This window comes from uncultured Photobacterium sp. (genome assembly GCF_947039875.1).
Lineage (GTDB): Bacteria > Pseudomonadota > Gammaproteobacteria > Enterobacterales > Vibrionaceae > Photobacterium.
This window is the reverse complement of record NZ_CAMRAN010000016.1, coordinates 1-57,671: the sequence shown is the minus strand read 5'-3', so window position 1 is coordinate 57,671 and position 57,671 is coordinate 1. Positions and strand designations below refer to the sequence as shown.

Sequence of the window (57,671 nt, the reverse complement as noted above, 5' to 3'; positions counted from 1 at the left end):
TTGAACCACGGAAATCTTTTAGGAAACCTTCAAGCCATTCAATCGTTGTTACGTCAAGGTGGTTGGTTGGCTCATCCAATAAAAGGATATCAGGATCACATACAAGCGCACGAGCAAGTGCCGCTTTACGTTGCCAACCACCAGACAGGTCAGTTAACAATGTATGTGGTTCTAATTTTAAACTTTCTAGCACAGCGGCAATGCGTGTATCAAGCTGCCAACCATTATGGTGATCAACTTGTTCTTGAATGCGTGCTAGCTTATTAATATTCGCTTCACTAGGATCTTCTGTCACTAAATCTAACTGGTGATGATATTCACGTAATACACGACCTGCGTCAGCAAGACCTTCAGCAACATAATCAAATACTGAACCTTCAGCATTACGTGGTGGATCTTGCTCTAAGCGTGAAACCACCAGCTCGTTTTGACGTTGAATACTACCGTCATCAAGTAATACCTCACCAGCAATCACTTTCATTAGTGTTGATTTGCCTGCGCCATTACGACCAACAAGACAAACACGCTCATGAGAATGAAGAAGAAATTCAGCTTTATCGAGTAAAGCATGATCGCCATAGGCTAGTTGGGCGTTACTGATTTTAATTAGTGCCATCTTTTTTAACCAAGCTCATTAATAGTTAACCATGCTGCTAACCTATTTCTGTCAAACGGCCAATGAAGTTCTGGCTTCGAAATAGTGAGATCATCATGATTTGAAATTGCGAGTACGGGTATAGTTACACCGTAACGAGAGAATAAAGCATCATCAAAGACAATATCAACGATGCTTACTTGATGCTGCACACCCATCTCTACCAGCAAACCATAAGCTTGCTCGCAGAGATGACATCCTTGTGTGCCATAAAGTGTTAGTAACACTTAGTCTTCCTTGTGAGTGATAATCCAACAGTTATGGATTTGCTTATTCTTAGCGAAATCAAGTGGTAAAGTCTTATCTGAAATGTTCTTAGCCTGTAGGCCAAGTTCAGTCAGTTTTTCAAGATCCATCTTGAAGTGACGCTTGTTATTAGAGAATACAATCTGTCCTTCTGGACGCAGCATACGCTTTAAGTTTTCCATTAACATGATGTGATCACGTTCAATGTCAAACGTCTGCTTCATACGCTTAGAGTTTGAGAACGTTGGTGGATCGATAAAGATCAGATCAAACGTATCATCAACTTCTTGTAGCCACTGTAGACAATCAGCTTGAACAAATTCATGTTGATCACCCACTTGGTTATTAAGCTCCATGTTCTCTTGAGCCCAACGCAAGTAAGTATTCGACATATCAACCGTTGTGGTTGACTTAGCACCACCGACTGCTGCATGAACCGTTGCAGAACCAGTGTAAGCAAATAAGTTAAGGAAATCTTTACCTGCTGCCATTTGACCAAGCATACGACGCGTAATGCGGTGATCTAAGAATAAACCTGTATCAAGGTAATCATAAAGATTCACTTTAAACTTAATACCATATTCATCCACTGTCATGTGACGTTCTGCACTTGATAGCTTTTGATATTGATTACGGCCTTTTTGGCGCTCACGTATTTTTAAAATAACTTTATTTGGCTCAACGCCAGTTACTTCAATCGTAGCACGCAATACATCCATAATACGACGACGCGCTGTTTCTTCAGAAACCGTCTTTGGTGCTGCATATTCTTGAATGATCAGATAATCATTATATTTATCAATAGCTGCATTGTAGTTAGGCAGATCCGCATCATAAATACGGTAACAATCAACGCCTTCACGCTTAGCCCACTTGCCTAACTTAGCAATATTTTTCTTTAAACGGTTAGCAAAATCAGGAGCTACGTCTTCTTGAACGATAACGCCTTCTTCCTCACCTTCCTCTTTCTTAACACTACCCGCTGTAATTAAGTATGTTTTAAGTACACAATCTAATGCACCGTTACTTAATTTAAATTGTTTGTCAGCACGCATACGCATGCAGCTTAACAATTCATTAGAACCAGAGTAGATAGCCGCAACTGAACCTTCAAAAGCCAGCTTTAAACGGTTACCAAACTCTTTGTACAATGAGATAAGTTCAGATGTTGTACCTAAACGCTCACCGTAAGGAGGGTTACAAAGAATGATGCCAGTATCAAAGCCTTCTGGGCGAATCAGTTGTGTTGCATCACCGTAGGCAAAATCAATCAAACTCTTCACACCAGCACGACCCGCATTATCACGAGCAATCGCTAAGACACGTTGATCCATTTCACGACCAAAGAACTTTGTGGTTACTTTTGCAGGACCACGACGCGCTTTCACTGTCGCTTCTGCATGAATCTCTAACCATGCTTCTTTGTCAAAGTCTTTAATTGACTCAAAGCCCCAACGCTTACGTTTAAGGCCAGGGGCAATGTCGGCAGCCATCATAGCGGCTTCAATCACTAACGTACCAGAACCACACATTGGATCTAACAATGCGGTTTCGGGTGTCCAGCCACTTTTCATCACTAATGCCGCAGCATGCGTTTCACGTAAAGGGGCACGACCAGCTTCACTACGGTAACCACGTTGGTGTAAACCGCTACCCGCCATATCTAGGCCAAGAATACCTTTCTCACCAGAAAGACGCATATGAATTCGTAAATCTGGATTTTCACGATCGATATTAGGGCGACGAAGATCCGCTTTAGTAAAACGGTCCACAATCGCATCTTTGATTTTCATCGCACCGTATTGGCTATTACGTATTTCACGGTTAGTACCATTGAAATCAACCACAATACGGGTATTGCTATCAAAGTGGCTCATCCAATTAATCGCCGTTGCACCTAAGTATAAGTCCATATCATCACGGACATTAAACTCACTCAACACTTGGATGATTCGAGATGAAATACGAGTCCATAGGCAGCAACGATAAGCCATTGCTTGATCTGCTTTAAAACGGACACCGGCATGCACAACTTGAATGTTTTGTGCACCTAATTGTTCTAGTTCATCCGCAAGCAAGTTTTCTAGGCCGCGGGAAGTAATCGCTAAATATTGATTCATGGCGTTCTTTTCACACTAATATTGCGTCGAATTATAACTGAAATCACATTAAATACCTCGCTTTTACCACAATCAATTTCCTAATTAGCTGAAAAAAACAGCCTTTGCTAACGGATAGGCATTTTAACCTCGTTTTTTGAACATAAATTCAGCGCATATTTTTACTAGTAAATCCTTCATCATTCATAATGAGCACCATTGAGCACGGGTGGAAACAATGTGACTTAATTTTGCTGATGACTACCAATAAAAACAAGGTAGAACATATTGTTTACATACAAAGATAATACTCAAGCCATTAATTAGTAATGATATAACATGAAAAAATATTGGTTTCATAGTGAACATGGCGCCAAGTAAAAACGAATCGCTGACCTTTCAGTTACAATCTGGAATAATTGGAATAATCAGGCACGCTATTTTACAGCTAAAGGGCTGACGTCTTCAAAATAAGGAAATTAACAGATAATAAATGCGGTTATTCATCGCAATATAAGAAGATTATTAGTATTTAACTGTGCTTATATTGCTTATTATTTAGACTAGAATGTTCAATTTTTTGAGATAGATCACACAGCTATTGATATTCATATCACTCCTTTGGCACAATTTAATCAAAACCACCAGCGAACTAATAGCTCATAGATGAAATAAGAACACGGCTATACAACGAAGTATACAAGCCAATATAGTGATATTAAGAAATGATGGATTAAATATAGAACGATATAGCAAACGCCGACGAAAGATAACCAAGCAGATAACAGTGATGAAGGTATGAACACAAAGCGGGAAATAGTAGGTAGTAGAAAGAAGTGGAATCAAGTTTTATCGTATTAATGAAGAATCATACCATTACGTGAAGGTAACGTTTTTGAAATGAATAATGCAGCATTTTAAAAATAATTCACTAAAGCAGGTAAAGAATAACGAAAATACTATTCCCTACCCTACTAAAGCAAAGTTCATTGGCTTAGAGCCTAAATAAGATGTTATTCGATTATTCATTACACGGATCGTATCAGAAAAGTTCATTACCTTATTATTATCTAATGCCATAGGTGTCACATCAGCTAACATACAAAGGCTTGAATTACCGTCATTTTCGATAATAATAAACCGAGCACAGCTGTGTTCCGTTTGTAACATAACCACTTCTCCCCAATAAGGATCTGCCCCGACTTGTGGCGTAAAGAACCAGCTTTTAGCCATTATCGGTTTTTGAAAACGATACGTTGCCACAGCATTTAATGCTAATTCAGACTTACGCGCTTCAGATAATGCTAACTCATCCATCCCTTCTTTAAACGCTTGGTAAGCAGCGACATCCGTTACCGTAAAAACTTGCTTTGATGTTGATCTAGCTTCTTCAACTAATTTTTTGATTGGTATGGAAACACAAAATAATAATTCATTGCCAAGATCGAGCATCAGCGTATTACGTTTTATATCAAACCGCCAGTGCCAAGAATTGTTTGGAGTTAGCATGGATCCCTCGCTCTCTTACTCTGTATCAACGATTATAGATAAAATTTTACGTCACAGATGACAAATTAAAAGGGGAAAAATGATGACAATAATCTCTAAGTAATTATGTAGTTTTATTAATTTTTTAATTTGTAGATATGAAAAAGCCAAATTGAATGCATGATCCAATTTGGCTTATTAATAATTATCGTATGATGGATGAACGATGGGCTTAGCTGTTTATATTAAAGACCGTTAACAATGTCTTTTACTAAACGTGGGCCGTGATAAATAAAACCAGTATAAACTTGAACCAATTGCGCACCAGCTTGGATTTTTTCACGGGCTGACATTGCCGAATCAATCCCCCCCACACCAATAATAGGTAATACGCCATTCAACGCAATTGCCATTTTACGAATAACATCAGTACTCTTATTTTGTAATGGGCGACCACTTAAGCCTCCCATTTCATCACAATGATCCATACCTTCAACCAAGGTGCGATCTAATGTAGTGTTCGTACCGATAACGCCATCGATATTATTACGAATGAGTGACTCACAAACTTGAACAATTTCTTGATCATCAAGATCAGGGGCGATCTTAAGTGCTAGCGGTACATACTTGCCATGTAATTCAGCTAGCTCAGTTTGTTTTTGTTTTAGTTGTGATAATAGATCATCTAATGCTGCGCCATATTGTAGCGAACGTAATCCAGGCGTGTTTGGTGATGAAATGTTAACAGCAATATAGCCTGCGTACTGATAGACCTTTTCCATACAGATTAGATAGTCTTCAGCACCCTTTTCAATCGGTGTGTCTTTATTCTTACCGATATTAATACCAATCACACCGTCATAAGTCGACTTCTTAACATTCTCAACTAAATTATCGACACCGAGGTTATTAAAACCAAAACGGTTAATAATACCTTCAGCAGGAATCAAACGGAATAAACGCGGCTTATCATTACCCGACTGAGGGCGAGGTGTTACAGTACCAACTTCAACAAAACCAAATCCCATTGCGCCAAATGCATCAATACATTCGCCATTCTTATCTAGGCCAGCCGCTAGACCGACAGGATTTTTAAACGTAATACCCATAACTTCAACAGGACGCTCAGGAACATGTTGACGATAAAAGAGATCAAGTGGAGTACCAGTAAAGCGAGAAAAATTCTGAATAGCGAGGTCGTGTGCTTTTTCTGCATCCAACTGGAAAATAGCGGATCGTGCGATGCGATATAACATTATAACTCCATTAAAAATCCCGTATAAACGGGGTGGTATTATTCACAGTTATAAGGCTAAATACAATCCCTATTCATTTGATTATTATCAATAAAATATGGACTTATATTTTATGTCAATATTTACAATGGCTTATAAGCGGCATTAGTTTCAAATAATTGCCACAAAAAGCAAACGTTTTCGTACGTTCACGTTAAACGCACCATTTATCACACATAATGACTGTTAATTGATACATTCCATTTACGTTAAAAATAAACAAACATGCTTTTTATTTTAAAAGATGTGGACGAAAGATTGAGTAAACGGTTAACCACGAACGTGTATTTCCTTACTTCTCGTTTTTGCTGTTATTTATTTGTTTTAATTTAAATAAAGAAGGTTAATGATGGCATTTAATGCCGTGAGAACAATAACCACTTTGTAAAATAGCATGCAATAAGATTATTTCCATTCGTTATTTGTCGCTATTAAAAATAGGTAAAACCACAGTTAAAGGCGTTCGATTGCCTCAAGTTTATTATCACTGTTAACGATGACGCGGAATTTTCCTGTAATACCGGCATGGGTTAGAAAACCTCGTAGTCTTATTGCAGGAAGTTGAAGCTTTAAGCCTGTATCCGTTACAACCACCACACTACTGGCGGCACCTGAATAGTGTTGCAGAAAAAGGTTGTAACTAATATTAATAGTAAACGTAAAACTGCGCATCGCTAATTCCCTATTCGTTGTAATATCAAATCGGTTAAAACAATAAGATAAAATAAAAGCCAGTGACTTATTATCAATTAGTCACTGACTTGCATTTACAATCGCGTTAGATCATTAATTATTTATTTTTGATCAAGCGCTTTTTGGATTTTTTCAAATAAGTCTTTAGCCAAGTTATCCATCGCCGCTAATTTTTCAAGCTGCTCACGCATCAATTGCTGACGGTTAGCATCGTATTGGCGAAGTTTAAGTAAAGGCTCAATCAAACGAGCTGCTACTTGTGGGTTACTGGTATTTAAAATCTCTAAAATCTCAGTTAAAAACGCATAACCTGAACCATCTTTAGCATGGAAATGTACCGGGTTATTAGCACTAAAACCCGCCACTAAGCTACGAGTACGGTTAGGATTTTTCAAGCTAAATGTAGGATGATTCATTGTCTGACGCACATTTTCTAATGCATCTGCCGCAGGATTGGTACCTTGCAACATAAACCATTTATCCATCACTAAGCCATCATGGCTCCACTTATCACTGAAATCAGCCATTTGCTCTGTACGACAATCAAGTTGCGCATTATTGGCTGCCGACATTGCGGCCATCGTATCTGTCATGTTGTCAGCTGCTTTATATTGCGCTGCAACTAAAACATTACCTTGTGCAGTATATGCGAGGTATGACAAACATTTATTACGCAGTGCGCGTTGTGCCATTGCCGTATGATCTAAGCTATAGCTGCCTTGCGTTAAGCTGTGATAAATCGCACTAAACTCATCTTCCATTTCAGAAGCAAGTAACTGGGTAAATGCACCCACAACCTGATTGATCGCATCAACGTCAACAGTTGTATACCAACCTGCAATTTCATTTTCACTTGGTAGTGTTAGCATTTCAGCAATAAAAGCAGGATCAAGATTTTCATCCAGTAATGCACCACGGAACGCATCAATAACAGCGTCAGGTAACGTTACACTGTGACCTTGTTGTACTTGGGTTACATTCTGACGAATATATTTCGCTAATAGCATTTGTCCCGCATCCCAACGAGCAAATTCATTCGATGCATTAACCATTAAGAAAATCAACTCATCATCAGTGTAATCATATTCTAAAATCACTGGTGCTGAGAATTCACGTAACATCGAAATGACAGGCTGCTCTGCGACATTCTCAAATACAAATGTTTGCTCTGCTTCTTTTACATCAAGTACATTATGTACTGTTTCACCATTGATTTGTAAGGCAATCACTTCACCTTTGCTATTGTACAGTTCAATATCAAACGGAATATGCAGTGGTTGCTTTTCAACTTGCTCGGCTGTTGGTAGCGTTTGCTGCTTAATAGTGACAGCGTAACTCTTCGCTGGTGCATCATAAGTGGTTGATACACTAACAACCGGTGTACCTGCTTGACTGTACCAACGACGGAAACGACTTAAATCAATCCCAGAAGCATCTTCCATTGCTTGTGCGAAATCATCACAGGTTGCTGCTGTACCATCATGTCGCTCAAAGTATAGCTTCATGCCCGCTTGGAAATTTGCTTCACCCAATAAGGTATGCAGCATACGGATCACTTCACTGCCCTTTTCATACACGGTTAATGTATAGAAGTTATTCATTTGAATAACTTTTTCAGGACGAATTGGATGAGACATTGGGCCACGATCTTCAGCAAATTGTGGACCACGAACAATACGCACATTAGCAATACGGTTAACAGGTCGAGAGCCTAAATCTGAAGAAAACTCTTGATCACGGAAAACCGTTAAGCCTTCTTTTAAGCTTAATTGAAACCAATCACGACAAGTAACACGGTTACCAGTCCAATTGTGAAAATACTCATGACCAATCACTGCTTCAATACCTTGATAGTCAGTATCTGTTGCGGTATTTGGATTTGCTAATACAAACTTAGAGTTAAAGACATTGAGACCTTTATTCTCCATTGCACCCATATTAAAGAAATCAACCGCCACAATCATGTAAATATCTAGATCGTATTCAAGACCGAAACGTTCTTCATCCCACTTCATGGAATTCTTCAATGATGTCATTGCATAATCAGCACGATCAAGATTACCTTTATCGACAAAAATTTCTAGTGCAACATCACGTCCACTCATGGTGGTGAATGTGTCGCGCAATACATCAAAATCACCAGCAACGAGTGCAAATAAGTAAGATGGTTTAGGGAATGGGTCTTGCCACTGTACCCAATGGCGACCATTATCAAGCTCGCCTTCCGCTATTCGATTACCATTACTTAGCATGTAAGGAAAATCGGCTTTGTCTGCAATAATTTTAGTAGTGAAACGTGCTAAAACATCAGGGCGATCTAAATAGAACGTAATGCGGCGGAAACCTTCTGCTTCACACTGAGTACAAAAACCACCACCAGATTTATATAGACCTTCAAGTAGCGTATTAGCTTCAGGATTAATTTCAGTCGTAATTGCTAATTCAAAATCAGCAGGAAGATGAGTTAACGTCAAATGGCCTGACTGCTGGTGGTAATCTGACCACGCTTGGCCATTCACCGTCACACTGATCAATGTTAAATCATCACCATCTAACACTAACTCAGCATTTACTTGATCACTAAGTCGTACTACATGACTAACGGCAACAACAGTTGTTTTGGTATCATGAAGGTCAAATGTCAGATCGATATCTGTAATGGTGTAATCAGGCGAGCGATAGTCTGAACGATATTTTGCCGCAGGTTGAGTCACAGTAGAATGTTCTGTCATTATTTTTATATCCTTTATGATTGATCAAATGCTAGGCGCACGAGCGACCGATTAATGTTGACTGTTATGTATTAATATTGTGTCACCAATAACACTTTTCAAGCATGACTTCGTCGACAATATATATTAATACAAACATAATCGTTTCCGTGGTTTACTCGTGATACACGTTGAGATGATTAATGCAACAGTCACAATGCGTAAACTTGATATTCCTTGACGTAGTTCACCTCTTAGGTCACAATCTCACACCAGTTAAATAGTTTAGTTATTTATTTACTAAGCCTTATAAATCATGTCCAAGACATTGAATTTAAAGACCCTATAATTATAAAAATAAATTCTTTAAGTTTATTAATTTGAGTATCTACTACCAGGTATGAATAATAACAGACACAATAATGGGGTTATCGACTCCCTGCTTGATACTGATGCTTATAAACTGCATATGCAACAAGCAGTTTTCCATCAATACCCAGGCGTTGAAGCTGTAGCCGAATTTCATTGCCGTAGCGAAGAAGATTTACGTCCTTATGCTGCTGAAATTCAAGCACAAATTGATCACATTGCGACCTTATCTTTCACCCAAGGTGAACTCGATTTTTTATCGACTCTGACTTTTTTCCATGCTGATTACCTTGCATTTTTAAAAAATTTCAAACTTAATGCTAATAATGTTGAAATTGATGCTTCAGGTGATCAACTCGCGATTACGATTCGTGGCACTTGGCTTGATATCATTTTATGGGAAGTACCACTACTTGCCATTATCTGTGAAACGCGCTGTAAGCATCTTTACCCACAAGCAACTGCTGCCATTGCAATTAAACAATTAAAAACTAAAATTGACCGTTTTTATCATGATGCGAAAAACTGTGATTTAAGCCAATTTGCATTAGTTGATTTTGGAACGCGGCGCCGTTTTTCTAAAGATGTTCATCACCATGTTGTTGATTACCTAAAAGATAACATGCCTGAATTTAAAGGCACATCGAATTACTATTTAGCTTACACTCGCGGATTGACCCCTGTTGGTACTCAAGCACATGAGTGGTTCCAAGCACATCAACAACTTTCTGGGGAATTGGCTGACTCTCAACAACTTGCTCTAAACCGCTGGTTACAAGAATATCCTCATGATTTAGGTATAGCACTAACAGACTGTATCAATATGGATGCTTTTTTACGTGACTTCGATCAGCGTCTTTCAGAGCGTTTTATTGGTTTACGCCATGACAGTGGTGATCCTATTTCTTGGGGTGAAAAAGCCATTGCACACTACCAAAACTTAGGTATTGATCCTAAGATAAAATCTTTAGTATTTTCTGATAGCCTAACTCTTGATAAAGCATTAGTAATTTACAAACATTTTAATGATCGTATTAATGTGAGCTTTGGTATTGGTACACAACTTACTTGTGACCTACCCGATGTGAAAACACTGAATGTTGTTTTAAAACTAACAGAATGTGAAGGTCGTCCTGTCGCGAAGATATCGGACGAACCGGGTAAAAGTATTTGTCGTGATGAAAACTATCTTGATCAATTACGCACAGCATTTCAATTAGTTAACGAATAAATACTTACCTAAATTCCTTAAATAAAAAAGCGAACAGCTCTTGTTCGCTTTTTTACTTTTCTACGTCATCATCAATACAACTCATCGTAGTGATTACTCTCTATTTAATATTGCTTCCATACCAAAATATTTATTCGTCAGCGTTAGCGTATTCTGCCCATTCAATACAAAGCGGCTATCATGTTGTCCTTCTTCATATAACAGCACAATTTGATCATCTTCTAAATAATACACACCACGATGTTCTTTTGTTTTGCCTGCTTGATTAGATATTTCTGCAGAAAATAAAAAGTCTGGTCGTAATGACAATACAAACTCTGAAATATTATCAGCAACGTCTTGACCTGAAATATCTTTTGTTCGCCAGTTTCCCGCCAAATGCTCTGGCGCCAATTTAGTAAACTGAGCACCATCAAGTACAAATCGATTATAGTTTAGTAAGTAAGTATGAATTTGATCATCTTCACCTGCTGAAATAAAAGTAATATTGGTATCATCAATATCATAACCACCCGTCCACTGCTCAACTTGACCATCTATTCGTAATAAGCGCATCGCAAATTGATAATCTGATTTGAACATGACATGCATTGCACGATACCGTTCGCCATCACTTTCAATACCTTCTTGTTGTTCACTAAACCAATACCAATTACCCAATAAAAATGGATAATCAAATTCAGTAATATCATCAGCAACAGAGTGAAAACTAAATAAACTTAAAATAAATAACCAGAAAAAATAAAACGCCTTCATCATACGCATTTCCCCTTGATGGATATTTTAGCTTTTGAGTTGCCTCTTTTAAATTTCAGAGGTCATATACTTAAAGCTAGTTGGGAAACCTAATTCTCGATGAAAAATATGCGTAATATCACACTTTGTGATTTAATCTATCTCAAAAATAAGACATAAAAAGGTACGATCAAAAAAAGCGCTCCTAAGAGCGCTTTAATAATAGTGACATCAACACACTAATGTCATTCCGTTACCCATTATTACGATTGTTTCTGATCACTAAAATCAGCTGTTGTCGCGACAGCTTCATCAAGATAAACATCTGGTGCTTCATAATCTTTTGGCACCGCATCCAAATTAACAAAAGGTTTTTTACCTAATGCTTTTTGACGTTTATTTAAGCGGGCTAAATGATCTGAATCTTCTTTATCTTGTTCGGCTACACGTCTCTTTTCATTCAATGAAATCGTATTGATATCTTTTTCCTTCTTATAGGTCAAAATATCTTCATTGATAAAACCAAACTCCATATTATTTTTAATACGGGCTTGGTGTTCAGCTCTTAGTTTCGGTACAAGCGTAGTGTAATTATGTAACTTCTTATAACCTGCAGGTTTTATACTATCCCAAGGTAATGCATTATCTTCAACACTCTCTCCTGTTTCAGCAGGATCAATCGCTGAAGGAAAAGAAATATCAGGCACAACACCTAGGTTCTGAGTACTTCCACCATTAATACGGTAGAATTTTTGAATAGTATATTGAACATGGCCTAATGGTTTATCGAATAAATCATAAAGATGATTTAATGACCGGTGTTGTTGCACCGTACCTTTACCAAAAGATTGTTCACCTAAAACAATAGCGCGTCCGTAATCTTGCATAGCGGCAGCAAAAATTTCTGACGCTGATGCACTATAACGGTTAATTAATACGGTTAATGGTCCACCAAAAGAAATTTGACCATCTGAATCACCATTAACTTTAATTCGACCATAACTGTCTCGAACTTGCACTACAGGTCCACTAGCAATAAAGAGTCCTGTTAATGCAGTTGCTTCAGTTAGTGCACCACCGCCATTATTACGTAAGTCGATCACAACACCATCAACCTTCTGATTATTTAATTTAATCAGTTCTTTTTTGGTGTCTTCTGATAACCCCATGTAAAAGCTTGGAATCTCGATTACACCAATTTTTTTACCATCGACAGTTTTCACTTCCGATTTCGCTGCACGATCTTCAAGACGAATCTTGTCGCGTACAATAGTTACGGTGTAACTCTTTGCATTATTGCCTTCAGGTAGTATATCCAGGATAACCTTACTGCCTTTCGGCCCTTTGATTAACTGTACAACATCGTCAAGACGCCAACCAATGACATCAACAATTTTCTTGCCTTCTTGGCCTACGCCAATAATGCGATCACCTGTTGTGATTTTTTTCGAGTTCGATGCTGGTCCACCAGCAACTAAAGAACGAATTTTGGTATAGTCATCTTCAACCTGTAAAACTGCACCAATTCCTTCTAATGACAGATTCATCTCTGCCTGAAATTGTTCAGCATTACGTGGCGATAAATAGCTTGTATGTGGATCAACCTCACGTGAGAAGGCATTCATATAGAGCTGAAATACATCTTCACTGTGTGTTTGCGTTAGACGTTTAATTGCATTGTTATAGCGTTTAGTTAACGTCTTTTGAATTTCAGGCCACTTCTTTCCAGCAAGTTTAAGATTTAGCGCATCATATTTAACGCGTTGCTTCCAAATCTCATTGAGTTCAGTATTGTTTTTTGGCCATCCAAGCTCTGAACGATCAATAACAAAATTATCTTGACCATCGAATTTGATTTCAGTATCTAATTGCGTAAGTGCAAATTGATACCGTTCAAAACGACGTTGAAGGACTTTGTTAAAGATATCAAACGCAGCAGATGTATTTCCTGATTTCAGTTGATCATCTAACTGGTTTTTCCATTTACCAAACTGCTCGACATCTGTAACGTTGAGAAAGCTTTTATTATAATCAAGCATTTCAATATAACGATTGAATACTTGTCCAGAAAACTGATCATCAAGTGTAAAATGCTTATAGTGAGAACGCGTATAACGCGAAGCCACCCTAGTGCTTGCCGTTTCATGCTGCTTTTCAGAAGCAAGATGCGGCACATCACTTAATGAATACTTAGCCTCAGAGGCTTGAACCGAACCTGCTAACATCATGCCAGCAGCTATCAGTGAGAAACGGAATCGACAATTCATGTGTCGCGCACTCTCCTTTATGAACGCAAGTGCTCCGCTTTAACAGCCATTACTAGGCCATTATTTAAACGAACTCGCACATCGTCTTTATTGATTTCAACAATAGTCGCAGGCATATTACCTGAACCCATGTTCACCTGAACATTTTTGCCTACAATTACTTCATCAGCATTAAGCGCACGTGTCGTTTCTACAGGCTTCTTCTTAATACTAGCTGTTTTTGGCTTAGTATTGCTAGATTTAGCTGTTTTTGCTCGTACTTTTTTAACTTCGCCTTCTTTAGCCGCTTTTGCAATCGCTTGCTCTTTACGACGAGTACGTACTTTAGCTTTGCTTTCTTCTAAAGCTTTAAGCGCATGCTCAACGTGCTCTTGCTCTAGAATATCACAATCGTTACCATCTAGATCAACACGGTTTACACCCGCTTTAACACCGTGAAGGTAACGCCAAGAAGATGTGTATTGACGTAACGCTGTACGTAACTGAGTCTTGCTTACTTTTGGATCTTCATTCAGACGCTCTGCAAGGTCTTGGAAGATACCAATTTTAAGTGGCTTAGCTTCACCTTCAACAGTGAAACATTTAGGGAAACGCTCAGCGATGTATGCAATAACTTCTTTACTGTTCGTTAACTTTTCAGAGTTTTCCATGGAGTTTCCTGACATAAACGAGGATTGCTCGTTGTTTGTGCTTTGTTCAAAAAGAAATAGTGCTGCTATTATAATTACCTAACGAGGAAAAACCACCGAAAGCATGAAATTAGAGTACTTTTTGTAGTGCTTCTACAAAAGAAACTAGACCTTGTTCATCATTTTGGTCAAATCTTGACAAATTTGGGCTATCAATATCCAGCACGCCGATTAATTTTCCCTTTACTGTAAGCGGAATAACGATTTCTGAATTACTGGTAGCATCACAAGCAATGTGTCCAGGGAAAGTATGTACATCCGCAATACGTTGCACCTTATTTTCAGAAATAGCGGTGCCACACACACCTCGCCCAACAGGAATACGAACACAAGCTGGATTTCCTTGGAATGGACCCAAGACTAATTGCTCTTGTTTAAGCAAATAAAATCCAACCCAATTAATTTGTTCTAACTCCATATTTAATAGCGCACTAATATTAGATAGATTAGCAATAAGATCTGTTTCACCTTCAATTAGTGCCAATGCTTGTTGGGTGAGCCGATAATAAAAAGCCGTTGTGTTTCTCATAGCTTACTCCGTATATAGCCGTTAGAATAGCAAGAATAACATTAATAATAGGAATTATTCTCATAGTGAAAGATAAGAACCATCTTATGATTAATTGGTCTTGGTTACTACGACAAGCTAAGTTACATAAACCAAGATTACTTGTTGCAAACATTATTGCAGTTATTGCAACTTTAATCAGTGTACCTATCCCACTTTTAATGCCGTTAATGGTAGATGAAGTTTTATTGCATAAACCCGGTGAAGGCATCACTTATCTCAACGCCCTTCTACCTTCAGCTTGGCACAATGCAACGGGATATATTTTACTCGTACTGGTCTTAGTCGTATTAATGCGCACAGTTAGTCAGGCGTTGAATATACTGCAAAGTAGACAATTCACATTAGTATCAAAAGATATAACCTATAACTTACGCCAATATTTATTGGATAAATTAGGCCGCATAAGCATGCGTCAGTATGAAGAGCGTGGCAGCGGTGGTATTAGCTCCCACCTTATAACTGATGTTGAAACGATTGATAAATTTGTTGGTGATACATTAAGCCGCTTTATTATTGGGCTCTTTACCGTCGTCGGTACTGCTGGGGTTCTATTGTGGTTAGATTGGAAGCTTGGACTTTTCATTTTGATCATCAACCCTATTGTTGTTTATGCCTCTAAACTAATGGGCAGTCGCGTTAAAAATTTAAAAAGTAAAGAAAACAAATCTTATGAAGTCTTTCAACATCGTCTAATTGAGGTATTAGATGGCCTATATCAATTACGTGCCTCTAACCGTGAACATGATTTTTTAGAACAATTAAAAGGCAATGCCAATGATATTCGCCACAGTGCTGATAAATATGCGTGGCAATCAGAAGCTGCTGGTCGTGTTTCCTTTCTCTTATTCTTAATCGGATTTGAGATATTTCGCGCTGTCGCCATGTTGATGGTGTTATTTAGTAATTTAACCATTGGTGAAATGTTAGCTGTCTTTAGTTATCTATGGTTTATGTTAGGGCCAATTCAAGAATTATTAGGTATTCAATTCGCTTGGTATAGCGCATCTGCGGCAATGCAACGTCTTAATAGTTTATTATCATTGGAAGAAGAAACCCGTCTACCAGCAACGGTTTACCCTTTTAATGATAATCAAACCATTGCTATTAAAATTCGCAACTTACATTTTTCTTATGATAACGACAAAGAAGTGCTCTGCGGCTTAAACCTTGATATTCCAGCTGGTAAGCGTGTGGCTTTGGTGGGAGCCTCTGGCGGCGGTAAATCGACATTAATTCAATTACTATTAGGTATTTATCAAAAAAATAGTGGTGACATTTTAATAAACAGCCATCCTATTGAAGCCGTTAGCTATGAAGCCTTACGTGAAAAAATGGCGGTGGTATTACAACAACCCGTGTTATTTAATGAAACGTTACGTCATAACTTAACCCTTGGCGCATCATTTAGTGATGAACAATTATGGCAAGCATTAGATATCGCTCAACTTGCTGATGTAACAGAACGCTTGACCCATGGCTTAGATACTGAAATTGGCCGTCAAGGTATTCGCTTATCTGGCGGGCAGCGTCAACGATTAGCCATTGCGCGTATGGTACTAACCAATCCTGAGTTTGTTATTCTTGATGAAGCGACATCAGCATTAGACACCTCAACAGAAGCAGCACTACATTCCGCACTTAATGGCTTTTTGAAAAATAAAACCACGCTTATTGTTGCTCATCGTTTATCTGCCGTAAAACAAGCTGACATTATTTATGTACTTGAAGATGGTTTAGTTAGCCAGTCAGGTACACACTTAGAGTTAGTCAATACACAAGGGCTATATCAAACACTTTATGGGCCAATTCAGTCAGTTGACGTCCCTTCTCATCATATCGATTCTCACGAAGCAGTAGCCAGCGTCAACGCAAAATAATATAGTGTCATCGATCGGCGCTCATTGAGAGTATTCATCGTTTGTATTAACAATGGATAACTCGACACTCAATGAGCGCTTTTGTGCACCTCATTACAAAAGGAAGAAACGCACCATGTCGAAGGCTCGACGCTGCCCAGGCTGCGATTTACTTGTGCAGCCTGAAACGGCAACACAAGGACACAGTGCCTATTGCCCACGTTGTCATACTCGACTCTATCGCGGTGGTATTGCACACTTTAATGCAGAATTAGCGCTTGCGGTTGCTTGTCTTATTATTTATATCCCCACTATTAGTTTACCGCTAATTACTATTCGTCTAGTGGGTCAAATGATCCCCGCCACACTGGCATCTGGCACCATAGCACTCGCACCGACTTTCCCCGCTGTCGCCATATTAATTCTTTTTTGTAGTGCCATTGCCCCCTTATTACTGATCAGTGCAGTTTTGAGCGCGCAGTTCTCATTACGTCTTCGATACTTCCGTATTTTTAAAATGTCGTTATGGATCTTGTCCCATTTAAAACAATGGACAATGTTAGAGGTCTTCTTAGTTAGCTTGGCTATTTCATGTTTTAAAGTACAAGAGGTAGCGGAAATTTATGTTGGCGTAGGATTATATTGTTTAATCAGTATGCAAATATTATTGTCAGTATTACTAACGAAAATCAGTGTTCGTCGTTACTGGGATGCATGGCAACCAGAAGATGAACATATCAGTGATAAGCTCGATACTGTTTGCCATTGCTGTCAATTAACCCAAGAAGCATTACCCAATTGCCGCCGTTGTGATAGCCACTTGCATCATCGAATTCCTAAGTCGCTACAAAAAACATGGGCTTACCTTATTACCGCCAGTATTTTCATTTTACCCGCAAACCTTTATCCTATTTCTATCTTTATGAATAACGGCAAGCGTATTGAAGATACTATCTTTTCAGGAGTGGCTGGATTGGTTAAAACAGGAATGACGAGTATTGCCATCATTATATTTGTTGCTAGTATTGTTGTTCCCGTCGCTAAAATCATTGGGTTAGCATATATATTGTTATGCATTCAATTTAAACAACATCGCCACCGCCTACAACGTATGCGTATTTTTCGAATGGTGCATTGGATTGGAAAATGGTCAGTCATGGATCTTTTTGTTATCGCGATTATGGTCGCGTTAATCGATCGTGGACAAATTCTTGATTTCACGCCTGGACCTGGAGCAATCGCTTTTGCCATGGTCGTTATCTTAACAATGTTAGCAGCAGAGAGCTTAGATTCTCGTCTAATCTGGGACAAATATGAACAACGAACCAAATAACACACAACCACAACAGGTTAATATCCGTCGTGATCGCGGCTTATCTCCCCTATGGTTATTACCCCTTCTCGCCATTATTGTCGCAGGCTGGTTATTATATAAAGCGGTTAATGAAGGTGGCGAGCGTATCCAAATTCACTTTAATGATGCTGTCGGTTTAGTTGCTGGCCGTACAACAATTCGTTATCAAGGCTTAGAAGTCGGTATCGTTCGAGATGTGACATTATCTAAAGATCTTAAAAGTATTTATGTGTCTGCTGATATTTATCCTGAAGCGGTCAAAACGTTACACACACATACTCAATTTTGGCTAGTAAAACCAAAAGCATCCATTACTGGTATTTCAGGATTAGATGCGCTTGTATCTGGTAACTACATTGCCCTTCAACCTGGCTCTGGTGAGTTTGCGACTAAGTTTACTGCACTTGAAAATCAACCCGCCAACTTACCAGCACATAATGGTTTAACCCTGCAATTAAAAGCCCCTAATTTGGGCTCCTTAAGTATTGGCTCCCAAATTTTTTATAAAAAGATCCCTGTCGGTGAGATTTATAACTACACACTTAGTGCTAATAAAAAAGAAGTCTTAATAGATGCACTTATCAAGCCACGTTATGCTAATTTAGTCACCAATAAAAGTCGTTTTTGGAATGTTAGCGGTGTAAATGCCAATATTGGTTTTAATGGTGTTGATGTTCAATTTGAAAGTCTATCGGCACTCATTGCCGGAGCCATTGCCTTTGATTCGCCTGATGCTGGCAAACCGATTGATGAAGGGCACTTATTTAATCTCTATCCAGATATTAATACTGCTGGGCGTGGTATTGCGATCACTATTACATTGCCTGATAACAATGACGTCAGCAATGCAGGCGCGCCCATTATGTATCGAGGCTTACAGATTGGTAAAATTTCCGATCTAAAGTTGGATAATAAAACCAATAAAATTATTGCTCATGCTGCAATTGAGCCAAGCATGAGTGATTTGCTCAACAGCGGTTCTCGATTATTACTTGAAGAAGCACAAGTCTCACTTTCTGGTGTTAAAAATATTGGCAACCTTGTACGCGGTAACTACTTACGCTTAATTCCAGGCGAAGGTAAAAAAGCCCGTCACTTTACCGCTATTACCAAAAATACACTTGAAGAACAACAACCCGGCGTTGCTGTATTCTCTCTTTTTGCAGACAAGAGCTATGGCTTAAAATCAGGTACAGCACTGCGCTACCGTGGCATTGATGTTGGCCATATTACCGTAGTAAAACTCGATGGTGATCAGGTTCGATTTGATGCATTAATTCAACCACAATATACCCATTTAGTTCGCTCTCACAGTCGTTTCTTTATTGATGGCGGCATTGAAGCCAATATCAGTAATAACGGTGTCGACGTTTCGATTCCCGCAGCAGATCAACTAATAAGCAGTGCAATAAGCTTTACTGCAAGTGGCAAACCAGGCATAAAAAAGCAATATTCACTATTTAAAAATAGACACTTAGCTAAACTTGCTGATGAGAAATTAAAAGGATTTACAACACTAACACTTGTAACGAAAAACTTGCCACCTATCTCTGAAGGTAGCCCCGTGCTTTATCGTAATTTACAAGTAGGTGAAATCACCAGTTTTTCACTTACAACCTCAGGGGTTGAAATTAAACTCAACATCCAAAAGCAATACCGCCATCTAATCGACAGTAATACCGTCTTTTGGAACCGTTCAGGTGTAGAAGTTGAAGCTGGGCTTAACGGCGTTAAAATCAAAGCAGATCCCTTATCAACATTATTAAAAGGTGGCATTGCGTTTGATTCAATCAAAGGTGTGGTTAATCGTTCTGGTAATAGTTATAAACTTTACTCAAGTTTAAGTGATGCGCAAGATTTTGGTGTCATGATCACATTAACTGCTAATGATGCCCGTTCGATATCAAAATCAACCGCGATTAAATATCAAGGTGTCATCATTGGTAAAGTGGATAATATCAAACCAAACTTTGACCATAATAATGTCACTGTAGAAGCGCGCTTATTCCCTCAGTATGCCAATATCGTTGCGCGTAAAGATAGTTACTTCTGGGTTGTAAAACCAAAAATCAGTTTAAGTGGTAGTGAAAATTTAGACTCACTATTAAGCTCATATATTGCCGTACAACCAGGAAAAGGAGTCAGCGCTAATCGTTTTAAATTAGGCTCTGCTGAATTATTTGATGCAGGAAAAACCTTTATTCTTGAAAGTGAACAACGTGGATCTATCAGTGAAGGTACACCACTACTTTACCGTGATATTCAAGTCGGACAAGTCATCAAAGTTACTTTAGGTGCATTAGCGGATCGGGTATTAATTACCGTTCAAATCGAACAAAAATACCGTCATCTTGTTCGTGCAAATAGCGTATTCTGGAATACTTCTGGCCTAAATGTCGATGTAGGCATTACAGGTGCAAAAGTAAAAGCAGGTACGTTTGATAGCTTACTGCGCGGTGGGATCTCATTTGCAACGCCTGCGACACAGCCATTGGCACCACAGGCAAAACAAGGTAAACACTTTTTACTTAATAAAGAAGTTAATCCACAATGGGTAAATTGGCGCACCGCTATTCCTATCAAATAATCACATAAACACCCTATATAAAAGGAGCATCTGATGCTCCTTTTTTGATCGCTTAACGCAAATAAATACGGTTTTTGTACACAATATAAAACGGATAATCCGCCCTCATCTATAACAAACTTAGAAGCATTGATAGCTGATATATATTTGTTCCTATTTAGTATAGAATCCCGACATTGCTAGTTTGACAGAGAGTGCTACCTTGCATCCTAATATCTATATTCCTGACGCTTTTATTGATCTCATCAAGCATACAATGCCAGAAAACCTGAGTATTGATGAGTTTATTAGCTGTTGTAAAACGCCGCTACGTCGCAGCATTCGCGTTAATACACTTAAAATAAGTGTGGCTGACTTTCTTACTCGCGTTGCTGATAAAGATTGGACCTTAACCCCAGTTCCTTGGTGTGATACAGGTTTTTGGATCAAACGTGAGGATGAAGAAAGCGTTTCATTAGGTAACACTGCCGAACATATGGCTGGATTGTTTTACATTCAAGAAGCCAGTTCAATGATGCCGGTTACCGCTTTACTTGATAACAACCACGCCCTTGATTGCGTGCTTGATATGGCATCAGCACCAGGTTCTAAAACAACTCAAATTGCTTGTACGATGCAAAACCAAGGCGCATTAGTAGCAAATGAACTTGCTGCAAGCCGTATTAAAGTATTACACGCCAACCTACAGCGTTGCGGCGTCCATAACGCGGCCTTAACACACTTTGATGGTTGTGTCTTTGGTACATGGGCACCTGAAGCGTTTGACTCAATCTTGCTCGATGCCCCCTGTTCTGGTGAAGGCGCGATTCGTAAAGATGATGACGCAATGGCAAACTGGAGCCTTGAATCTATCGATGAAATTGCCGCAGTACAACGCAGGTTAATTGTTAGTGCATTCCAAGCACTAAAACCAGACGGTGTTATGGTGTATTCAACCTGTACCCTTAACCAGCGTGAAAACCAAGAAGTCTGTCATTACCTAAAAGAAACCTTTGGTGATGCGGTTGAATTTGAATCTTTAGGGGATTTATTCGAAGGCGCAGCCAAGGCATTAACGACTGAAGGCTTCTTACACGTTTATCCTCAGGTTTTTGATAGTGAAGGCTTCTTTGTTGCACGGATTCGTAAGCATGCTTCCGTTGACACCGATCCAGTTAAAAAACGCATGGGCAAATTTCCTTTTAGCCAAGTTAAAACCGACGAACAACAACTAATTGCTGAACAACTCAATACCGATCTTAATATTAGTTTATCGGCTAACAGTGATATTTGGTTACGAGATAAAGAAGTTTGGTTATTTCCAACGCAAATAAAACATTTAATTGGTGAGATTCGTTTCCAACGTATCGGTATTAAATTAGCAGAGCAACATAAGAAAGGTTATCGCTGGCAACATGAGGCGATAATGACACTAGCGACAGGTCAAGAATCTGTTGCTATTGCATTAACAGCTGCCCAAGCTAAAGAGTGGTTTATGGGGCGTGATATCCGCCCAGAAAACTTAACAGGTAAAGGCGAAGTTATTGTGACTTACCGTGACTACCCTATTGGTATCGGTAAATGGGTTGGGAATCGAATTAAAAATGGTTTACCTCGTGAATTAGTACGTGATACTAACTTGTTTGATATTTAATTCTATTCAACGCACTAGGGTTAACTACAACTTTATTGATAAAATAGTCATAAAAACTGGAAAATCATCAAAGCTGAGCTAATATTGATAGTGTAATCACATTCCAGATATAACCAGTTAGCGCAAGGCTCATCACTGAGCCTATTCCCCTAAGCCCGATACAGGAATAGTTTCGGGCTCTTTTTATGCTTTGTCATTCTTTTTTACTCTAGCCTCAAACATACCGAATAAAAAACAAGCAAAAAAAACCTGAGCAATTATAGCCCAGGCCTTCATTAACCAACAAACATAAGATTAATTATGTTTGTGTGCTGTAATTTCTGCTTTTTTAAGATCTTTAACGTTCTTGCTAACGTCACGGCGCTCTTTAGATAGCTCCGCACTAATGATGATATGATCATCAACACGATCTTCGTAATCAGCTTTCATATTTTCGATGATTTCTAACATTTGATCGTGACTCATATCTGGTTTGATATAATCCAGCATGTTTTCTAATAATTCTACACGCTTACGGTTATCACGAATTTTACGATCGTTATCTAGGATCTCGCGTTTAAGTTTATTTTTACGGCGAGTCTGACGAACAAGTTCAAGGATGTTGTTCATGTTTTGTCCTTAGTCTGAAAATAAAGCCTTGTGAAACTGATTTAATGCTAATAATTAGGAAAAATGCACTTCCTAGTACATAACCGTCGAGTCTCAGTTTTTTTCTAAAATCGTTATAACAGAAAATCTGCTGTAAACTCAAGTAATAACCGCAGATTATCATCTAGGTGATGCGTTAACATACGCTCAAAGATCTTTCATTAGCTAAATTATGCCCTTTCTTATTTAAATTTGCTTTGATTTCGTTCAAGAAACATTTGAGATAATAACTAATAAAAAAGACATTTAGATGAAAGACCAAAGAAATAATGATGACACGACAATAATGATGTTTTCTTCATAAAAATAATCAATTTGATTTGCAAATCACCGATCACCGCCTAATCTTCATAATAGACCAGTACTTATTTACAATGAAAGCAATCTGAACAAGGATATCTTCGCTGTCATCTTCATGATCAGCAACAGAGTTCAACACTCAAATCGCTCCGTAATCAAATATTGGCCATACCGTGTGAAAATAGATTGATCAGGAGACAACATGTCAAAAGCAACAGGTACCGTTAAGTGGTTTAACGAAGAAAAAGGGTTTGGTTTTATCACTCAAGATGACGGCGGTGCTGATGTATTTGTACACTTCCGTGCGATTAGTGGCGATGGCTTTAAAACCTTAGCTGAAGGCCAAAAAGTATCTTACGAAACAGAGCAAGGTCCTAAAGGTCTTCAAGCTGCAAACGTTGAAAGAGTCTAATAATCTTGAACAGTAGCAATACTAAAGGGCTCATTGGGCCCTTTTCTATCTTTGCTCACAACAGACATACAAGCTTAATAAACACAATATCATTCGATACATAATAAAAACCCAATTCTAGCCGCTCGCCCCCTCACAATGAGCACTCAGTAGCATAATTTAGTGACATGTTATTTTGTTAAAGTGGTCACATTATTAGCTTGTTCTTACAAGAGAAACTTGCCCTTTTAAAGTGAAAATGGCCTAATACTCGTGGTTTTATTAAAGACCTATTTATGCAACAAATTGAAAGAGAAAACTTCGATATACTGTTCAAATGTTCACAGTTGTCCTGAAGCGCTTCATTATTCTTTTGTACATAAGTAAAACAGCGTAATGTGCGCTATTAATTTATTATTTCAGGAGACATAACATGTCTAAAGCAACTGGTATCGTTAAGTGGTTCAACGATGAGAAAGGTTTCGGTTTTATCACTCAAGACAATGGCGGTGCTGACGTATTCGTTCACTTCCGTGCTATCACTGGTGAAGGCTTCAAATCTCTAGCTGAAGGTCAAAAAGTTTCTTTTGACGTTGAGCAAGGCCAAAAAGGCCCTCAAGCTGCTAACGTTGAGCGCGTTTAATTTTTCAACGGACAGTTGAAAGAAGTAAAGGGTATTCTAAATACCCTTTTTTTGTATCTATTCTTTATGTAACCGCAGATCACACCGCCTCGTACACCATTTTTACGCGTGGTTGAGCAAGACCAAAATAATCACTTTCTTGTTCTACATCTGTAAAACCGAGCTGTTGATACAAATTTTTAGCATGATTGTCTGGATGTACTGTTAACCACAGTTTTTCACACCCAGTAAGTGCCGCCATAGCTTCTTGCATTAGTTTTTTCCCTACCCCACGTCCCTGTACACTACTATCGACAGCTAATGCCAATATCCAGCCATCGATTGCCTTTAAGGATATACCATTAAATTGAGGTGCACACAGCACATAGCCAATAACATTATTCTGTTCACGAGCGACTAATAAGCCAGCAGGCCAACAATCATAAGCCTGACGAATAAAAAAATCAGGATAGCCATGATCACCAAACAAATGCTGTTCTAACTGATAGACCGCGTATAAATCTTCTTTTTTAGCTACGCCAATCGTTATTGTCTGAACCACATTATTCCCTATGCATTATGTTTATGACGATTATAAAAAAACCAGCATCGCATAACGACACTGGCTTTATAAGACAATAATAACTAATTATTATTTATCAGCACGGCTCATGAACTTGTGTTCAGCTGTGTTGATTTTAATTTTTTCACCGTTTGCAATGTACTCAGGAACTTGAACAACAAGACCTGTAGATAATGTTGCAGGCTTAGTACGAGCACTTGCAGATGCGCCTTTAATTGACGGATCTGTCTCAACAATTGTTAGCTCTACTGTTGCTGGTAGTTCTAGTGCAACAGGTGCACCGTCTACAGTCAATACTTCAATACCTTTAGTATCTTCAGTGATGAACAGTAATTCTTCTGCAATTGATTCTTTAGTGAAAGTGTATGGAGTGTAATCTTCATCATCCATAAACACATATTCTTCACCATCAATGTATGAGAACGATGCTTTTTGACGACGGAAATCTGCCAACGTAATCATTTCATCAGCTTTGAAGCTAACATCTGATTTTGAGCCCGTTGCAACATCATAAATACGCATACGGTAAAGACTTGCGCCTGCACGACCACTAGGCGTTAGCTTAGTAATTTCTTTAACTAAAGCTACTTTACCGTTAAGTTCAATAGCAGCAAATTTTTTAATCTCACTAGCCTTTGGCATGATCATTATTCCAAAAATAAATAGTGGTGAGAAATTACACCAAGATGCAGATTTATAGCAAGTAATATGATAGTTCAATCTCTATTTTTTTGCATTGTTCTACTAACATGGTCAATAGATAGACAAGACAATAATCAGATCATCTTATTACTCTATTGTTATTACTTTATATAATATACAGCTCATAAGAATCAATATAACTGTTATCTTAGGGTAATATTAACTCACTAATATCCGTTAATGCCCACGTACAATTCTGTTCCTTAAAACCAATTTTAGAATAATATCCTGCCGCTTCAGGCGCGGATAATGAAACAATTTTACAACTCTCAGCCACAGATTCTGCCGTGACTAAAATAAGATATTTACCAATACCCATCGATTGAACATTTTCATCAACCGCAAGATCAGATAAGTAGCAATAAGCATAGAAATCTGTCATTGAACGCGCCAATCCCACAAGTTGCTCATCAACCCATGCCGTGACGATTAAATTACTATTGTTTAATATACTTTGGACAACCGCTTCATCATCAACCATTCGAGGTTCATTTAATGCTATTTTGTTCATTAATTCAATGTATTGATGTACTGTGATTGGATGATTAACTTTATAGTCAATTTCCATTTTAACCCTTTAACGCTGACGTTATCTATGATTTGAATACTACACTAAATTGTAATTATAGCGCGTCAATATCAGTAATTAATTTAATGTTATGAGGTTCAAAGGTGAAATTCGGGGGGAAGTAAATTACAGATAAAAAATAGCGACGTAATAATCTGCATTATCACATCGCTAGTAATATTTTACTTATTTTCAGATGTATAGCTGGAATATGAGCAGTAATAGCAACCATTTGATTGAGGATATATCTTTTTAGCTGCCTCTAATGCAGTACTACAGGCTGTATGATAACCAAGCGCATCACAATTTTTTGAACCTGGGCTGTGGCTACATGTTGCTGTATGAATTTCATGATCGCCGTTATCTTGCGCATTTTTATCAACATAAAACAAACTCATAATCACCTCTGAATAGTAGTATTCTTAAGTAAAGACATTACTCCTATCAAATTGTAGGAGATACTCAATAATCCCAATAGTTAGATTTGTATCACTTTCAGTTGGCTACATTCACCCATGAATAATAATACTGTGATTAACCCGCTTTATTTAGATATTACTCTCAGTCTTTGCATCACATTATTCCACAACTGATTTATTTATGAATCTAACTCAACTTCATCTGATAATGGGCGTTTTTTTAATGCAAATACAGCCAAAATAAAGGCGATTACGGCGACTACTGCCATCATAAGATAAGTCGAAGTAAACCCTGACTCTAACAGACGAGAATCAACCCCTGCTAAACCATTTTGACTACTCGCCAACACATTATCAGGCAATTGGAAATGGAAGACCGCAGAACAAACAGCAACACCAATAGCACCGCCTAGCTCACGCCCAAAATTAAACAATGACATCCCAATACCACGATCTCGCGGTGGTAATACATTTTGTACAACCACACTTAAAGCAGGCAATGTGAAACCCAATCCAAGACCAGCAAAAATAAGTGCTAATTTCACTTCAAAATCAAAATGTAATTGCCATAAAGCCAAGGCTGTCATGAAAAATCCAAGCATGACGAAAATTTTATAATTACCCCAACGCGCGATTAACTTGCCGCCAATAAATGCGCCGGTTGTAATACTAAACATGAAGATCATCATAAATAGTCCACTCTCTGATGCGGTTAATCCTTTTTGCCATTGAAGCTGTAAAGGAAAATAAACCAACACGGCAAACATCAGTAACTGTGAACATAAAATTAAACTCACGCTAACTAAGTAACCAGGCAAACGCGCTAAACGAGCAGGAAGGATTGGATCTTTCGCGAATTTTTCCACAATATAAAGCAGTATTAGCGATAACAATAACGCACTTGACACCCAACCTATTGGAAGTTGAGATTCAGGAGATAACAGTAATAGCACCAGTGTCGTCACACTGATAAGCAGTGCCGCCCCTTTCCAGTCAAATGGCGATTTTCGACCTTTACTTAAATGAGATAAAGTACGATTAACCATCAATAAAGCCAGTAAACCTAATGGTAAATTGATCCAAAAGATCCAGCGCCAGTTAAGATGTTCTGCAAAAAAGCCCCCCAGTAATGGTCCTGCAATACTGGATACCGCATAAACAATCGAAATATAACCTTGATATTTACCTACAATACGAGCAGGAATACTGTCTGCGATCACCGTAAAGGCTAATGCAATTAAACCACCGCCCCCCAGTCCTTGCAAAACACGACTTGCAATTAATTGACCTAACGTATCAGATAAACCACACGCAATAGAGCCCAGCATAAATAAAACAATACTTACGTTGAGCATTTTTACACGCCCAAAAATATCACTCAATTTACCGTAAACAGGAAGGACAGCAGTTGCCGCTAATAAATAGGCCGTTACGACCCAAGTTAATGCCTGTCCTGCATTGAGATCCTGGCCAATAAGAGATAATGGTGTAGTAACAATACTTTTTTCTAGCGATCCTAAAGCAATAACAAGTGCAACACTGGCAAATATGCGTTGAGGTGACATTCCTTTTCCTTTATTTAAGTATACAAATACAACTCACTGTATTGCTTCATTATATTTAAAAACATCATCATCAAAACAGTTTGAATAATTTGTTAATATCTAAATAAAATCAATACTCTATCCCAACATTTAGTTTAATACTTTCTCTTTAATCACGGTCATTACGCCTTGGTCATTGTTGCTCGGTGCATGAAAGCGCGCTAGTTGTTTTATTTCAGGATGCGCATTGTCCATCGCATAACTAAAATAGGTTTCTTTTAGCATTTCAACATCATTTAAGAAATCACCAAAACTCATGCTTTCTTCAAACGTAAAATCAAAAATACGTTGTAATTCCTTAATCGCAGCACCTTTAGAGGCGGTTTTATGCATCACATCAAGCCATACTTTAGCACTGATCACTACTTGATGAGTTTGAGAATATAACGGCGCAATAATAGGATATACCAGCGCCTCGGTACCATTAAAGTTAAGTACCGCAATCTTAATAAATTCATCATCAACAGCCAGTAAATCATTAACGAATTCAAGGTTATGGTAATATTTCTTAATTTCTTCTAGCGCGTGTTCATCTGTTGTTTCAGTATAAGCAGAGTTTTTACCGCAGAGAACAATGAAGGTATCATCAATCGTTTTAATACTAGTAATGATGGCATGAATTTCAGGCGTAGGGATAGTTGAACTGTAAAGCTCTTTGCCTTGGTGCATCACTAACGTACCGTTTTCAGCAATAAATAACATCTTGTCTTTAATTGGCTCAAACGTATTCGCTAAACTCTGATACTGCCGACCAGACGCCGCAGCAAACAGAATATTTTTAGCATCCAATTGATTAAATACTTCGTAAAAATCAGCAGGAAGTACCTTGTCATCACTCAGTAACGTGCCATCCATGTCTGTTGCGATAAATTTAATTGAAGATGCCATAAACAGTAATTATTCCAACATGTTATTATTAATGCTGAATATTCTACCTGCTAATGATATTAATTTTAATCAAAAAACACCATTACATTACATAATGGTGTTCTTTCAACGGAACAATTAATGATGATTGTTCCTTTTTTTCTTTGATGATGATTTTACTTCTGCGTTACAGCACCCCCCAATATTTTCTTTTTTTGCTTTTAGGTATAACTGTATAAATAAAAAGAACATAAAGAATAAAAAAACAACGACAGAAATAATGACATATAAAGGAAATAGTTCATCTGTGCTCATAAAATGCGCCTTAGTTATGCAATGTATCAACAACCTAAATAAGAATGTAATTCATTACCAATATTTGTCAATAGAATTTATAGCCTCACTTAAGTGTAAAAATGTCATACCTTACCCCTCGCTCGTGACACTGTAACACCTGCAATTTGATTACGCTAACGACGTCTTACTCATTACTACTTGGCACAATAAACCGAGCTAGTTTTTTAATATCAGGATGGGCATTAGTCATCGCGTAACTAAAATAGGTTTCATTAAGCATTTCAACATCATTGAAAAAGTCACAAAAACTCATACTATTTTCAAACGTAAATCCAAATTGATCACGCACCGCCTTAATCACCTGCCCTTTGGATGTTTGCTTATCCATGACGTCTAACCTAGCGCTACTAACATATAACTGCGACACTCCTAGTATTCAAAGAGTGTCGCTATGTATCATAGAATAGTCTCTGTTTTATAATTACTTATCTGCCGCTGATAATAACTTTTCTTGGAAAGTAAGCATTGTTACTTTCTGCTTTATTAATACGCCAGAATATGATTTATCAATCGATGCTTTCTTCATGTATCGTTGTAAAGAGATCGTATTTGTGGCGGCTTTATCAAAGCTAACAGTTCCCATAAAGTCGCCATCTTTAGCCGATGCTGCATAAGAAACTAAACTAATTACTGTAATTAAAAAAGCATGAATAACGTATTTCATAATAAAGCACCTATTGTGGATTATGAGATAATAATTTTTTATTGTGTTCAACAACCATTATTGCGATTGCTAAAAATAGAATGTCTTTAACTAAAAAGAAGTTTGCAATGGGAACGTTATCGACCACTTTCCAAGTATTTGGTGTCGTAAATAAAAAACTGAGTGTCACGATAAAAATAGCACTTGCTATAACACCTGAGATATAGCCAATTTTTGGGTTAAAGAAGCCATAAATAAGCCCAATTGCCACCACTATCTCACTTAAACCAACCAGATTAGACACGGTTTGGACTGAGAAGAAATGGTATGTCCACCCCATTAAGGGATGATTTTTAATAAGCGGTTCAATTGCTGCCGCTTCCGTTGGCGTAAATTTAAAAATACCAATCCACAATAAAACTAACACAACGCCGAAAACACCTAATTTATACCCTACCGTTGTTGCTGGTGGTGCTACTGTATTTGTTCTTAAACTTTCCATATTGATCCTACCCAACCAGATTGAACTAAACTGTTCAGTTCAATCTAGTGTGTAAGTGATTACCTGTCAAGAGTTTTGAACTAAACAGTTTATTTTGTTATGATCAAGGTAATGACAAAAGAGGTAAGGTCCATGAATAAACAACAACAAAAGCGATTGAATATTATTAATAAAACAATCACTTTATGTGCGCAATATGGCTTCCATGGCACGAGTATGGATACGATCACAACTGCAACAGGGGTATCAAAAGCAACCATCTATAAGTATTTCATTTCAAAAGAAAATCTTATAAAAGAAGCGCTTATTTTATTCAGTGAACGCGCCTTGAATCACCTCGTTCTTACGTTTTCTGACCCATCATTAACACTTGAACAAAAGCTATCAGAACGGTTTGATCTCTTAGTCGCATTAGTAAAAGATGATTTATTTAATGGGTGTTATTTTCAATTAGCCTATAGTGAATTCAACCATACTGACGATGACATTGCAGATATATGCAGTGGCTATAAGAATATGCGTGTCGATATGATTAAAGCGTTGTTAATTGAAAATAATATTAATAATGCTGAACTTAAATCACAACAAGCAGAATTAATCTTTAATGGCCTACTTGCATCGTTACAAATAACAAAAAACACCAATTTAATTCCGATGGCGAAAGAAATGTATCTCAATATTATTCTTAATGATAATAAGTAGTTATTTTAATGAGATAGCCATTATAAAAACATAATGGCCATCTAGCCTCTTTCCATAATGTCATATTTTAAATAATTTCACATTTGACATCGGTCACATATCAATAATAATTGTCTTTGATAATAATCATTATAATGGCATAAGGATAAATATAAGTTTATTCGCATACATGTATAACAGCTATAATTTAATATAGCTATAACATATAGAATTATAAGTATGCACATGAAAAAAGGACAATTCATATGAAACTTTCTTTTATTTTCTGTTTATTATTTGTTTCAACATCAGCTTTCTCTAGTACTGACGTTATAAATTCAAAATTCCATAACCCAAATAACAAAAAGATCAGCCAAAAAATAGAAATACCAACCGTTATTGACAATAGAGTGATCAATTCAAAGTTTCATCATCCCGAAAATAAAGAGCACCATGTTATAAAGAAAAGTAAATCATCGTGATTAGACTGCAATAAAAAAGGAGTCGCGACAATTATCCGCGATACCGCGTATGACTGCCTGCGACCCCTACTCTTTCGCATTACTTTTGGGCACTTACACCCATTAAGTGATCAATCTTCTGTATGTTTTTAAAACCAGCCGCTTTTAATCGACGGATAACCCCATCAACAAAACCGCTGCCTTTCTTCATGATATGTGGATTTCCCGTATAATGGAAAAGACGTCCATCTTGACGCAACACACGGTAGATCTCACTATAGAACTCTTCGCTATACAGTTCACCAGCAAGAGAAAAACGTGGTGGATCATGAATAACAGCATCAAAAGACATTGAAGGCATTGTTTCAATCAACTCAAAGCTACTGCCCTGACGTTGTTCAATCCCATCATTGTTCAAGTCACGTGACCAAGGATTTTGAGCTCGTAAACCCATTACAGATTCGCTTAGTTCAATGGTTAATACTTTTTTAGCACCTAAACGGTGTGCGGCAATCGCGGCGTAGCCTAAACCACTGCAGCAGTCGAGTACATTATCACCACAACGAACCGCTTGTTGCGCCATCTCTGATGCACTTTTGAAAGGATCGGTTCCTTTCGAGATATGCATTTTAACACCACTTATCTCAAGCAGTGGCGCACCCTCTGTTGGTGCTAATTTGTAATAACCTACACTGCGATCTTCTAACGGATCCATCTCGCCATCATTACAAAGATAAATTCTTTGCGTTTTTTTAACGATTTTTTTCAGATCAGCAATAGAAAGATGATTCTCTTCATCAAGAATTAAACCTTGATCATTTACGATAAAGTCTTGCTCTGTGAGATTAAGATCTGTCGATATTCGGACGCTAGAAAGCCCTTGCTTGATGGCATCTAATGCCTGTTGCGCATTTTTTGTATGAAGGTAATAGCCAAGCATAGTTCATTTATCTAATTGGAAACACTGGCGGTATTATAACATAAAACAAAACCGTCATATCTCTATCGTAACTAACCAAGTCACCCTAATTTAAATACGTGCCTTTGTACTCTTATTGAGTTATAGCGCATTGAATGTGAATATACATAATCACTTTATAGCAACGTAATTTTAGTCGAAGACACAAAATAGCCGTAACAAAAGGCAATATTTTTTAAAAACAAAACATTAAAAATCAATGAAATAGCAAAACTACCTACAGATAGGTAGAAAAATAATTTGACGTTAAAAACAAATCACATTATATTTAAAACCAATGAAGCGAAGCACAAACTATTTAACTAAGATGCTCGCTTTTTTTTCAATCAAACGACCTACCAACCAGTAGGTAGCCAGATAATAAAGGAATACATTATGTTTACTACATCATCAATAGCACTCATCGTTGGCGGTTCATCAGGTATGGGTAAAGCAACCGCAGAACGCTTATTAACCGCAGGCGTTCCTGTTATGATTTTATCGCACAATGCAGAAAACTTGGCCACAGCAAAAGCCGATTTAGAACAACGTACAGGCGGCATTGTTGAAACAGCACAAGTTGATTTATATAATCCTGAAGACGTAAATACTTTTATTGGCCAACTTGAAAGTGAAAGCCGCCATATTGGCTATCTAGTTAACGCTGCTGGTTTTTTTAAACCCGTCAGTTTTCTAGAACATACCGAAAAAGATTACAATCTTCAATTAGATATCAATAAAGCATTTTTCTTCATTACTCAAGCCGTTGCAAAAAACATGCAACAACATGGTGGCGGTTCAATCGTAAATATTGGTTCAATGTGGGCACATCAAGCGATTAAAGCAACCCCATCATCGGCTTATTCAATGCAAAAAGCAGCCTTACATGCGTTTACCCGCAATTTAGCGATGGAATTAGCAGACGACAATATTCGTGCAAATGCTGTCGCCCCGGCGGTTGTACTGTCAACAATTTATAAATCATTTATTGCTGAAGATGAAATTGAAACCGCTCTACAAGGGTTTAATGATTTCCACCCGATTGGACACATCGGTTCAACCACCGATATTGCAGATGCGGTTGAGTTTTTATTATCAGATAAAGCAAAATGGATCACAGGTACGGTGCTTGACGTCGACGGTGGCGTAATGGCGGGACGTAATTAATTAACAGGAAACAATTCACAGAAACAATAGCAGTCATTTTTATTGAATAATGGTGATGAATACGTCACCATTACCTTTCTACTCATAGGTAGAAAGAATTGTGTTATTTAATACTAAATGATAGATTATTGATCTTCTTAACAATGTGAATATCAATGATGAAAGATATTAATCCTACAGCAGCAAAAATTGCTGATATTGCCGAAAAATACATTCAATGCCGTGGTTTTAACGGGTTTAGTTTTCGTGATATTCAAGATGAGCTGGGCATAAAAACAGCCAGCATTCATTATCACTATAAAACTAAGCAAGATTTAGCCATTGTTGTCTTTGAACGTTACCTTGCACGATATAAAACAGCGTTAATATCCATCGAGCAACAACATGTAACCGCTACAGATAAATTAAAAGCGTTAGCCAATATTTTTATTACAGTACGTAATGAAGATAAACTGTGTTTATGTGGTATGTATGCATCGGACTTTTATTCTCTCACTGATAGCTTAGAAATTCAGCTTGATCGATTTGTTACTTTTAATGAGCAATGGATAGAACAAGTAATAACGGCAGGTATTAACACCGGTGAATTTCCATCGCAATTAATTGCCACAGATGCCGCGCGCCTTTATTTTGTATCATTAGAAGGCTGTATGCTTATTTCACAATTTAAAGATGCTAATTATATTCAGGCAGTCGTTAACAACTACTTTAGTGTCGTTTTAAACATTACAGAATAATTGTAAGGTACAAACAATACAGAATATTTCACCTACTCCAAGTTCATTAAGCCACAACAAATGTCATATCAGAACACATGAATATTTCAGTTTAGCGATAAAGAAATTGTCCTATTTCTTGTTATTTGATAAAAGTAATTATCGAATTGGTCATAGTTCTCCCTTATTATTCAGAAAAACTATGACACAAACCGATTTAAATTAGAATTTATCGTTAATTAGACGCTATTTTTGTTGTTCCTAATATTAGTTTTTATACATCTTAACTACCGTTGCAATCCCTTGTCCAAAACCAATACACATTGTCGCTAGGCCATATTCCCCACCATGAGTTTCTAGCACGTTAATTACACTACCAACAATACGAGATCCAGAGCAACCAAGTGGGTGACCTAGTGCAATCGCCCCCCCATGCATATTGATATCATCCATTCGCTCTGTTAATCCCATTTTTCGAATACAACTGATTGCTTGAGCTCCAAAGGCTTCATTTAACTCAAATTTATCAATATCATTTAGTGTCAATCCTGCTCGTTTAAGCGCTTTTTCTGAAGCAGGAACGGGACCAATCCCCATAATCGCAGCAGGTACGCCAGCCGTCGCCATTGATATAATCTCAGCTCGAATGGTTAAACCTAATGATTTTGCTTTTTCTTCACTCATTACTAATAATGCCGAAGCGCCATCAGATAAAGCAGATGACGTTGCAGCCGTAACGGTACCAGCAGATGAAGGATCAAAGCATGGACGTAATTTACTGAAGGATTCAATAGTTGCATCTTCACGAATCACCTCATCGCGATCAACCATAATCGGTGTGCCCATCTCATCATGGCCAGGAGTAGGAACAATTTGAGTCTTAAAATAACCATTATTTTGAGCTTGAAGACTTAATTTATGTGAACGTACACCTAACTCATCTTGCTCTTCACGAGAAATGTGATTTAGTTTTGCTAATGCTTCTGCTGTCAGCCCCATTGCTGCCGATGCTTGTGCCATTACAAAATCTGATGGTCCTGATAAATCAACGCCATGAGTCATCGGAACATGTCCCATATGCTCAACACCACCCACAATAAAGATATCGCCTTCTCCTGATTTAATTTGACGAGCGGCAATATGTAAAGCGTCCATTGATGAACCGCATAAACGATTCACCGTTGTACCAGTGACTTCAACAGGCAACCCTGCTTGTAACGCCACAATTTTAGCTAAATTAGCTCCTTGCTCTAACGTCTGTTGCACACAGCCCCACACAACATCTTCTACTTCTAATGGCGCTACTTTTGGATTTCGTTCCATTAATGCTTTGATTAAATGCGCACTCAATTTATCTGCACGAACATTACGGAAAACGCCATTTTTTGATTTACCCATTGGGGTACGTACGAAATCGACAATTACTGCTTTAGTCATGATCTATTCTCCAATTAAGCCTGCATTTCAGGGACAGTATATGTAATGTCATCAACAAGAACTTCTGACATTTCGGCCGCCTCTTGCTGGAGCTCTTCAAGCGTTTTCTTGTCCATCTGATAGACTAAACCACCGCGGAATGGTGGAAAACCAGTACCATAAATCATTGCTAAGTCGGCTTCCTCTTTAGATGCGATAATGCCTTCATTGAGTGCTCGTCTAGCTTCAAACATCATCGGTAAGATTAGCGCATTGGTAATTTGCTCCTCCGTTAATTCTAGATTTCCTACACTCTTAAATAACGTCAATGATTTCTCATTTATTTCTTTTACCGGACGACCACGTTTATCTGTTGACCAAAGATAAAAACCTTCACCATTTTTACGACCTAACATATTGTTATCAAATAGTCTTTGTACAATATTATTTTCAGGTTGAGGCATATGTGAATAGCTTTGTGACATAAGTTCAAGCACATGAGCTGAAGTATCCATACCTACAACATCAATTAACTCAGCAGGTCCCATTGGCATACCGTATTTTTTCATTGTGTTTTCAATAAAATTAAAATCCACACCTTTCGCTAATAAATTAGAATAAGCCCGCATGTAAGGCGTTAATATACGGTTGACAAAAAAGCCCGCACAATTATTAATAACAATGGGTGTTTTTCCAATTTGATTCACATATGTAACGGCTTTTTTCACTGTTTCATCGCTGGTTTTCTCTCCACGAATAACTTCCACTAAAGGCATTTTATTTACTGGATTAAAGAAATGAATACCAATGAAATTCTCGGGATGATCAAGAGATGAGGCTAACTGGGTAATACTTATTGTCGATGTATTAGATGCGATAACTGTATTTTCTTTTGTTGCATCTTCACATTGTTTTAGAACAATACTCTTCACTTTAGGGTTTTCAACAACAGCTTCAATTACCATATCGGCTTGTTGTAAAGAGTCGTATGTTAATGTAGGAATGATATTATTCAGTGCCGTCGCCGCTTTTTTGAACTCCATTTTTCCACGCTTGACTGGTTTTTCAAGTAAACTAACTGCCGTACTTAAACCAAGATCTAGCCCTGTTTGATTAACATCCTTTAATGGTGAGCGAATACCTTTGATCGCATTAGAATATGCAATCCCTCCTCCCATAATCCCTGCACCTATAACGGCACATTCCACAGTTTTATCACCCGCTAGTTTTTTTGCTTTACTCTTAACAGCTAAATCAGCTAAGTACATATGACACATAGCTGCTGAGTGGCCGGTATTAATTAAACGTTCAACCACACCTGTAATTTCATTTTCTAAAGACTCTTTACGTCCAAGATTCGCTGATTCTTCAATCACTTTTATGATTGTCATTGGTGCAGGATAATTAGGGCCAGCCGCCTTCGCTATCATTCCTTTAGCAACACCAATAGACATTTGTAATTCATAAGCTGAAAGAGATATTTTCCCTTTTTTCTTCTCACGAATGTTTATGTAATCACGTTTATTATCTAAACATTCTGTGATCAAATTAATCGCAGCAGTCATTGAGTCTTCAACTTCAACGACACCATCTACAAAACCATCTTTTAATGCATTTTCAGCTTTAAAGTTTCGTCCCGAAGTTAGCCAAGCAAGCGATGTATCAAGACCAATAAGACGAGGCATACGAGTAACCCCACCCATGGCAGGGAAAATACCAATCTTAACTTCAGGAAAACCAACTGAAATATTAGGGGTTCCAAGACGGAAATCACTAGTAAGGGAAAACTCGACACCTCCACCATAACAGTGACCCTTAATAATAGTGACTGTTGGAAATGGAAGATCTTCTAATTTATTATAAACAGAATGTGTATAAGCTAAATGTTCTCCAGCGCCACCTTTAAATAATGGCAAGAACTCATGAATGTCAGCCCCAAAAGCGAAATTCTCTGTCGATGTAGTAATGACTAATCCATTGATATTTTTTTCAAAAAGTAATTGATCCAAGATATCATTTAATTCTACGATAACAGCTTTTGACATTAAGCGAGCAGGGGAAAAAAAATCTAAAATAGCAATATTTCTCTCACCAAGAGCAAGATTAAAATGAGCACCATTAAACAACATAAATATATCCTTATATGTAATATGAAATGGAAAGAACATCATCTCTCCACTTAGGAATTCTAATGAATTAAACCACTTTTGATTGCTTCGTCTTTTAAGGATTCACGTAAATCAGGGTGAGCAATACTGATTAATAATTTGGTTCGTTCTTCATATGACTTATTCATCAAACGTACAATACCGTATTCTGTTGCAATATAATCAACATCTGAACGTAAATAAGTAATTGGTGTACCTTCAGGAAATCCCACCATAATATTTGAAACTAATTTACCTTCTTTGTTGGTATACATTGATTTAAGCGCAATAATAGATTTTCCACCATTGGACATTTTCGCTGCACGAGCAAAATCGTATGCCCCTCCCGTCCCGGATATTTGTCTATACCCCATACCTTCGGCAGTGACTTGCCCCGTTAAATCAACAGCAATGCAAGTATTAACAGAGGTAAAATAATCATGCTTAGAGACAATATATGGGTCTGTAACGTCATAGCATGGTTCGATAACTAAATTATCTGCTGATTTCAAATAATCTAATAAGTTTTGATCTCCCATTGCTAAAGTACAAGTGACATTTACGGTTGGATCTACTGCACCCGCTTGAATTAACTCAACCATTGAGCTAGTTAGCATTTCAGTATGAATCTTTATATTCTTCTTTTTTTTCAATGCATAACCAACAGCATTAGAAATTGAACCAATACCGATTTGTAACGTACATCCATCATCAATAATATCAGCAACAATTTCCCCAATTTGAGTATCAATATCACTTACTGTTTCAGTTGGAATTGCAATTAATGGGAGCTTTGATGTAGTGATTGTTGTGGCTTTATCAATATGAATAAAATTACGATACCCGCCGCAATGCGGTACATTTTCATTTATGACCAAAATAACTTTATTTGCATAGCTCGCCATTAACTGAGAACCTAATCCACCAATTGGCCCTAAACTACAAAACCCGTCCTCATTTGGCGGAGAAACTTCTAGCACCACAACATTTGGTTTTAATTCTAAAAATAAATCTTTCATACTACTGTAATGAGTCGTATTTAATTCCATATTACCTAAAGGACGCATTACACGTTCCAAGGGGCCTAAAAAAAGGCTTCGATAGTAAATTCGACCTTTATATGCTGGAGACATAAACTCCTGTTTAGGGTTTAAAATCATTCCACTGATTATTTCAACATTTTTAAGCTCTGAACTCATTTTTTCAAGAGTCGTTAAAAACTCATAAGAAATACCAATAGCCCCGCTAACCCACAGACGATCACCTGATTTTATTTTAGACACCGCGTCTAGCATAGATACCGTATTTATTTTATTCATAAAACACTCTTTTATTTATTTTATTAATGAAAAAACTATTCGTTACTTATAATCTACACCGTCAATTTAAAACCATTTCCTGAGAGCGCTCCCCTATATTACTTATAATATCAAACACTTAAATCTTTATAATTTAAGAGCTTTATTTTTTACTTTAGGATTAGATTTGAAATTATCTGTACGAATTAAACTTTAGTAGTAAGTTATTGTTCTATATCGATTATATAAATAGTTATGTAGACAAAATTATTGTTTAGCTTTACACAACACTTTTAGATTCATTATTTATTTGAGAGCATTTTCACTACGTACCTTATTCCGCAATAGCAAAAAACCACAGTTATAAACCCTTAAATTATTTGAAGATCATTATTATCCCCCCTTAAACATATCACTTAAAATTAAATATCTATCAACATATAAACATAACACTTAAATATTAACTATGACTTATATCTCATTTTATTTTTCATGACAGTTATAGATAAGTAAGTGTCCTAAAATGTCAAAATAACACCTTACATTTAATAATTAACCTTATTTACATGTAATATATTCCTTTACTTATAATGCATATAAAGCAATTCACCTTACATTATTTAATCTACCAGCATTAAATTAGTCATTGGGTGACCTTTTATTAATAAATAAGGTGCTAGTATCTTGATAAATAAACATAACATCGTTAATCAGGAACCGATCATCATTGACAAAAAATGCCATATGGTTGTCAATTTTCGACATTAGACCAAGTTGTGACCCACTTCATCGACAATAATTAATAGAATTGTTAAAATAGGTCACACAAAAAGATGACTATTTTAATGATTGATTAACTATTAGTGCTAAGGTTAACAAAATGCTCAGCAACAAAAACACTAATCATTACTTCTTACATGCCGGTTGGTATACGATCCTTACAGCGCAAACAAATGAATCCAATATAAAAATAGCAGAATCTTATAAAAATATTAAAGCGAATGATGAGGGAGAATATGACATTCGTTTATTACGAATGCTTCATTCTGAACTCATTGAAAATGACCAAAATTTTCAAATGTCAATTCAAGCAGCAAAACATTTTACTCCTTTCACTTTTGGATGTTATTCCATTGCTCTTTCTACATGTCGCTCATTATATGATTTCCTAAAGATTACTTGTGATAATTTCATTTATATCGCACCACAAATAAATTTATCACTTAATCAAAACAATGATGAGATTGAAATCATATTCATTCAAAACCCTTTCCCAAAAGACTCTCGTGTAACTAAATCAGGCTATATTATTGTTATCTGCACTTTGTTAGAAATGATGCGGAATTTAAATAATAAAAAAGCCATTCCATTTCAATTATATGCGCCAGATCTAAACTATAATGAAAGTGAAAAAAATTACTTAAAGCAGAGGTACAATTGTACAAAATTAATCAACAAAAAAGTCATAAAACTAACCTTTAAAGAAAAAGATCTCATTCCAACAGTTGAAAATTATCACCCTGAAATACATTATCATAATTTAACCTTTGTACATCAACGTGTTGAAAATTTGAAAAAAAGTGATATTTGCTTACAAATTTGTAATATATTTGAGCAATGTAAATCTCTAAAAGATATTAATGCTAATTATGTTGCTCAACAACTACACATAAGTCCTCGTACCCTAATTCGGCGTCTTGCAAGTGTTAATACAAGCTTTACAAGTACTCTTGATTGTTACCGTTTAAATAAAGCTATTCGCCTATTAAAAAAACCAGAAATAAGCATGACAGAAATAACTTATCAATTAGGTTTTTCTGAATTGAGCAGCTTTTCTCGTGCATTTAAACGTTGGACGGGTAATCCCCCGACTAAATTACATAATTCATCAATGAAAGAATAATTAACTATATTTATAGTCGCTCAATAAATTACGACAGCCAGCACACTCACGACTAAAGTGGTCACGTAAAACTGTGCACCTCTATAAGGTATTTAGATAAAGGTGCTGTTTCCATCATTATTGGCGATTCATGCCAACATAACCTCAATATAATACTAATATTAAAACGTCATATCAGGATCAATCAGTGACTATACAACAAGACCTTCAAGAAACGGTTTCATTCTTACAACAATTTATTGATCAAGTTGATTTAGGTCTTAGTGTTCAAAGCCTAACTGATAATGACTTTGAAGCACTCGTTCGAGATGATCGGACCGTCCTCAATTGGCTTGCTATGCATGGGCATTACTTACATGAAGATTCTTTTCATTTAGGATTTCGATTAGTATCTGAATTAGACATTGATGGCGCAATGCTTGGTATTTATGCTGCATCAGATGGCCAATTACATATTTTCTTAATTGAATCACTGGTCAGAAATAATAGAACTCACCCTCTGAATGGAAGACTAACAACACTAGTCGTCATCGCAGCCACTTACTTTCTTGCATTAAGAGAAGAAAGTGTTGGTGCATATGTTGTCCAGCCACACCAAGATCTTATCCAACATTATGAACAATTTGGCTTTGAGGCGACATCTGATGCAAATGTAGCAATGTATGCAAGCTATGAGTCATTACAGGCCGCTCAAGAGCGTATATTAGCTGAATTGTTGAATTAAACTTAAATCTTCATTCCTACTTTTAGTTAGGCTATAATACAACCATATAAGAATGAGTTGGAGGAACCATGAACAAAACAAAAACTAAGCGTTTATCGGCTCAAGACATGCGTAGTCTACTCTTAAAAAATGCTAAAACATTAATGTCGAATAAATACAAAACATCTGCACCAGAATTATCCGGTGAGAAAAAAAAGCAAGCCATTTGCTAACCGAATAAAAGGTGATTTAATACACAGAATCTTGTGTCTTGAGTTGCCTTTTTTTATATCCTTTAAATCAATATTCCCTTCATATTTAAACCACGTTACGCATCACACCCAACCATCAAGCGACATCTGATGATTCAAACACCCACAATAAAAATACACCAATTACTTATTTAAAGTATTAATGAGTAATTTAATACACATTAATGAGGATTAAACACTTTAATGTGTAATTACTTACTCATTAGTACAATTAAATAGAGTTGATTCATATTAGCCATAATTTTCTTTCGTAATTTAGCTATATCTGGCTAATTGTTAGAATTTAGCCGTTTATGGCTAAACGGATGATGGCAAGTAAATTATATTTAAGATAAGCGTTACGCATCACGCTCAGCCCTTCACCACCGAAAATGGACTTAATCACCAACCTCGGTGGTGGCTAAGAAGGCCAGAAAATTTTTATTTCCCGAGAGTCTGACTCGTTTGCGGTTTCTGAGCGCCCAGAAGAACCTAACCAATTAAAAATAAAGAGTTATTTATTTGAGCTCATTAGATACTTGCCAACATTGTGGTGAGTCATTACCGGAAGGATGTGCAAAATTAAAGACGGGAGGCTTATTTAAAGGTGATGCCCGTTGCTGGCACACCATGAATCGGGTTCGTCTTTCTAATTTTGTTAGTACAACATGCCAATAAGGAATCAAACATGTTCGATTACAACAGCTACCCTACTGTAAATATTTCTTATGCCACAGAAAACAACTTAAACGTGACACCGTCACACTACAAAAGTAAACAACAAAGCAACTACCGATATTCACCGCCACCAGCAAAAACTTATGCTGAACTTAATGAGCAATCAACGCATCTTTTAATTAGTCACGTTGAAGTATTAGAAATGTTTCAAATCACAAGTCGAGCAACAATTTATAAGTGGCGACAAACACGTGGCTTCCCTGAACCAATTACACTCATGCCCTTACGTTGGTTACGTTCTGCAGTTGAAGAATGGAAAGATAATACCAGTCGGTTTGGAAAGCGGTTTTAGAAACAAAGCGATCTTGGTGAGAGATCGCTTTGGTTTAAATTTTTAAAATAATCTAAGATAGATTTATTTTACTTTCCATTAAATACGGATATTTACCATATTTTTTTGATATTCTTAATGAAGCTGAGCGTTCAATTATTTGATGAGCAGCCCAAGCTTTATCTGAGATAGGGTGAAGAAGAATAAACTTAGAAAGTAGATTAATTAAATCATTTTCAGTTATCAAATCAAATCCAATAAAGTGAAAAGACTTTCCACTATTAAGTATTAATCCATCTAAGTTAAACATTTCAATAACATTATGAACAATGTCTAAATTACTTTTATTTGATGGTATTTTAAAGTCTAACATTGGAATATGCATTACAGTTCCATCTTTAAGTACTACTTTAGAATTTAATGCTACATTACCATCAATATCAGTTTTGATATAATCAAAAAAATCATCACGCTTAATATTAATATATTTATTATTCTCATTATGAAAAATTGAATGATTAAGCATTCTTTTACTAACAGTCTGCCCTTCTTTCATTAATATAAATAATGATTCCCAAAAACTCATATCATATTTATTTTTATATTTTATACAATTTTTTACAGCTTCAAATTCATCTACAGTTAATTCTTCATTTATTTCTTGAAATTTATTGGAAAAAGAAAAATCAAAAACCCTCAATATGTTTATATTAGGATTTTTTTTACAAATAAAATTTAAATAACTTAAATTGTTCATTAAATCTCCTCCTCTAAAAAATCACTCGGATTTCTTATTGTTTCTTCAACACGTCTAAAATTGCGATAACTCCAGTTTTCATATCGGGTTGATCCCTCTTTATTTATAGTAGTTATAATACAATCTGAAGTAGGATAGCATCCGATAGATGGTAAGTTAATTGATACCTTATTAGCTACAACCGCACTAAAATATCCATTTAACTCTAACTCTCTATACGCATAATTTAAACGACTATTCCCTTTTATTACAATATAATCATTTCCATGCTTTTCTACAATAATAGGTGTAATTAAAAACTGTAAACCATCAGAAAAAGTTATTACTGAGTAATCAAATAATGAAATTCCGTTTTTATTTAATATTTCATATAGCTTATCTATTTGGTTGTACTTATATGATTTAACATATTTTGTCATTAACTTAACATTAGAAAGATTAAGTTTTATTTCTTTAATTGAAACATTTTTTCCTTTGTATTGCTGTACATTCTTTAGCTTTCTTATATGCTGTTTACTTGAACATTTTTCAATAGTAAAGTTCTTTAAATTAGATATGATAAGGTCATGATTTTTTTTATCTTTATCTGTCAAATTTAACATTTTTATTAATGATGATATGATATGTAAGTTATATTTACCATCATATATTGCACCATGTCCTATATTAAATTCTAAGTCGTCTTTATCATAAAGGAATATCGCCTTATCATTATATTTGTAATCACCCTCAAATATAAATGCATCAAAAGGAATAGATTCTCTCTCAATTAAATGAATACCAAATCTTTCAATTAGTTTTCTTCGATATTTTTCATGCAAAACACTATCATGATCAGTTGTAATATTTTTAATATACCTAGTTATAAATGTTATTCTGATCTTTTTTTCAACCAACCAACTCAATATTGTAGGAAATAATCCATATATATGTTTTGTATCATTAAAACACATATATATATGATTATGACAATCTACATCCTCCATAACAACCGAATTCAAAATATAATCTTTGGTTAATTTTGGTGTTGATATATCTTCTTTTTCACTTATTTTAGTTGTTTCATCGTTAAAAAATTCTGCTGCAGCTCTTTTACCTATAGAAATAGTATCTTGAATTAACTCAGGAGTAAGAATTTCAAATCCTGTTGTTGTAACTGGTAAATCATTAATTTTAATATTATATGTATTATATTGAAGCGTTTCTTGTATTTGAATTGCACCATCAACAACAGAGCCTGCAATACTTTCTAAATAAGTTTTTATACATTTAATTTCTTCTGGTTTACTACTCAAAGTAAAGCATAATATTTTTTCAAAATGCCCTACTCCATTATTTAAAGAAAATGAAGGTAAGTTACTCACTAACCCCCCATCAACAAACTCCATATTAACAGGCTGAAAATATAAAGGTATACTACAAGAGCAGCGAACAGCATACGCGACTGAAACATCTGGAGTATTTTCATTCCAAATCTTTTGCTTCTTTTTAATAAGATCAGTCGCAATCACATGAAGAGGTATTTTTAAATCTTTAAAAGTAACTGTTTTATTTTCAATATTTAAAAGAGTTTTTAATTCATCATTTAACCACAGATCTAGTTCTTCAGATGAAAACAGACCAATATTATCTACAAAGTTTAGAATATTAGATATTATCTTATTTTTTTTAAAAAGCCTTCCTGCTATTTTTCGAGAATATTTATATTCATTAAATCCATATTTGTTTGATAAATTCTTATCTATAGGGTGATTAAATCTATTAAAGTCAATATCCTTTATTAAATTTTCCATATACTGAGGCGTTGCACCAGCAGCTATCAATGCAGCAAATATTGATCCAGCAGATGTCCCCGCTACTTCAGAAAAATTGACACCGCGAGATTTAGCTTCTCCATAAGCCCCAACAAACGCAAGAGCTTTACATCCACCACCTTGAAAAACTCCAAGACAATTTTTAAAATTAACGGTTTTATCAATTTGTGATAATACTATAGTGTCGCTTATAATATTGGTCTCAATTATAGCATTCATCTTTTAACCACTTGTAATATTTAATTAAAACCAATTTTATACCAAATAAATTACATATCCAATCAATGATAAATCTATTTTATATTGCTATCCAGCTTCTCAGCATACAACTCATACCCTTCTAACTGACTTGTTTTCCTGGCAATGAAAAACCCGCATAAAGCAAAGTGTCTAAATTCCAACAGATGTATTATGTTGTTTTAGCATTTTTTGATATATTCTTTTTCGATGGGTTCCTTGATAAGGGAGTAAAACACTTAGGACAAAATATCGAACCATGCATGTATTGCTCATAATCTTCAGGTGCAATTTCAGAAGAACCTATTTTTAAAAGTTTTTCATCGACTCCATATACCCACCTAGGATTATAAATCGCATAAGTAATACTATAATTACCCATCGTATCAGCCCCATAAACTAAAGTTTTAATAGCTTACCACTAATAAAAATCCTTTTAATAATAAATAGTTATTATTGAGACTGAAATTACACACAACAGTGTATTAAATTGAACTTGTACTAAAACCATCTCCCTTTGCAACACATCCCATATCAATGTATGATGCAGCGAATTATTGTATATTACTAAGAAGTTAATATTAAAAATGTTTTGTAATGCTGTTTTTGAAGGGGGTGGCGCTAAGGGTATCGCTCATATTGGTGCTTTTAAGGCTATAGAACAATATAACTTACGAGTAGATAAATTAGCAGGCACATCAGCAGGATCTATCATAGCGACTATGATAGCGTTAGGATACAGTGCAGATGACTTGTATAATCCAAAAACTAAAAAAGGTAAACTTCCACATAATTTAAAAACGATAATTTTCAGCTCACTAAAAGATTATATTACGTTATTTTTAAAGATAGCTACCATCTTTATTTTACCTTATTCTGCTTTGGTATATTTTGTATCTTTTGAAATCCTACTGTATATAGTACTTACTTTTTCAATTTCTATAATAGCTTTTAATCTTAGCAAAAAGGTTTCGTTATCTTATCTTAGAAAATTTCTCAGAGCAGCTTTTGCTTCCATAACAATAGTATCTTTCTTGATAATTATCATACCAACGATTATACCGGCAACATTTGTTATGTGGGGTTTTGGGCTGTTATCTACAAAATCTATTGAAAAATGGCTTGAGACGATAATCCAAGACTCCCCTCTTTTAACATCTGCGCCTGCATCTATTAAGGCCAAAGATCTAACGTTTGATCAATTGTTTAAGATAAGTAACCTTCACTTAAAACTAATTTCATCTGATATTAGCACTCGTGAAATTACAATTTTTTCCCATGAAAACGAATTAACTAAGAACGTTAAAGTAATAGATGGAATTTTAGCAAGTATTTCCATACCATTATTTTTTAAATGTAAAAAAATTGAAATAAATGGAAATATTTATCAATTCGTTGATGGTGGGATGCTGAGTAATTTTCCAGCTTGGAGCTATAGAAAGCACCTACTTCTAGATGACCTGAAGCATACAATCGGTGTCAAATTATCTCCATCACTCCGGATTAGAAAAGATGTTGACAATCCTATAACATATTTCAAAAATTTAGCAATTACAGCACTGTGGGGAGCCAGTTCTATAGAGAATATCAGTGTTAAAGGACTGGATCTGATAAAGATTGATACAGGTCCAGTAAAAACCCTCTCATTTTCACTTAAGGAAAATGATGTATTTGAACTTTACAATAATGCCTACAATCAAACTCGAGATTCGTTAATTGACAACTATGCTCTTTTCCCAAAACGAAGCGCACGAAACTGGTTACAGGATATTAGCCACTCATTCATTACAGCTTATTCAAAAGTATTAACACAATTTATTCAATATGGGGGGGGAATAATTGGCAATCTTGAAAACTCTAGAGCTTGCTTGATTGCGTCAGTAGACCATAATCTGAATACAAGCAAGATCGTTTACCATTACAATATGGACAACGATCTAGATCGTTATCTTGAGTTTGATAGTTTAGAAGGAGCGTCAGGTATTTGTCTCAATACAGGGATACCAATGATTTACCTACCTGACTTCAATAAAAGTTATGTTCCAAGTGGCACCCATTTAACCCGCCATATGAAAGATTCTCTATCAATGAGTACTAATCGAAATGCTCTTGTAAAGAAAGGATTGAAAGTTATCATAACAATTCCTATCTTTAGTATAAGAGAGCTAAATGAGAAAGGGGTTATTCACGGCAGCACTAATAAATTGGATGAGCATTTAATAAATTTTTCTGAAATTACAAAGCACAATATAAAACCTAAAGCAGTACTGGCCATTGATTTTGACGATTACTTTTTATACGATGATAGTAGGGATGTGATTAATGCACTTTACGAGCATAACTTCAATGCTTCTATACTATCTTTGTACTGCTACATCGCTTCTACAGCAATTAGTGAATTTTCAGCAGAGATAGGCACAAAGCAAAATAGGGAGTAACTAGTATGACATGTATAGAAATGCAACACACAGAGAAACCTAAAATGGCTCCTAGGAAAAAAAATAAGAAGTTCAAAAACTTAAAGATTGGTTTAGATCATATCATTGATCTCGTTCAGTCTGAAGTAGACGAGAACCCAGAAATTATTCACATTTCAAACAAGCAAAAAAATCCAAATGACAAATAATTGAATGTGTTTAAATTTCCCCGATAAACAAGCGAACCAATTGGATCGCTTGTTTATTTCTATGAACAGGGCTATTAATTTAAACAATTCTTTTGACAGACAAAAAGTTCGCGTGAAGTAAATACAATTTCGCATGATAAGCATAGTTTTCCTCCTTTATCTCTCCGCACAATAGCTTAGAATATAGTTAAGTTTTAGGTGGAGTTTCCGCTAAAGGGAACAGATTGTAAAATCTACTGGCACAGCCTTCAAAGATTCGATTCCACGATCCGGTACAAATATTAAAACTGACAATATTTGACTCAAAGAAGCTACATTTAACAGATACCACGCCTCAAGTGAAAGCACAAAAGTAACTATCCAACTTCTCAGCATACAGCTCATACCCTTCTAACTGGTCTTTTAACCAATCATGTTTGTTATAAACAGCTAATACCCCACCTAGCTCATGGCCAAGCATCTTTTCAACCACATGTGGCATTACACCTAGTTCTGATGCACCAGTAGATAACGAACGTCTAAAATCATGAGTTCGCCAATCTTCAATGGGTAAACCATCTCTTATACGGCGGATATAACGGTTAGCTGCTGAAATGGTTATCGGCTTATCAAGATCACCACCAGGGAACAACACATCATCATAAGTTGCCATTACCCGCTCTAATATCGCCCTTGCTTTAGTGGGAATTGGGCGTCTTATTGGCGTATTGGTTTTACTGAGCTCTTTCGGTACCGTCCATATACCTGCTTCCATATCAAAATGGCTACGACGAGCAAGGCGCAGTTCTGAAAGACACTGCCCCACAACATGGTTAGTTGATGCAACGCTTTATTAGATGAGCTAGCGCGGCTACGTTCGATAGCCAACCAAATCATGCTGAGTTCTGAAAACGTTGGTACTCGGGTTCCTACTTCTGGTGCTTTACCTACGTGTTGTCTCTTAATGCGGTCTAAGTCCGTTTTTTCAATAATGAATTTACTTTTACGGCAATAACGATACCACTACTAATAATCCCTACAACACGCGGATAGTAGATTCCCTATCGCCCTCGCGGGCATTCACTGTAGGGAATGACGGGGAGTTGGGCATTCACTGTAGAGAATGACGAGGGGGACGCTTTATTTTCCCTAAAAACTTGCCTCTATTAGGTCAGTTACGGGATACTTAGCTTTATAACGTATTGCTTTAAGAAAATATTAAGTTGATATGCAGCGTGTCATGGATTGCAGTAACTTGATATTGAGCCAACGGCTTTTGGGAAAACTATGAAAAAAACCAACGAACCAAGCTTATACTGGATTGATTACGAAACCTTTGGTGCCAGTCCAGCAAATGATCGCCCTTGCCAGTTTGCAGGGGTGCGTACCGATATGGAGATGAACATCATCGGTGAGCCTTTGGTGATCTATTGTAAGCCACCAGCCGATTACCTACCTTCACCTGAAGCCTGTTTGATTACAGGTATTACACCACAAGAGGCAATGGAGAAGGGTTTATCAGAGCCTGAGTTTATTGCGCAAATTCATGCTGAGCTATCAAAGCCAAATACCTGTGTCATTGGTTATAACAACGTGCGCTTTGATGATGAAGTGACCCGTTATACGTTATACCGTAACTTTTATGATCCTTATGGCTGGGCGTGGCAAAACGGTAACTCTCGTTGGGATTTACTCGATATCATGCGTACTTGTTATGCATTGCGTCCTGATGGCATTAACTGGCCAACAGATGATGAAGGTCGTCCGAGCTTTAAGCTTGAGAAGCTCTCTATCGCCAATGGCATTGAACACGCGAATGCCCATGATGCCATGGCTGATGTGTACGCCACGATTGAGCTGGCGAAGATTTTAAAGCACAACCAACCTAAACTGTTTGATTACCTGTTTGAGTTGCGTCATAAGCGTAAATTACAAGATCTGATTGATATTGTTGATCTAACCCCGATTGTGCATGTATCGGGTATGTTTGGCACTGAATGTGGCAATACCAGTTGGATCGTGCCGATGGCGTGGCATCCTGATAACAAAAATGCGGTGATCTGCGTTAACCTAGCCCAAGATCCGACCCCATTGATTGAGATGAATGCCGATCAACTGCGTGAGCGTTTATACACTAAGCGTATCGATCTTGGCCCAGATGAACTCCCCGTCCCGATTAAAGAAGTGCATTTAAACAAGTGTCCTGTGCTCGCCCCTGCCAAAACATTAAAAGCAGAAGATGCAGCGCGACTCGGTATTGATCGTGAGTTATGCCTTAAAAATTTGGCGTTATTAAAGCAGCACCCTGAAATACGGGCTAAATTGCTGGAAATGTTCAGTGTTAAACGTGAATACGCCAATAGTGATAACGTTGATACCATGCTTTACGATGGTTTCTTCTCCACCGCTGATCGCTCAACGATGGATATTATTCGTGAAACAGAGGTTGAGTCACTGGCTACATTGGAAATCAATGTTGAAGATGAGCGTATTAAACCGCTGTTGTTCCGCTATCGTGCGCGTAACTACCCATTAACACTCACCTATCAAGAACAACAACGTTGGAAGCATCATTGCCAAGATTTCTTTGAAGAGAACATGACCAAATACATGGAGAACTTTGAAGCAGCAGCGCTCGATTGTCAGTCAAATGAGCACAAAATGAAGATCATGAAATCACTATATGACTATATTAGTAAATTGATGTAATTCATGGTGTTACATATTTAAAAATACAATAAGCTCATCACAGGAATCTTGTGATGGGCTTTTTTATTATTAATGAGATCTGTTATTTGATGATTATCGTAATTCCGTCAACACTTAATGCTATCGAGTGAGGTTGTGTTCGAAGGGCTTACAAGTAGGTGGATAATGACAACGAAAACGGCAATAAAATGCTATCGCTTTGAAGGTATTGATTTTATTCCTGAAGATAGGCTACTTCGATGGCATGATAATCAACAAACTTTGTTAACTAATGACGAATCCCGTTTTTTAGCCTCTCTTTGCCATCTTGCGGGAGAAGTTGTCAGTATTGAGTCGGTCTATCGTTATACCTTCACCTACCCCAATGCATACGAGGATAGCGGAGATCATCATTATGATCTCAATATTCTATTATTATCACTGTCTAAAAAATTACTTCGCAATGGCAAAATGGCGATACCTATCTATATTATCCCTAGTTATGGCTTTCGCGTGTCATTACCCAATACCGCAGCAGTGCGTAATGAAACACCTGCATTAAAAAAAGCACCGTCATGGTCAAACATTACAAAAAAGCACACAATAAAACCGTTCCCTTTGGGAATAAAGACTAATTACGCAACTATTTGCACCTTAATAATCATTACATTTACACTACTGCTTGGTGGGTACATTTTGACAATATAGCAACATTAATGCTTGTTTTATCAACAGAAACCAATATAGTTCATTAACCGCCATTAATTAGTGTGACAATTATCATGTTTATTTGTATGATGATTGGAAATATTTAAGAGTCATACCACCCATGAATTATATACGCTCATTTGCTATCGTCATGATCTGTTTCTTTTTAGGACAAGGCATTCAGCACTGGTCTGGATTACCGGTTCCTGGCAGTATCATCGGCTTATTTATTCTTTTTATTGCTCTTGTCACTGGCATTTGTCGTGCAGAGTGGGTTGAAAGTACCTGTAATTTATTAATTAAACACATGGCATTGTTATTTGTACCTGTTGGTGTTGGTTTAATGAATTATTTAGGTGTCATTGAAAATAACGCAGCGATCATTTTTGCAAGTACCCTTGGCAGCACCGTTATTGTGTTAATTGTTATTGGCCTAGCGGTACACCATAAGGAGAAACAGTCATGATTTGGTTGGTGGCAACCTTAGTCTGCTTTTATGTTGCACGTTATTTAGCAATGAAAATTAAAAATCCTTTTTTCAACCCTCTTTTAATCACGCTTATTGTTATGATTTTGGCCTTAAAATGGTTGGAAGTGCCTTATCAGACCTATTTTGCACAAAATGAAGTGATTAACTATTTATTGGGTCCTGCGGTTGTTGCATTAGCTTTCCCGCTATATCAACAAATTGGGCTTATTCGCAGTAAGTGGAAAACCATTTTAACCTCTTGTTTTGTCGGTAGCGTGTTATCAATGACCTTTGGTACTGCGATTGCTTTTTCAATGGGTGCGGATGCTCAACTTGCAGCAAGTATTTTACCTAAATCTATCACTACCCCTCTTGCAATGGCGGCTTCTCAGCAAATTGGAGGGATTCCTGCGATTACCTCTGCAATGGTGATTATTGTCGGGTTATTTGGCGCGGTATTAGGTTACCCAATCATGAAATTATTCCGCGTGAAACATCCACTAGCAAAAGGCTTGTCAATTGGTACGGTGTCACATGCATTAGGTACAGCAAAAGCCGTAGAAGAAAACTATCAAGAAGGTGCATTTAGTTCTTTAGCTTTGGTTATTTGCGGCATTATGACCACCTTATTAGCCCCACTGATGTTTCCTCTACTATTACGTATTTTTGGACATGCTTGATCAGCAATAGCACGATTGAGCACAAAGCATACAAAACGGTCAATTTTTACTAAGTCATTGAAATGTTGTATGCTTTGTTACAGAAACAAGTGTGACGCCACTCTCAGTAATGTAATAGGTGTAATGGCAAAACCAACAGTGTGATCAAGATCACTTCTAACTCATTGTGATTCACATAGAATGTTTTGCCATAAACAATGAAGGAGTAACACCCAATGTACGCACGTGTTATAAAAGCATTAAGCTTATTACCTGCTGAATTGGCGTCAGCTTTAAAGCCTATTATCGAAGATTCAAATTTCGACTCAACGATCAGTCCTGAGCAATTCGAATGTTTATTATCAACAACGCACATGACTGATACTGAACTTCGCTTGGCCCTCCTTCCTCTTGCTGCTTCCTATGCTGTAGTCCCTATTTCTAATTTCTATGTTGGTGCAATTGTACGTGGCACATCTGGCCGCTTATATTTTGGTGCTAATATGGAATTTGAAAACGCAAGCATGGCTTGTACTATTCATGCTGAACAATCTGCCATTAGCCATGCATGGATCAAGGGCGAAGTGGGCATTAAAGATGTCACTATTAACTACAGTCCTTGTGGTCACTGCCGTCAGTTTATGAATGAATTAACATCAGCGAACGACATGATGATTCAACTGCCACAACGCGAACCCATGACACTGCAACAATACTTACCTGATTCATTCGGCCCGCTAGATTTAGGGGTTAAAGATGGTCTATTAAGTGATTTAAATAATGGCATTTGCATTAAAGAAGGTTCAGAGCTTGCGATCAGTGCATGTAATGCCGCTAACCGTTCACATGCACCTTACTCAAAAAACTTCAGTGGTGTGGCATTAAAAGCACATGATGGCCGTGTTTTTGAAGGCATGTATGCAGAAAATGCAGCCTTCAACCCAAGCTTACCTCCACTGCAAGTTGCATTAATTAATATGAATATGTCTAACTATTCATTGTCTGAGATTGCAGAAGCGGCACTGGTAGAAAGTGCTGAAAGTAAAATTAGTCAATTAGCACGTACACAAGCATTATTAGAAGCACTTAATCCTGATATTCAACTAACATATGTTGCTTATTAAGTCGGCAATTGATTTGAATATTCTAAAAAGACCGCCTCACTGGCGGTTTTTTATTATCTAAACTTGATCAATGTTGGCTATCAAACATCAAAAGCGTATTATCTCGCCACCTATTATTAGAAGCCAATGACAATGTCTCAAACACACAATCCTTTGAAAGGAGCAGCATGGATGCTCACGGCTGGGCTCGCGTTTGCTATCGTAAACAGCTTAGCTCAATACCTTAGTATCAAAATGCATGTTCCTTCCACGTCTGTTGCGTTGATCCAATACTTTATTGCATTAATCGCTATGTTTCCTTGGCTACGTACATTAGGTATTCGTCAATCGCTTAAAACCAACCACTTTTGGTTACACTGCTTACGGGTGTTTTTTGCGGTTATCGGTATCCAGTTATGGCTATGGGCATTAGCCTACCCTGTGCCTATTTGGCAAGGTATTGCGCTACTAATGATTTCCCCACTATTTGCAACAATCGGTTCAGGGCTCATTCTAAAAGAAACTGTCGGTAAAGCGCGTTGGTTGGCAACATTAGGCGGTTTTGTTGGTGCGATGATTATTCTTGAGCCATGGTCTGAAGATTTTAACATCGCGACATTATTGCCTGTAGGTGCGGCTTTTTTCTGGGCGGCTTATTCATTGATGGTGAAGAAGCAATCTAGCCATGAATCACCAACCACGATTGTGATGTACCTGCTCATTCTAATGACACCGTTCAATCTTATTTTAGCTGCGCCTGACTTTACGATGCCAACAGTGAGTTTTAGCTGGTGGTTATTAATTATTGCGGGCTTATTAACAGGCTTAGCACAATGGGCAATCGCTAAAGCCTATGCCGTAGCTGATGCTTCTTTTGTACAACCTTTTGATCACGCAAAATTACCTTTAAACGTATTAGGTGGATGGTTAGTCTTTGGTTGGACACCACCAGGGCGATTATGGCTTGGCGCTGGAATTATTATTCTTTCAGTTGCTTTTATTACCCATTGGGAAAATCGCAAAAAATAATCATTTAAAACCGCTTATGATAAGCGGTTTTTTTTCGCTTTCCGTTCTTCAATTATGAGATTCCTATCAAACACCCACCAAAAGCAAACGATTGCGCAAACATCAAAATAAGGTATGATTAACGGCAGATTTCACCTTTAATGACAAATCGTAAGGAATTTCAATGTTTGGTACCGCTACTTGTTCTGATGCAACCCGTGTATTACTGCTTGGCTCTGGTGAGTTAGGCAAAGAAGTTGCTATTGAGTGTCAGCGTCTTGGTCTTGAAGTGATTGCTGTTGATCGTTATGAGAATGCACCAGCAATGCAGGTAGCCCACCGTAGCCATGTGATTGATATGTTAGATGGTGACGCACTTAAAGGTATTATTGCCCTTGAAAAGCCCCATTTTGTTGTACCTGAAATTGAAGCAATTGCGACAGATACTTTAGTTGAACTTGAAAGCCAAGGTATCAATATCGTCCCCACCGCTAACGCGACTAAACTGACCATGAACCGTGAAGGTATTCGTCGTCTTGCTGCTGAAACCTTAGCCATTCCAACCTCGCCTTATGAATTTTCTGATCAATATGCCGACTTTGAAGCCTCTGTACATCGCATTGGCATGCCGTGTGTTGTAAAGCCGATCATGAGTTCATCAGGCAAAGGTCAAAGCGTGATTAAAACTGCCGCCGATATTGAATCAGCATGGCAATATGCACAAGAAGGTGGGCGTGCAGGCGCGGGTCGTGTAATTGTTGAAGGCTTTGTCGATTTTGATTATGAAATCACACTTCTCACAGTACGCGCGGTTGATGGAGTCCATTTCTGTGCGCCAATTGGTCATCGTCAAGAGGATGGCGACTACCGCGAGTCGTGGCAACCACAGCAAATGTCAAAGGCAGCCTTAACAGCGGCTGAGGATGTTGCTCAGAAGGTTGTGAATGAATTAGGCGGTTATGGCCTATTTGGCGTGGAATTATTCGTTAAAGGCGATACAGTGCTGTTTAGCGAAGTATCCCCTCGCCCACATGATACTGGAATGGTAACCCTGATCTCTCAAGAGTTATCTGAATTTGCATTGCATGTCCGTGCCTTTTTAGGCATGCCAATTACCACGATTACACAGTATGGCGCATCAGCTTCTGCGGTTATTCTTGCTGAAGGTATTTCTACCAATATTCGATTTGATAATTTAACCGCTGCGTTATCTCGCCCACAAACGCAAATAAGACTGTTTGGCAAACCTGAAATCAATGGTCGCCGCCGTCTTGGAGTTGCGCTTACACGCCGTGATAACATTGATACAGCTATCACTGATGCCATTGCTACAGCAGCAGACGTTAACATCATTCTGTAGCCTTAGCGGCGCAATTAAAGACAATAAAGGCGTCACATAGACGCCTTTGTTTTTCCAACTACGCTATTACTCGTTTATTAAACGTCAATTAGCCATACTTCTTCAGCAAAACGCTCAACACCACGCTGACGACGAGGATGGGTGGCATCCGCTTCATCACGCTCTAAGTGGGTTATTTTACAACCACTGAATAACGCTTCTATTTCAGTTCTAGGCACTGAGAATGGAGGCCCATCCATTTGTGGTTGTGGATAATCTAAGGTTACTAATAAAATACGCCCACCAGGTTTAACCAACTGCAATAAACGCTCAACATAACGTTCACGCATTGATTGTGGCATCGCAACTAATGCCGCGCGATCATACACCACATCAACCGGTGCAACAGGAACGGTAAAATAGTCCCCTTGATAGATTGTGATCTCATCAAATGAATACACGTGCTCACAGCCGATCCCAGTGACTAATGGCGTGTAAAGATTCTCAGCAAAAAAAGCTTTTACAGCAATATCACTCAGTTCAATCCCAACCACATCGTTATGACGCGCCGCAAGCCAAACTAAGTCTTCTGATTTGCCACACATTGGTACTAACACGCGATCATCACGTTGAGCATTCACCTGTGACCAGTATTTTATTAATAATGGATTAACGTCGGTTAAGTGAAAACCAATTCGATCTTCAGCCCAACGGCTATGCCAAAATTCAGCGTCCATGTATTACCTTCTTTCTTTATATATTTTTTATTTGGCATTAGTTGACCATAAGTCGCTATTGAGACTCAAGGGTTAAGTGTAGATGAAGTAGGAAAAACAGGAAGTGCAGGAAGTGCAGGAAGTGCAGGAAGTGCAGGAAGTGCAGGAAGTGC

At 37.1% G+C, this 57,671-nt stretch carries 55 protein-coding genes (1 of these 55 running past the window's edge); 24 read left to right on the top strand and 31 right to left on the bottom strand.

Features of this window, described 5'->3' with window-relative positions; all coding sequences use genetic code 11:
* The 7 genes from Q0V26_RS07825 to pepN all read right to left on the bottom strand — a co-directional run.
* Positions 1-616 carry the 5' end (the start) of an ABC transporter ATP-binding protein gene (locus tag Q0V26_RS07825; RefSeq protein ID WP_297480261.1) on the bottom strand. The gene continues 1,319 nt to the left of window position 1, outside the view, so the window shows 616 of its 1,935 coding nt (coding positions 1-616); its start codon is at positions 614-616; its stop codon lies beyond the left edge, outside the window.
* Positions 617-621: 5 nt separating this feature from the next.
* Positions 622-882, bottom strand: a complete 261-nt coding sequence (locus Q0V26_RS07820) for a glutaredoxin family protein (RefSeq protein ID WP_297480258.1) — start codon at positions 880-882, stop codon at positions 622-624.
* The gene (gene rlmKL, locus Q0V26_RS07815; protein WP_297480257.1) at positions 883-3,021 is read right to left on the bottom strand and encodes a bifunctional 23S rRNA (guanine(2069)-N(7))-methyltransferase RlmK/23S rRNA (guanine(2445)-N(2))-methyltransferase RlmL; all 2,139 of its coding nucleotides are present in this window, start codon (positions 3,019-3,021) and stop codon (positions 883-885) included.
* Between the two features lie 945 nt (positions 3,022-3,966).
* On the bottom strand, positions 3,967-4,509 hold the full coding sequence (locus tag Q0V26_RS07810) for a cell division protein ZapC (RefSeq protein WP_297480254.1): 543 nt from the start codon (positions 4,507-4,509) through the stop codon (positions 3,967-3,969).
* A 224-nt stretch (positions 4,510-4,733) separates the two neighbouring features.
* Positions 4,734-5,744 (bottom strand): quinone-dependent dihydroorotate dehydrogenase, encoded by a 1,011-nt coding sequence (gene pyrD / locus Q0V26_RS07805; RefSeq protein WP_297480251.1) that lies wholly within the window; start codon positions 5,742-5,744, stop codon positions 4,734-4,736.
* Positions 5,745-6,236: 492 nt separating this feature from the next.
* Positions 6,237-6,455: a DUF2835 domain-containing protein gene (locus Q0V26_RS07800; protein ID WP_297480248.1), complete on the bottom strand. Its 219-nt coding sequence runs from the start codon at positions 6,453-6,455 to the stop codon at positions 6,237-6,239.
* Positions 6,456-6,577: 122 nt separating this feature from the next.
* Positions 6,578-9,208: an aminopeptidase N gene (gene pepN, locus Q0V26_RS07795; protein ID WP_297480245.1), complete on the bottom strand. Its 2,631-nt coding sequence runs from the start codon at positions 9,206-9,208 to the stop codon at positions 6,578-6,580.
* Between the two features lie 379 nt (positions 9,209-9,587).
* On the opposite strand from pepN, the gene pncB reads away from it, so the two are divergent.
* On the top strand, positions 9,588-10,787 hold the full coding sequence (gene pncB, locus Q0V26_RS07790; RefSeq protein WP_297480242.1) for a nicotinate phosphoribosyltransferase: 1,200 nt from the start codon (positions 9,588-9,590) through the stop codon (positions 10,785-10,787).
* Positions 10,788-10,880: 93 nt separating this feature from the next.
* Here the strand turns inward: pncB and Q0V26_RS07785 are convergent, their stop codons facing one another.
* The 4 genes from Q0V26_RS07785 to Q0V26_RS07770 all read right to left on the bottom strand — a co-directional run bounded on the left by Q0V26_RS07785 (position 10,881) and on the right by Q0V26_RS07770 (position 15,007).
* Positions 10,881-11,546 (bottom strand): lipocalin family protein, encoded by a 666-nt coding sequence (locus Q0V26_RS07785; RefSeq protein WP_297480239.1) that lies wholly within the window; start codon positions 11,544-11,546, stop codon positions 10,881-10,883.
* Between the two features lie 239 nt (positions 11,547-11,785).
* Positions 11,786-13,789: a carboxy terminal-processing peptidase gene (gene prc, locus Q0V26_RS07780; protein WP_297480236.1), complete on the bottom strand. Its 2,004-nt coding sequence runs from the start codon at positions 13,787-13,789 to the stop codon at positions 11,786-11,788.
* 17 nt (positions 13,790-13,806) lie between these two features.
* Positions 13,807-14,439 (bottom strand): RNA chaperone ProQ, encoded by a 633-nt coding sequence (gene proQ, locus Q0V26_RS07775; protein WP_297480234.1) that lies wholly within the window; start codon positions 14,437-14,439, stop codon positions 13,807-13,809.
* Positions 14,440-14,548: 109 nt separating this feature from the next.
* A complete protein-coding gene (locus Q0V26_RS07770; protein ID WP_297480230.1) occupies positions 14,549-15,007 on the bottom strand; it encodes a GAF domain-containing protein in 459 nt (152 codons plus the stop codon).
* Between the two features lie 86 nt (positions 15,008-15,093).
* On the opposite strand from Q0V26_RS07770, the gene Q0V26_RS07765 reads away from it, so the two are divergent.
* From Q0V26_RS07765 to rsmF, 4 genes are all read left to right on the top strand, one after another.
* Entirely contained in the window at positions 15,094-16,926 is a 1,833-nt protein-coding gene (locus tag Q0V26_RS07765) for an ABC transporter ATP-binding protein (RefSeq protein ID WP_297480227.1), read from the top strand.
* Positions 16,927-17,041: 115 nt separating this feature from the next.
* The gene (locus tag Q0V26_RS07760; protein WP_297480226.1) at positions 17,042-18,238 is read left to right on the top strand and encodes a paraquat-inducible protein A; all 1,197 of its coding nucleotides are present in this window, start codon (positions 17,042-17,044) and stop codon (positions 18,236-18,238) included.
* Positions 18,219-20,846 (top strand): MlaD family protein, encoded by a 2,628-nt coding sequence (locus tag Q0V26_RS07755; RefSeq protein WP_297480223.1) that lies wholly within the window; start codon positions 18,219-18,221, stop codon positions 20,844-20,846. The genes Q0V26_RS07760 and Q0V26_RS07755 overlap by 20 nt, the downstream gene beginning before the upstream one ends.
* A gap of 202 nt (positions 20,847-21,048) precedes the next feature.
* Positions 21,049-22,479 (top strand): 16S rRNA (cytosine(1407)-C(5))-methyltransferase RsmF, encoded by a 1,431-nt coding sequence (gene rsmF / locus Q0V26_RS07750; RefSeq protein ID WP_297480220.1) that lies wholly within the window; start codon positions 21,049-21,051, stop codon positions 22,477-22,479.
* Positions 22,480-22,773: 294 nt separating this feature from the next.
* Here rsmF and Q0V26_RS07745 read toward each other — a convergent pair whose 3' ends face one another.
* Complete coding sequence (locus tag Q0V26_RS07745; protein WP_297480218.1) at positions 22,774-23,088, bottom strand: DUF496 family protein; 315 nt, start codon at positions 23,086-23,088, stop codon at positions 22,774-22,776.
* 541 nt (positions 23,089-23,629) lie between these two features.
* Between Q0V26_RS07745 and Q0V26_RS07740 the strand changes: the two genes are divergently transcribed.
* Together Q0V26_RS07740 and Q0V26_RS07735 are read left to right on the top strand one after the other, a co-directional pair.
* A complete protein-coding gene (locus tag Q0V26_RS07740) occupies positions 23,630-23,839 on the top strand; it encodes a cold-shock protein (protein WP_080157479.1) in 210 nt (69 codons plus the stop codon).
* A gap of 412 nt (positions 23,840-24,251) precedes the next feature.
* Positions 24,252-24,461 carry a cold-shock protein gene (locus Q0V26_RS07735; RefSeq protein ID WP_080157481.1) on the top strand — a complete coding sequence of 70 codons (210 nt, stop codon included), beginning with the start codon at positions 24,252-24,254 and terminating at the stop codon, positions 24,459-24,461.
* Between the two features lie 79 nt (positions 24,462-24,540).
* On the opposite strand, the gene Q0V26_RS07730 is transcribed toward Q0V26_RS07735, so the two are convergent.
* From Q0V26_RS07730 to Q0V26_RS07685, 10 genes are all read right to left on the bottom strand, one after another.
* The gene (locus Q0V26_RS07730) at positions 24,541-25,002 is read right to left on the bottom strand and encodes an N-acetyltransferase (RefSeq protein WP_297480214.1); all 462 of its coding nucleotides are present in this window, start codon (positions 25,000-25,002) and stop codon (positions 24,541-24,543) included.
* Positions 25,003-25,092: 90 nt separating this feature from the next.
* A complete protein-coding gene (gene yeiP, locus Q0V26_RS07725; protein ID WP_297480212.1) occupies positions 25,093-25,665 on the bottom strand; it encodes an elongation factor P-like protein YeiP in 573 nt (190 codons plus the stop codon).
* Positions 25,666-25,873: 208 nt separating this feature from the next.
* Positions 25,874-26,293 (bottom strand): GNAT family N-acetyltransferase, encoded by a 420-nt coding sequence (locus Q0V26_RS07720; RefSeq protein ID WP_297480210.1) that lies wholly within the window; start codon positions 26,291-26,293, stop codon positions 25,874-25,876.
* Between the two features lie 182 nt (positions 26,294-26,475).
* On the bottom strand, positions 26,476-26,691 hold the full coding sequence (locus Q0V26_RS07715; protein ID WP_297480207.1) for a hypothetical protein: 216 nt from the start codon (positions 26,689-26,691) through the stop codon (positions 26,476-26,478).
* Between the two features lie 200 nt (positions 26,692-26,891).
* The gene (locus Q0V26_RS07710; RefSeq protein ID WP_297480204.1) at positions 26,892-28,277 is read right to left on the bottom strand and encodes an MDR family MFS transporter; all 1,386 of its coding nucleotides are present in this window, start codon (positions 28,275-28,277) and stop codon (positions 26,892-26,894) included.
* Positions 28,278-28,406: 129 nt separating this feature from the next.
* The gene (locus Q0V26_RS07705; protein ID WP_297480202.1) at positions 28,407-29,204 is read right to left on the bottom strand and encodes a Cof-type HAD-IIB family hydrolase; all 798 of its coding nucleotides are present in this window, start codon (positions 29,202-29,204) and stop codon (positions 28,407-28,409) included.
* A 117-nt stretch (positions 29,205-29,321) separates the two neighbouring features.
* Positions 29,322-29,498, bottom strand: coding sequence for a hypothetical protein (locus Q0V26_RS07700; RefSeq protein ID WP_297480199.1), 177 nt, complete (start codon positions 29,496-29,498; stop codon positions 29,322-29,324).
* Positions 29,499-29,664: 166 nt separating this feature from the next.
* Positions 29,665-29,907 carry an HAD hydrolase family protein gene (locus Q0V26_RS07695; RefSeq protein ID WP_297480196.1) on the bottom strand — a complete coding sequence of 81 codons (243 nt, stop codon included), beginning with the start codon at positions 29,905-29,907 and terminating at the stop codon, positions 29,665-29,667.
* A 54-nt stretch (positions 29,908-29,961) separates the two neighbouring features.
* The gene (locus Q0V26_RS07690; RefSeq protein ID WP_297480194.1) at positions 29,962-30,204 is read right to left on the bottom strand and encodes a hypothetical protein; all 243 of its coding nucleotides are present in this window, start codon (positions 30,202-30,204) and stop codon (positions 29,962-29,964) included.
* 10 nt (positions 30,205-30,214) lie between these two features.
* On the bottom strand, positions 30,215-30,685 hold the full coding sequence (locus Q0V26_RS07685) for a DUF417 family protein (protein WP_297480191.1): 471 nt from the start codon (positions 30,683-30,685) through the stop codon (positions 30,215-30,217).
* 132 nt (positions 30,686-30,817) lie between these two features.
* On the opposite strand from Q0V26_RS07685, the gene Q0V26_RS07680 reads away from it, so the two are divergent.
* Complete coding sequence (locus Q0V26_RS07680) at positions 30,818-31,387, top strand: TetR/AcrR family transcriptional regulator (RefSeq protein ID WP_297480189.1); 570 nt, start codon at positions 30,818-30,820, stop codon at positions 31,385-31,387.
* A 540-nt stretch (positions 31,388-31,927) separates the two neighbouring features.
* Here Q0V26_RS07680 and Q0V26_RS07675 read toward each other — a convergent pair.
* Positions 31,928-32,767: a methyltransferase domain-containing protein gene (locus Q0V26_RS07675; RefSeq protein WP_297480186.1), complete on the bottom strand. Its 840-nt coding sequence runs from the start codon at positions 32,765-32,767 to the stop codon at positions 31,928-31,930.
* A 414-nt stretch (positions 32,768-33,181) separates the two neighbouring features.
* Here Q0V26_RS07675 and Q0V26_RS07670 point away from each other — a divergent pair, with 414 nt between their 5' ends.
* Positions 33,182-33,952: an SDR family oxidoreductase gene (locus Q0V26_RS07670; RefSeq protein ID WP_297480184.1), complete on the top strand. Its 771-nt coding sequence runs from the start codon at positions 33,182-33,184 to the stop codon at positions 33,950-33,952.
* Positions 33,953-34,110: 158 nt separating this feature from the next.
* The gene (locus Q0V26_RS07665) at positions 34,111-34,689 is read left to right on the top strand and encodes a TetR/AcrR family transcriptional regulator (RefSeq protein ID WP_297480313.1); all 579 of its coding nucleotides are present in this window, start codon (positions 34,111-34,113) and stop codon (positions 34,687-34,689) included.
* A gap of 246 nt (positions 34,690-34,935) precedes the next feature.
* On the opposite strand, the gene fadA is transcribed toward Q0V26_RS07665, so the two are convergent.
* Genes fadA through Q0V26_RS07650 form a run of 3 tightly spaced genes read right to left on the bottom strand, consistent with a single transcriptional unit; the run spans position 34,936 to position 39,550 of the window.
* Entirely contained in the window at positions 34,936-36,105 is a 1,170-nt protein-coding gene (gene fadA / locus Q0V26_RS07660; RefSeq protein WP_297480182.1) for an acetyl-CoA C-acyltransferase FadA, read from the bottom strand.
* A gap of 14 nt (positions 36,106-36,119) precedes the next feature.
* On the bottom strand, positions 36,120-38,213 hold the full coding sequence (locus Q0V26_RS07655) for a 3-hydroxyacyl-CoA dehydrogenase NAD-binding domain-containing protein (RefSeq protein ID WP_297480180.1): 2,094 nt from the start codon (positions 38,211-38,213) through the stop codon (positions 36,120-36,122).
* 59 nt (positions 38,214-38,272) lie between these two features.
* Positions 38,273-39,550, bottom strand: coding sequence for an acetyl-CoA hydrolase/transferase C-terminal domain-containing protein (locus Q0V26_RS07650; RefSeq protein WP_297480177.1), 1,278 nt, complete (start codon positions 39,548-39,550; stop codon positions 38,273-38,275).
* 859 nt (positions 39,551-40,409) lie between these two features.
* Between Q0V26_RS07650 and Q0V26_RS07645 the strand changes: the two genes are divergently transcribed.
* The 5 genes from Q0V26_RS07645 (at position 40,410) to Q0V26_RS07625 (ending at position 43,416) form a co-directional block, all read left to right on the top strand.
* Positions 40,410-41,432, top strand: a complete 1,023-nt coding sequence (locus tag Q0V26_RS07645) for an AraC family transcriptional regulator (RefSeq protein ID WP_297480174.1) — start codon at positions 40,410-40,412, stop codon at positions 41,430-41,432.
* 187 nt (positions 41,433-41,619) lie between these two features.
* Positions 41,620-42,156 (top strand): hypothetical protein, encoded by a 537-nt coding sequence (locus tag Q0V26_RS07640; RefSeq protein ID WP_297480172.1) that lies wholly within the window; start codon positions 41,620-41,622, stop codon positions 42,154-42,156.
* 68 nt (positions 42,157-42,224) lie between these two features.
* The gene (locus Q0V26_RS07635) at positions 42,225-42,368 is read left to right on the top strand and encodes a hypothetical protein (RefSeq protein ID WP_156451841.1); all 144 of its coding nucleotides are present in this window, start codon (positions 42,225-42,227) and stop codon (positions 42,366-42,368) included.
* Positions 42,369-42,908: 540 nt separating this feature from the next.
* Positions 42,909-43,064: a hypothetical protein gene (locus tag Q0V26_RS07630; protein ID WP_297480315.1), complete on the top strand. Its 156-nt coding sequence runs from the start codon at positions 42,909-42,911 to the stop codon at positions 43,062-43,064.
* A gap of 10 nt (positions 43,065-43,074) precedes the next feature.
* Positions 43,075-43,416: a hypothetical protein gene (locus Q0V26_RS07625; RefSeq protein ID WP_297480168.1), complete on the top strand. Its 342-nt coding sequence runs from the start codon at positions 43,075-43,077 to the stop codon at positions 43,414-43,416.
* A 52-nt stretch (positions 43,417-43,468) separates the two neighbouring features.
* Here Q0V26_RS07625 and Q0V26_RS07620 read toward each other — a convergent pair whose 3' ends face one another.
* From Q0V26_RS07620 to Q0V26_RS07610, 3 genes are all read right to left on the bottom strand, one after another.
* A complete protein-coding gene (locus Q0V26_RS07620; protein ID WP_297480165.1) occupies positions 43,469-44,152 on the bottom strand; it encodes a hypothetical protein in 684 nt (227 codons plus the stop codon).
* The gene (locus Q0V26_RS07615) at positions 44,152-46,185 is read right to left on the bottom strand and encodes a patatin-like phospholipase family protein (RefSeq protein WP_297480163.1); all 2,034 of its coding nucleotides are present in this window, start codon (positions 46,183-46,185) and stop codon (positions 44,152-44,154) included. Before Q0V26_RS07615 ends, Q0V26_RS07620 begins: the two co-directional genes overlap by 1 nt.
* Positions 46,186-46,375: 190 nt before the next feature.
* On the bottom strand, positions 46,376-46,585 hold the full coding sequence (locus Q0V26_RS07610) for a hypothetical protein (RefSeq protein ID WP_297480158.1): 210 nt from the start codon (positions 46,583-46,585) through the stop codon (positions 46,376-46,378).
* A 175-nt stretch (positions 46,586-46,760) separates the two neighbouring features.
* On the opposite strand from Q0V26_RS07610, the gene Q0V26_RS07605 reads away from it, so the two are divergent.
* Both Q0V26_RS07605 and Q0V26_RS07600 read left to right on the top strand, forming a co-directional pair.
* The gene (locus tag Q0V26_RS07605) at positions 46,761-48,641 is read left to right on the top strand and encodes a patatin-like phospholipase family protein (protein WP_297480155.1); all 1,881 of its coding nucleotides are present in this window, start codon (positions 46,761-46,763) and stop codon (positions 48,639-48,641) included.
* A gap of 5 nt (positions 48,642-48,646) precedes the next feature.
* Positions 48,647-48,829, top strand: coding sequence for a hypothetical protein (locus Q0V26_RS07600; protein WP_297480152.1), 183 nt, complete (start codon positions 48,647-48,649; stop codon positions 48,827-48,829).
* A 334-nt stretch (positions 48,830-49,163) separates the two neighbouring features.
* On the opposite strand, the gene Q0V26_RS07595 is transcribed toward Q0V26_RS07600, so the two are convergent.
* Positions 49,164-49,634: a tyrosine-type recombinase/integrase gene (locus tag Q0V26_RS07595; protein ID WP_297480149.1), complete on the bottom strand. Its 471-nt coding sequence runs from the start codon at positions 49,632-49,634 to the stop codon at positions 49,164-49,166.
* A gap of 461 nt (positions 49,635-50,095) precedes the next feature.
* Between Q0V26_RS07595 and sbcB the strand changes: the two genes are divergently transcribed.
* From sbcB to purT, 7 genes are all read left to right on the top strand, one after another.
* On the top strand, positions 50,096-51,517 hold the full coding sequence (sbcB, locus tag Q0V26_RS07590; protein WP_297480146.1) for an exodeoxyribonuclease I: 1,422 nt from the start codon (positions 50,096-50,098) through the stop codon (positions 51,515-51,517).
* A 165-nt stretch (positions 51,518-51,682) separates the two neighbouring features.
* Positions 51,683-52,204 carry a hypothetical protein gene (locus Q0V26_RS07585; protein WP_297480144.1) on the top strand — a complete coding sequence of 174 codons (522 nt, stop codon included), beginning with the start codon at positions 51,683-51,685 and terminating at the stop codon, positions 52,202-52,204.
* Between the two features lie 121 nt (positions 52,205-52,325).
* The gene (locus tag Q0V26_RS07580) at positions 52,326-52,670 is read left to right on the top strand and encodes a CidA/LrgA family protein (RefSeq protein ID WP_080157533.1); all 345 of its coding nucleotides are present in this window, start codon (positions 52,326-52,328) and stop codon (positions 52,668-52,670) included.
* Entirely contained in the window at positions 52,667-53,353 is a 687-nt protein-coding gene (locus Q0V26_RS07575; RefSeq protein ID WP_080157535.1) for a CidB/LrgB family autolysis modulator, read from the top strand. Before Q0V26_RS07580 ends, Q0V26_RS07575 begins: the two co-directional genes overlap by 4 nt.
* A 215-nt stretch (positions 53,354-53,568) precedes the next feature.
* On the top strand, positions 53,569-54,456 hold the full coding sequence (gene cdd / locus Q0V26_RS07570; protein ID WP_297480140.1) for a cytidine deaminase: 888 nt from the start codon (positions 53,569-53,571) through the stop codon (positions 54,454-54,456).
* Positions 54,457-54,588: 132 nt separating this feature from the next.
* On the top strand, positions 54,589-55,464 hold the full coding sequence (locus Q0V26_RS07565; protein WP_080157539.1) for a DMT family transporter: 876 nt from the start codon (positions 54,589-54,591) through the stop codon (positions 55,462-55,464).
* Positions 55,465-55,627: 163 nt separating this feature from the next.
* Entirely contained in the window at positions 55,628-56,803 is a 1,176-nt protein-coding gene (gene purT / locus Q0V26_RS07560) for a formate-dependent phosphoribosylglycinamide formyltransferase (protein ID WP_297480135.1), read from the top strand.
* A gap of 77 nt (positions 56,804-56,880) precedes the next feature.
* Here the strand turns inward: purT and Q0V26_RS07555 are convergent, their stop codons facing one another.
* Positions 56,881-57,519: a thiopurine S-methyltransferase gene (locus Q0V26_RS07555; RefSeq protein WP_080157543.1), complete on the bottom strand. Its 639-nt coding sequence runs from the start codon at positions 57,517-57,519 to the stop codon at positions 56,881-56,883.
* Between the last annotated feature and the right edge of the window lie 152 nt (positions 57,520-57,671).

Coding starts and splice junctions, on each gene's coding strand:
- rlmKL (WP_297480257.1), bottom strand. CDS start 3,021: ATGAATCAATATTTAGCGATTACTTCCCGCGGCCTAGAAAACTTGCTT.
- Q0V26_RS07810 (WP_297480254.1), bottom strand. CDS start 4,509: ATGCTAACTCCAAACAATTCTTGGCACTGGCGGTTTGATATAAAACGT.
- pyrD (WP_297480251.1), bottom strand. CDS start 5,744: ATGTTATATCGCATCGCACGATCCGCTATTTTCCAGTTGGATGCAGAA.
- Q0V26_RS07800 (WP_297480248.1), bottom strand. CDS start 6,455: ATGCGCAGTTTTACGTTTACTATTAATATTAGTTACAACCTTTTTCTG.
- pepN (WP_297480245.1), bottom strand. CDS start 9,208: ATGACAGAACATTCTACTGTGACTCAACCTGCGGCAAAATATCGTTCA.
- pncB (WP_297480242.1), top strand. CDS start 9,588: ATGAATAATAACAGACACAATAATGGGGTTATCGACTCCCTGCTTGAT.
- Q0V26_RS07785 (WP_297480239.1), bottom strand. CDS start 11,546: ATGATGAAGGCGTTTTATTTTTTCTGGTTATTTATTTTAAGTTTATTT.
- prc (WP_297480236.1), bottom strand. CDS start 13,789: ATGAATTGTCGATTCCGTTTCTCACTGATAGCTGCTGGCATGATGTTA.
- proQ (WP_297480234.1), bottom strand. CDS start 14,439: ATGGAAAACTCTGAAAAGTTAACGAACAGTAAAGAAGTTATTGCATAC.
- Q0V26_RS07770 (WP_297480230.1), bottom strand. CDS start 15,007: ATGAGAAACACAACGGCTTTTTATTATCGGCTCACCCAACAAGCATTG.
- Q0V26_RS07765 (WP_297480227.1), top strand. CDS start 15,094: ATGATTAATTGGTCTTGGTTACTACGACAAGCTAAGTTACATAAACCA.
- Q0V26_RS07760 (WP_297480226.1), top strand. CDS start 17,042: ATGTCGAAGGCTCGACGCTGCCCAGGCTGCGATTTACTTGTGCAGCCT.
- Q0V26_RS07755 (WP_297480223.1), top strand. CDS start 18,219: ATGAACAACGAACCAAATAACACACAACCACAACAGGTTAATATCCGT.
- Q0V26_RS07745 (WP_297480218.1), bottom strand. CDS start 23,088: ATGAACAACATCCTTGAACTTGTTCGTCAGACTCGCCGTAAAAATAAA.
- Q0V26_RS07740 (WP_080157479.1), top strand. CDS start 23,630: ATGTCAAAAGCAACAGGTACCGTTAAGTGGTTTAACGAAGAAAAAGGG.
- Q0V26_RS07735 (WP_080157481.1), top strand. CDS start 24,252: ATGTCTAAAGCAACTGGTATCGTTAAGTGGTTCAACGATGAGAAAGGT.
- yeiP (WP_297480212.1), bottom strand. CDS start 25,665: ATGCCAAAGGCTAGTGAGATTAAAAAATTTGCTGCTATTGAACTTAAC.
- Q0V26_RS07720 (WP_297480210.1), bottom strand. CDS start 26,293: ATGGAAATTGACTATAAAGTTAATCATCCAATCACAGTACATCAATAC.
- Q0V26_RS07715 (WP_297480207.1), bottom strand. CDS start 26,691: ATGAGTTTGTTTTATGTTGATAAAAATGCGCAAGATAACGGCGATCAT.
- Q0V26_RS07710 (WP_297480204.1), bottom strand. CDS start 28,277: ATGTCACCTCAACGCATATTTGCCAGTGTTGCACTTGTTATTGCTTTA.
- Q0V26_RS07705 (WP_297480202.1), bottom strand. CDS start 29,204: ATGGCATCTTCAATTAAATTTATCGCAACAGACATGGATGGCACGTTA.
- Q0V26_RS07700 (WP_297480199.1), bottom strand. CDS start 29,498: ATGAGCACAGATGAACTATTTCCTTTATATGTCATTATTTCTGTCGTT.
- Q0V26_RS07690 (WP_297480194.1), bottom strand. CDS start 30,204: ATGAAATACGTTATTCATGCTTTTTTAATTACAGTAATTAGTTTAGTT.
- Q0V26_RS07685 (WP_297480191.1), bottom strand. CDS start 30,685: ATGGAAAGTTTAAGAACAAATACAGTAGCACCACCAGCAACAACGGTA.
- Q0V26_RS07680 (WP_297480189.1), top strand. CDS start 30,818: ATGAATAAACAACAACAAAAGCGATTGAATATTATTAATAAAACAATC.
- Q0V26_RS07675 (WP_297480186.1), bottom strand. CDS start 32,767: ATGCTTGGCTATTACCTTCATACAAAAAATGCGCAACAGGCATTAGAT.
- Q0V26_RS07670 (WP_297480184.1), top strand. CDS start 33,182: ATGTTTACTACATCATCAATAGCACTCATCGTTGGCGGTTCATCAGGT.
- Q0V26_RS07665 (WP_297480313.1), top strand. CDS start 34,111: ATGAAAGATATTAATCCTACAGCAGCAAAAATTGCTGATATTGCCGAA.
- fadA (WP_297480182.1), bottom strand. CDS start 36,105: ATGACTAAAGCAGTAATTGTCGATTTCGTACGTACCCCAATGGGTAAA.
- Q0V26_RS07655 (WP_297480180.1), bottom strand. CDS start 38,213: ATGTTGTTTAATGGTGCTCATTTTAATCTTGCTCTTGGTGAGAGAAAT.
- Q0V26_RS07650 (WP_297480177.1), bottom strand. CDS start 39,550: ATGAATAAAATAAATACGGTATCTATGCTAGACGCGGTGTCTAAAATA.
- Q0V26_RS07645 (WP_297480174.1), top strand. CDS start 40,410: ATGCTCAGCAACAAAAACACTAATCATTACTTCTTACATGCCGGTTGG.
- Q0V26_RS07635 (WP_156451841.1), top strand. CDS start 42,225: ATGAACAAAACAAAAACTAAGCGTTTATCGGCTCAAGACATGCGTAGT.
- Q0V26_RS07625 (WP_297480168.1), top strand. CDS start 43,075: ATGTTCGATTACAACAGCTACCCTACTGTAAATATTTCTTATGCCACA.
- Q0V26_RS07620 (WP_297480165.1), bottom strand. CDS start 44,152: ATGAACAATTTAAGTTATTTAAATTTTATTTGTAAAAAAAATCCTAAT.
- Q0V26_RS07615 (WP_297480163.1), bottom strand. CDS start 46,185: ATGAATGCTATAATTGAGACCAATATTATAAGCGACACTATAGTATTA.
- Q0V26_RS07610 (WP_297480158.1), bottom strand. CDS start 46,585: ATGGGTAATTATAGTATTACTTATGCGATTTATAATCCTAGGTGGGTA.
- Q0V26_RS07600 (WP_297480152.1), top strand. CDS start 48,647: ATGACATGTATAGAAATGCAACACACAGAGAAACCTAAAATGGCTCCT.
- sbcB (WP_297480146.1), top strand. CDS start 50,096: ATGAAAAAAACCAACGAACCAAGCTTATACTGGATTGATTACGAAACC.
- Q0V26_RS07585 (WP_297480144.1), top strand. CDS start 51,683: ATGACAACGAAAACGGCAATAAAATGCTATCGCTTTGAAGGTATTGAT.
- Q0V26_RS07580 (WP_080157533.1), top strand. CDS start 52,326: ATGAATTATATACGCTCATTTGCTATCGTCATGATCTGTTTCTTTTTA.
- Q0V26_RS07575 (WP_080157535.1), top strand. CDS start 52,667: ATGATTTGGTTGGTGGCAACCTTAGTCTGCTTTTATGTTGCACGTTAT.
- cdd (WP_297480140.1), top strand. CDS start 53,569: ATGTACGCACGTGTTATAAAAGCATTAAGCTTATTACCTGCTGAATTG.
- Q0V26_RS07565 (WP_080157539.1), top strand. CDS start 54,589: ATGTCTCAAACACACAATCCTTTGAAAGGAGCAGCATGGATGCTCACG.
- purT (WP_297480135.1), top strand. CDS start 55,628: ATGTTTGGTACCGCTACTTGTTCTGATGCAACCCGTGTATTACTGCTT.
- Q0V26_RS07555 (WP_080157543.1), bottom strand. CDS start 57,519: ATGGACGCTGAATTTTGGCATAGCCGTTGGGCTGAAGATCGAATTGGT.